The organism is Brucella gallinifaecis, assembly GCF_006476605.1.
Taxonomy (GTDB): domain Bacteria; phylum Pseudomonadota; class Alphaproteobacteria; order Rhizobiales; family Rhizobiaceae; genus Brucella; species Brucella gallinifaecis.
The window spans coordinates 1-57,671 of sequence record NZ_ML636812.1 but is presented as its reverse complement, the minus strand read 5'-3'; the positions used below and the strand labels follow the sequence as shown (position 1 = coordinate 57,671).

The following is a 57,671-nucleotide window of genomic DNA, read 5'->3' as shown; positions in this document are numbered from 1 at the left end:
CTTTCAGGCTTTAAAATCAATCAGGCAGCAACGGCCTTAGGTGTAATCAGGCCACGAGCGATAAGAAGCTCGGCAATCTGGATCGTATTAAGAGCTGCACCCTTGCGCAGATTGTCCGAAACAACCCACAATGAAAGACCGTTTTCAACCGTTATGTCTTCACGGATGCGGCTGATGTAAGTTGCGTCTTCGCCTGCCGATTCATAAGGTGTAATGTAACCACCATTTTCGTGCTTATCGACCACCTGACAACCTGGCGCTTCACGCAGAATTTCACGGGCTTCGTCAGCCGAAATCGGGTTTTCAAACTCGATATTGACTGCTTCAGAATGGCCAATGAACACCGGAACACGCACAGCTGTTGCCGTGAGCTTGATTTTTGGATCAAGCATTTTCTTGGTTTCGGCCATCACCTTCCATTCTTCCTTGGTATAGCCGTCTTCCATGAAGTCATCGATATGCGGGATCACATTGAATGCAATGCGCTTGGTAAACTTCTGAGCTGTAACAGGATCGGCCACGAAAACTGCACGCGACTGCTGGAAAAGCTCGTCCATACCCTCTTTGCCGGCCCCTGATACGGACTGGTAGGTTGAGACGACAACGCGCTTGATCTTGGCCGCATCATGCAAAGGCTTCAATGCGACAACAAGCTGTGCAGTTGAGCAATTCGGGTTGGCAATGATGTTTTTCTTGCGAAAACCTTCAATCGCATCCGGGTTCACTTCAGGAACGATCAGTGGCACATTGGCATCATAACGCCATGCAGACGAATTATCGATAACAACACAACCCTGTGCTCCAATTTTTGGAGACCATTCCTTGGAAATATTGCCACCAGCGGACATCAGACAAATATCAGTGTCGGAAAAATCGTACTGGTCCAGCGCTTTAACCTTCAGCGTTTTATCGCCATAGGACACTTCCGTTCCCTGACTGCGACGTGAAGCGAGTGCTACGACTTCATCAGCTGGAAAGCCACGTTCTTCAAGAATATTAAGCATTTCGCGACCGACATTTCCGGTAGCGCCGACGACTGCAACTTTAAAGCCCATTTATTTGTCTCCTGTCCTCTCCGCTTCCATAAAACCCGCGACCAGCGGGCCTTTCCCTGGGCCGGACCCGGGGAGAGAGGGCGAGCAGGCCAAGGGGTCAGACCGTTTTGATGGTCGTTTTAATGCAAGTGGCCGTGATAGTTTTGGAAACAGATGCCATAAGGACATCAATGGCGTTAAGGCCGTTGAGTTCATACAGGCAATGTGATGCGCAGCAAGCGTTCACGGGATTGTCTCCTTTTCCGAATGCGCTTTTAAGCCCTTTGAAGAAAGAGTCAATGTGTTTGCAGTGATATGCGCAACAAAACTGCTCAAATATGCAGAAACAATATCGCTTATTACGTGCGCATATTCGAACAGGAAGGCCCACCTAGCCTATATATTGTGGGCCTTAAATAAAAATACCAACTATTTAATAAAGCAGGCGCGTACGAATTGTTCCTGGAATTTCGCGCATTGCCTGCAATACATCATCAGCATGGTCTTCCATTGCATCGCCTTCGATCACCACATAGCCGACTTCGCCATCGGTTTGCAGAAACTGGCTGACGATGTTGATGTTATGCGACGAGAAAATATTAACAAGGCTGTTGAGAATGCCCGGGCGGTTTTCATGCACATGCATGAAACGTGTACCGCTTGGACGCGCTGGTAATTGTACCTGTGGGAAATTGACCGCTCCCAGTGTCGAGCCGACGTCTGAATATTCAACCAGCTTACGGCTGACTTCCATACCGATACGCTCCTGCGCTTCTTCGGTTGAGCCACCAATATGCGGAGTAAGAATAACATTCTCCAACCCTTGCAATGGAGAAACAAACGGGTCTTTGTTGGATGCCGGTTCAACCGGGAACACGTCAATCGCTGCACCGCCAAGATGGCCTTCTTTAAGAACCTTGGCCAGTGCTTCCAGATCAACCACAGAACCGCGCGCATTGTTGATGAGGAAGGCGCCTTTCTTCATCTTGCGCAATTTGGCTTCAGTGATCATCTTGGCCGTCGACTTGTTCGAGGGCACATGCAGGCTGATCACGTCTGAAATTTCAAGCAGTTCGTCGAGCGTATCTGTCGGGATAACATTGCCATATTGCAATTTGTCGGTCATGTCGAAATAGCGAACGGTCATGCCAAGGCTTTCCGCAAGATTACCAACCTGCGAACCAATATTACCATAGCCAACAATTCCAAGCGTCTTGCCGCGCACTTCACGGCTACCGGTCGCACTCTTGTCCCAACCACCTGTATGCGCTGAATTGGAACGCGGAAAAATACGACGCATCAGCATGATGATTTCGCCAATTACCAGTTCGGCAACTGAACGTGTGTTGGAGAAGGGGGCATTAAAGACCGGAATACCACGCTTTCTGGCAGCCTTCAGATCAACTTGATTGGTGCCAACCGAGAAGCAGCCGACCGCGACAAGGCGCTGCGCGGCTTCAAACACTTCATCAGTAAGCTGAGTGCGCGAACGAATACCCACAATATGCGCTGAAGCAATCGCCTCTATTAGCTCAGCCTTGTCCAGTGCTTTGGGAAGATGAACGACATTGGTATAACCAGACGACTTGAAATAATCGACAGCAGATTGGTTAATACCTTCGAGAAGAAGAACATTGATACGCTCACGCGCAAATGAAAGACGTACGGTCATGTTAGGGGCTTTCAGGCTCTGGCTCGGTGTTCGCTCAGCGACATAAATATATCCACAAATGTCGTCGCGATATTTTGGGGCATGCGGCGGATTTCAACTCTAGAAATTTATCAGCATCTATCGCGAATGCGGCTTAGCACTCAACGCAAGAGAAAAAAACCAAATTCGACGGAGAATGGCTATTAGCTGTCGTATTTGGATAATTATTATCGTTTTTCCGGTGGGTATCGAAATCAAGAGGCTGGAGAATTAAAATTGCTTTTCAAATTTTCTGAAAAGATAACTTCTTATTATTCTAATCTAATTATGATCAATAGGGTTCTGGTGCACATTTTTTAGCCGTTTAAAAGCAGCCTTATTCTGGAGGCATTTACGCCGCGAGCTCTGCAAAGATTCTGAATGGTGAGCGGTTGTCATGTGCAAATTGGTTTTAGAGGATCGTATGTGTCATTTTCGTCTGCAATCGACACAAGTCATCACACTACGTAGCAGACATGAAAAGTTTGCAACAGAACCTAGACGAACAAGCCAAACCGCAGAAAACCCTCACGCTTTGCCATTTTAGGCGCTCCGGGCCTGGGATGGTGCGATAACAGATAAGGGTGGCAGTTCCAGATTGGCGCGGAAGTCAGAACCGATATAATCCGTATCAATCAACGACCGTCGCCGAAGCTCCGGGATCAAACCATTTAGAAGCAAATCTTCCTGATCGGGATTACCAATGCCGTGCAGCGTGAGAACATCGACAGCACCTGTATTAAAGCGTTCTTCGATGGCGTCAACCAGTTGCTCCGGCGTGCCTGCAATAGACCAGTGGCCTGTTTCCTGCGCTTCAATAATCAACTGACGCAAGGTCAGGCCTTCACGCGCATAGCGACGGAACACTTCGACACGGCCCCGACGACGGTTAATGCTGGTGATTTCCGGCAACAGGTTTTCCGGCAATGGCTTGTCGAGTGGCAAATCGCTCAGATCAATATGCCCGCCGAGCATATCAGCAAGCTTGATACGCCCCTGATCATAATCGATTGCTTCATGCTTATCTTTCAGCCGTCGGGCAACATCGGCTTCCGATGAGCCAATCAGCGAATGAAGCGAGTTCATAATGAATGGCAGATTATTGCCACGCCCAAACTGTGCTGCGCGACGGCGCAGCTCGGTGGCAAAGGCCACAGCATCTTCGAGCTTTGGCTGTGACGTATAAACGACTTCAGCATAGCGGGCGCCAACCGTGATACCGGCGTCGGATTGACCCGCCTGAAACTGGACCGGACGACCCTGCGGAAGAGGTGGCACATTCAATGGCCCTTCTACGCTGAAATGCTTGCCCTTGTAATTGATAGAGTGAAATTTTTCCGGATGGACAGAGATATTACCCGATGCCTTGCGGGTAATCGCATCACGTTCATTCGCATCATAGAGCGCGTTGACGATTTCAATAAATTCTGCGGCCCGTTCATAGCGCTCTTCCGGACTTGGCAGATCGCCACCGAAATTCTCTTCGCCGACCGAAGAAGTCACGGCATTCCAGCCCGTTCTGCCACCGCTCAAATGATCCAGTGTTCCGATCTGGCGTGCAAGATTGTAAGGATGCAAAAATGTCGTTGAGACTGTTGCAATAAGTCCGATATGCGATGTGGCATGTGCCAGCGCTGCAAGCGCGATTACCGGGTCTTGCGTGCCGGTGGTGCCGGCAAGACCCGCCGGATCAAGTTGCAGAAGGTCGGCAGTAAAGAGACCGGTGATTTTCTCGGCTTCAGCCTTCTTTGCCAGCTCTATGGCGCGTTTGAACCCAAAGGTTTTGTCCTGATCATTGTCCGCGGAAATAACATTGCTGGCACCGAACAGGGTTTTCAAGCGGCGGGTATGTGTTCTGGTCATGGAAGTATCCTCGTGTTTTATGCCGCGCTTATCGTCGGAACGGCGTCGAGCAATGCGCGTGTGTAATTGTGCTGTGGTTGAGAAAAGACGCGTTCAACAGCGCCGCCTTCAACAATGCGTCCATCCTTCATCACCAGAACGCGATCTGTCAGATGGTGGACAACACCAAGGTCGTGTGAAATGAAAAGAAGCGATGTGCCGGAGGCAGCTTGTAGCTCGGCCAGAAGGTCGAGCACCTGCGCCTGCACCGATACATCAAGCGCACTCACAGGTTCATCGGCGATCAGCAGTTTCGGGCGCGGTGCAAAAGCACGCGCGATAGCGACACGCTGGCGCTGACCGCCCGACAGTTCACGGGGGTAGCGCTTGAGAAACTGCGATCCCAGACGCACAGCATCCAGTGCTTCCACCACGCGCTTGCGGCGGGCATCACCATAAACCTGAACTGAATCAAGGCTTTCACCGACGATTTTTTCAACCGTATAACGCGGGTCGAATGAACTGAGCGCATCTTGCGCAATCAGTTGCATATGAGCACGTCGGGGGCGACGCTGTTCTTCGCGCAGATTGCTCCAGAGCTGGCCATCAATATGCACTGTGCCCTGATCGGGCTCTGTAAGACCCAGAACAATCTTTGCAACGGTGGTTTTGCCAGAGCCGGATTCCCCGACAATGCCAAGCGCTTCACCAGCTTTCAGCGAGAAGGAGACATCATTGACGGCCAAAGGCGTGTTGGCTTTGCCATAATGTTTGAAAAGCCCTCTGGCTTCCAGAACATTGATGCTCTCATCGATACGCTTTGCTGGCAGGGCCACCCTGATTTGAGCTTGGTGCGGATGTGCCGGCGAGAGCCGAAAGCCACGTGATCCCGCTGATGGAACGGCTTCAAGCAAATGACGGGTATAGGCTTCCTTCGGCGCATTGAGGATCTGGTTAGTCGGGCCTTCTTCAACGATGCGGCCATTATGCATCACCAGAACGCGATCAGCCAGCCGTGAGACGACAGCAAGATCATGGCTGATCAGCAGAAGTGTCTGACCCGCCCGGCGGCGCTCTGCCAGCAGATCAAGGATCTGTTTTTGAACCGTTGCGTCAAGCGCTGTGGTTGGTTCGTCGGCAATGAGCAGCGAGGGCGAACGCGCAACCGCTGTTGCGATCAGTGCGCGTTGTCGCAAACCGCCCGAAAGCTGATGTGGATATTGCAGCAATCTTCGATCAGGGTCGGGAATGCCAACTGAACGCAACAAGGCTTTGCTGCGATCTGAAACGTCTGGTCGTCGAAAGAAGCTTGTTGTTCCAAATGCATCTGAAAGCTGTTGCGAGATACGACGTAGCGGATCAAGCGAAACAAGTGCATCCTGCAAGACAAAACCGATCTTGTTGCCGCGCAAACCCCGCCATTCCTTATCGCGGTAGTCAAGAACACTCAGACCATCGATCTCAAAAAGGTCAGCTTTGACGATTGCGCTTGGGCCTGAAAGCCCTATCAGTGCTCGGGCGGTCACCGACTTGCCCGAACCGGACTCTCCAACAAGCGCTACCGTCTCACCGCGATGAATGGTCAGATCGATGCCTTCGACGACTTTGACCAATTGGTCATCGCGTTGAAAGCTGATGGATAGGTTGCGAATTTCAACAAGGGATGTGGTCATGCTTGTCTCCGGCCTTCAAAGGCTAGCTGCCAGCGGCGTCCGAGACTGCTGATGGAGATGACGGTAAGCGTGATAGCCAGGCCCGGCCAGATGCCAATCCACCAGGCAACACGCAAATAATTACGCGCTTCTGAAAGCATCGCACCCCATTCTGGCGCTGGCGGTTGCGGTCCCATACCAAGAAAGCTCAAGCCTGCCGCACTGATGATCGCAGTGCCAAGCCCGATTGTTGCAAGAATTGGTACCTGCGCAATCGCATGAGGAAGAATGTGACGCAGCACGAGGATGTGACGTTTCAGCCCAAATGTTTTCGCCTGCTCAACATAACCGCTCTGCGCAATAACAAAGGTCTGCGCACGCACGACGCGGGCGAAACGCGGAATAATCGCGACCCCAAGCGCAAAAATCAGATTGATTGTACCCGGTCCCGTAAACGAGATGAAAACAAGAGCCAGCAGCAGATCGGGAAACGAAGACACGACATCGAGAAAACGGGAAATTGCTTCATCCATCAGGCCGCGCGATAATCCAGCCAGCAGCCCTAGAATAGAGCCAGCGATAGCGCCAATGGCCACAGCACTAAAACCGATCAGTACCGAATAACGCGCACCATGGACCACGCGGGAAAACACATCTCGTCCCAGATGATCTGTGCCAAACCAATATTCTGCTGAAGGCGGCAATTGCGCTTGTAGTGGATCGGCGAGCAATGGATCGGCCCTTGTGAGTAAACCCGGCCAGAGCGTTGCAACGGTAATAAGCGCCAGAAAAAGCGACGGCATTGCCAATGCCGGGCGCGAAAGGATAAATCGGGCCGAATTAAGAAAACCAGCAGCAGCGGGTTTTGCCGTCGAGCGGGTTTCAAGTGCGGGGGTGACACTCATGATCTATCTCCGGCCTTCGGTTCTCAGGCGCGGATCAATCAGCAGATAGAGCACATCAACGATGGTGCTCATCACCACATAGATAAATGCCGAGAAAATAGCGACAGCCAGCACCACCGGCAGGTCGTGATAAAGCACTGCATCAACGGTGATGCGCCCAAGACCAGGTCGCCCGAAGACGGCTTCGGTAATGACGGCGCCTGAAAGAAGCCCACCAATCAGCCAGCCTGTCAATGTGACTGCTGGCAGTGAAGCGTGGCGCAAACCATGCCTCAGACGCAACACAAGATTGCTGGTTCCCCAACTGCGCACTGTAAGCGCAAAAGGTTCTTCCAGTGCGCGTTCCAGACCTTCGCGCAAAACCTGCCCAATGACCGCGCCCAAGGACAAGCCCAGAGATAGGGCTGGCAGAACGAGTGCTGCGAAACTCCTGTCACCCGACACCGGAAACAGCTTGAGTGTGAAGGAAAAGACGAAAAGCAGAACAATACCAAGCCAGAAGGACGGTGTTGAAATCAGCACCAGCTCAGTGCCTGCTGCTATTGAGCGTGGCAGCTTTTTACCCGCAGTCAAAACGGCACTGGCGACAGCATAAACCAATGCTACAAAAAGTGCTGCGCCGGCGAGCTTCAAGGTCGGCCACATCTGCGAAAACAGTAGTTGGGATACATCCGTTTGCAGATAATAAGAGCGACCGAAATCGCCATGCAATATACGTCCCAGATAGGACAGGTATTGCATGAAAATGGGATCATCCAGACCCCATTCTGCACGAATGGCGGCTTCAACTTCCGTCGTGCGTAACTGTTCGCCAATCAATATGCTGACGATATCGCCGGGCGCGAGATGTACGCTGATGAAGCTCAGCGTAATCGCCGCCCAAAGGACTAACAGGCCTGAGCTGACGCGCAGGGTGATTTGCCTAGCAAGGTTGCTGCGCGGAACTCCAAAACGCCAGGGCAACCAGCTTGCGGGTGCACGACCGATAGCCGTTGTGTTTTCTGCATCCATGATCTGTAGCTCCTTTGTACCGAAATCCGCAGGGCAGCGTTTTATTCGCTACGCCAGATATTGTGTGCGCTTTCAGGAAGTTGTTTGAAAGGACGGTAGCTGATGCCTTTGACATAGCTTGCCGCCGCAACCTGATCTTCAGGCTCGTAGAGCGGCAGGGCATAGGCCTGATCCAGAATGGCAAAGTTTTGCAGCTTGCTGTAAAGCTCGAACCGCTTGCTCTGATCGAGTGTTGAGGCGGCTTCATTCAGCCATTGTTCCAGTTCCGGTGCGGAGGCGCGGCTGTAATTGATGTAACCGCCTTTATCGAGTGGCAGATAATGCAGCTCGATATCAACCGCATCGGTTGGCGTATTGGAATTGGCAATCGAGCCAAATTCGCCGGTCTTGCGGCGATCTGTGTAGGTCCCGGCATCAACATAAACGATCTTGAGGTCGATGCCTGCATTCTGACGTGCTTGTGCCTGTAAGGCCTGTAAAAGAACGTCGCGCTGATCGCGCACGGTAGCTTGTGCCTGAATAACTTCAATGGTCAGCGGTTTTCCATCCTTGGTGCGAAAACCTTCTGCATTGCGTTCGGTCCAGCCCGCTTCATCGAGAAGCTTGTTAGCAAGCTCCGGATTGGCACCGTATTTTCCTTCAATGCTTTTGTCGTAGAACTGCGGATCAATCGGCGAAGTAATGCCCCATGCGCGAGTGCGTTCGCCGCGATAGACAGATTTGAGAACGGCGTCGACATCAATCGCTGCAACCAGCGCTTTGCGAACATTAAGCTCCTGCGTCGGTCCCCATTCGACATTGAGAAAAAGCGAATAAGGTGTACCGGTGTTCAAGGCAGTCAGATAAGTGAAATCTGGATTATCTTTGAACAGGGCTGCATCATTGCCGGAAACACCTTCAATGACATCAACCTGACCAGATGTCAGTGCGCCGGTTCTGACTGAAGACTCGCCCAGGAAACGGTAGGTCACTTCATCAAGATAGGCCGGACCCTGATGGCCGGCATTTGCAGGAGCCCAATTATAATCCGGGTTCTTTACAAAATTGAGTTCCTGCCCTTTGGCATAGCGCTTCAAAATGAAAGGACCGGTTCCTGCAATCTCAGGTCCGCCAGATTTGATCTCTTCTGATTTAAATGAAGCAGGTGAGAGAAGTTCCAGGCTGGCAATATAGTCGAGAAATGGCGCATAAATGCCTTTGAGGGTGAAGCTGACGGTGTTTTCGTCAAGTGCTTTCGCTTCTGCAATCCGCGACACTGGCCCGGTGCTCGTGCTGCCGGAATAGGCCGGATCTTTGAGTGCAGTGATATTGGCTACGACGGCTTCTGCGTTGAATTTTTCGCCATCCGTAAATTTTACATCATCGCGAAGCGTAAATGTATAAGTTTTACCATCGTCCGAGATCTTATATTCCTTGGCAAGCCAAGGCACATAGCCGCCGTCAGCAGTGCGTGCGAGCAAAGATTCATAAACATTGCGCAGCAGTAGTTTTGTCTTGTCCTGACCATTGAGTTGCGGATTAAGCGTAGCGGGCTGGGTTTCAACACCCCAGACCAGCTTGCCGCCTTCAACAGGTTTGGCATCTTCTGCAAAAGCGATTTTTGGCAATGCAACGGTTGCAAGAAGAGCAGTTGCGAGTGTGAGAAAATATCGGCGATTTATCATGTATCAGACTCTCCAGAGAGGGATGCAATTAATCTTGAAGCCATATGTCGTATGCGTTTTCAGGAAGTCGCTTGAAAGGACGGAAACCGATACCTTGTACGCGGGATGAAGCAGCGATCTGGTCTGCTGGCACATAAAGCGGCAGACCATAAGCTTGATCGAGCAACGCAAAACGTTGCAATTCTGCGTAAGTCTCAAAACGCTTCTGGGGATCAAGAGTAGAGGCCCCCTGATCCAGCCATTCGGAGACCTTCGGATCTTCTGTTCTGCTATAATTGATCGAACCGCCCTTATCGCGCGGCAGATAATGGAAATAGATGGTGACACCATTTTCCTGCGTCGTGGTCGAATTCGGAATGATGCCGTATTCGCCGTCTTTCTGACGGCTGGAATAGGTGCCGGCATCGACATATTGCAGCGCAATATCGATGCCTGCATTTTGCCGGGCCTGTGCCTGTACCGCCTGCAACAGAATATCCCGCTGGTCGCGCACAGTGGATTGGGACTGCACCACCTCGATTGTCAGGCGCTTGCCGTCCTTGGTACGAAACCCGTCTGCATCGCGTTCTGTCCAACCAGCCTCATCAAGAAGCTTGTTGGACAGTTCCGGATTAAAGCCATAGGAACCCTCAATCGACTTGTCGTAAAAATCAGTGTCGGCAGGTGTCAAAATACCCCAGGCACGTTCACGTTCACCCCGATAAACCGACTGAATAATGCGCTCGACATCAATCGCAGCCAGCACTGCTTTACGCACATTAACGTCGGAGGTTGGTTCACGGGTGATGTTGAGATAGAGCGTATAAGGTGTTCCGGTATTGATTGACGTTTGGTAGCTAAATTCCGGGTTATCCTTGAAAAGCTGAGCATCATTGCCTGAAATACCTTCAGCAGCATCAATCTGACCGGAAGTCAGAGCACCAATGCGCACAGAAGATTCAGGCAGAAAACGATAGGTCACATCATCGAGATAGGCCGGACCCTGATGCGCCGCATTTTGTGGCGCCCAATTATAGTCCGGGTTTTTAACGAAGCGGATTTCCTGCCCTTTGACATAACGATCGATAATAAAAGGGCCGGTTCCGGCAACTTCTTTTCCGCCAGCTTTTAATTGCGAAGATTCAAATGCCTTGGGCGAGATGATTTCAATGCCAGCAGCGCCATCAAGAAAAGGTGCGTAAACGCTGTCGAGTTTAATAACCACTGTTAGCGGATCAACAGCCGTTACTTCGCTGACACGGGCAACATGGCCTGCGCTTATGCTGCCCGAGTAGGTTGGCTCTTTGAGTTTTGTGAAGTTGAGAGCAACAGCCGCCGCATCGAATTTCTCACCATCCGAAAACTTCACGCCGTCACGTAGTTTAAATGTGTAGGTTTTGCCGTCTTCAGAAACGTCATAGCTCTTGGCGAGCCATGGCACATAGTCACCTTCAGGTGTGCGGGCTAACAGAGATTCATAGCTGTTACGCAGAATGAGCTTGGCTTTCGCCTGGCCATTAAGATGCGGGTTCAATGTGCTGGGCTCTGTCTCAACGCCCCAAGTGAGAGAACCACCACTGACAGGCTCAGAACCCGACTGCGCAAAAGCAATGCCTGCTCCGGCGGAATAAATGAGTGCCAAGGCACTGATGCAGCTTAATAAAAGTCGTCTTGTTACCAATTTGAATATCCAGTTTAGGGAAATGAAAGATTTTATGCTGCGATAGCCGGGCGAGCATCGGCGAGAAGCTCAATCGTCCTAAGACGGTGCGCACCATCAGCAACCGGACAATCGACAACGAATTCTTTGACGCCGAACTCCCGATGCAGCTGCGCGAGTTCCGAATGAACGTGTTCCGGTGTGCCGCGAATGACATGCGGAGTCCGCTCTTCGATTGTATAATGGGTGGCGCCTGCCTGCTTTACATATTCGATCGCCTGCTCTTCGCTGCCAACATTGACAGGCTGCAAACCTTCAACCGCAACGCGGAATCTCCGAATATCACCATTCAGCCATTCCGCTTCGTGATTGCTATCCGCCACGATGATGCTGACGGCAAGTATTGCTGGGCGATGCGTAATCGCCTGATAAGCTGTGAGCGCTGCCTTGATGGCCTCCGCATCCCCCTGAATATGCCCGGCATAAACAAATTCCCAATCGAGACGGGCAGCAATTTCTGCGCTTTCAATGCTGGCACCAAGAAGAAACCTTTCCGGCTTTTGCGGCGGAACCGGATAGGCTGCCAGATGACTTTCTTCATCCGGTTCCACCTGATGATGGCTGAGATAGTGATCCAGTTCACTCAGTTGCTTCTCGAAGGAAAGTTTTTTCGCCGGGTCATAAGCGGCTTGCAGGGCACGCGTTGAAAGCGGCAAACCTCCCGGTGCCTTCCCCACACCCAGATCAACGCGATCCGGCGCCAGCGAAGACAGAAGATTGAAATTTTCGGCAACTTTATAGGCACTGTAATGCTGGAGCATGACACCACCCGACCCGATCCTGATATGCTTCGTATGAGCGAGCAGAAATCCGATCAGCACTTCGGGCGATGAACTCGCAAGCGAAGGGGAGTTATGATGCTCGGCAACCCAGAAGCGTCTGAAGCCTGCTTTCTCCGCTTTCTGCGCGAGCGCAACTGTTCGGTTTAATGCCGTTCTGGCATCCTCTCCGGCTTGAATTGGGCTCTTATCAAGAAAGCTAAGCGCGTAAGGCATGTAATCCTCATCAGTAAACTTAATGAAGATATAACCTATGTTTTTTGCTGTTCACTAATCGAGCAATGTTGTTCCAATATTATATCAATGTTTAAACGATAATGCCGTGCAAATATAATTTTAAATAGGCAATCTGGAAAAGAGATACTTCACAATGCTTAGATTTATGCTCCTGCAAATAATCTATTTTGAAGTATTTGTTTTCCCGGAGGCCTGCAATGGTAGATATTATTTTTCAATCATCTCTTCTGGACCCTGCTGCACAGCCTCTTATTGATGGGCTGGTTCATGAGTATGACAACCGCTACGCCAATCTGGAGCGTCCGGGTGGCGCACGCGCTGAAATCCTGCGTTATCCTGTCGAGGCATTCGCGCCGCCACTGGGTGGCTTTCTGCTGTTACAGCGCCACGGCGAAACCATTGCCGGTGGTGCCTTCATGAGCCATGATGATGAGACTGTGGAATTGAAGCGCATCTGGACTGCAACGCATTTACGCAGACAGGGACTGGCTCGCCGCATCGTCCTGGCACTCGAAGAGAACGCAGGAAAACTTGGTTATACACGAGCCTATCTGTCTACGGGGTTTCGTCAGCCGGAAGCGGCTGCACTTTATATCTCACTGGGCTACCGGCCACTTTTTGATACCTCAGCCAATGCGGAACAATATCGCTCGCTGCCGTTTGAAAAGCATATAGGGGCTAAGCTGGGTCAGTCGATTTCAACACCGCTCTACCCGGCATCTGCATCCTTTGAAGAGGCGACCCGGCGCGTACAGGAACGCAAATCTGAGCAGGAAGCAAAAATTCTGGCGCGTCTGCAAAACTATCGTGAAACCGCAGCGTGAGAAAGCAAATATAAAATGCCCCTTTCACATATTGAACATTTTGCCTTCCTCATTCCCGGCAGCCATCGCGAGAATGATCCTGCGCAGGGCCTGGAAGACACGTTGCAGCTTTTTGAGCATGGTGAGAGACTAGGCTATGACAGCGGCTGGGTGCGCCAGCGTCATCTGGAACGTGGCATCTCTTCGGCTGCGACCTTTCTCGCTGCCGCTTCGCAGCGAACAAAACATATCGGTCTTGGAACTGCGGTTATCCAGCTTGGTTATGAAAACCCGTTCCGGCTGGCTGAGGATCTTGCGACTGTGGACCTGTTGTCAAAGGGCAGGCTGAATGTTGGCGTTTCAGTTGGTGCGCCGCCTTTTGCGCATCTTATCGCTGATTTTGTCGATGCCGCTCCGATCGTAGATTATAGTCATACGCGTGCAGAAAAACTGGCACAGGCTCTGCGGTCAGAACCGCTTTCAGGCGAAACCGAAGCAGGCAATGCTGCGGGTGCGCAGATACCGCGCCTGCGTCCCTTTGCTGAAGGGCTGACTGATCGGCTCTGGTATGGCGCAGGTTCACAGAATTCGGCGCTATGGGCCGGAAAATCAGGCTTTAACTTGCTGACCGGCAATATCATCACGGGTGAAAACACCGATGATTTTCTGACAGCACAAAAAGCACTGATTGAACGCTTCCAGCAGGAATGGCGACATGAACGTGCGCCACGTGTTGCACTGGGTCGCGTGATCCTGCCCACAGACAGCGCGAGCGCGGATGTACGTCACCGTTATAAGGAGTTTGTTGCAGAGCGCGACAAACGAACAGGCTTTGCTCATGGTCCGCGCCGTACGCTGTTTTTGCCCGATATTACAGGCACAATTGAACAAATTCTGGAAACACTCGCCGCCGATCCTGTTCTGCCGCTTGTATCCGAGTTTCGCCTCGAGCTGCCTTACGAATTTCACGCAGAAGATTATGCGCAGATCCTGTCGGACTTTGCGCAACTTCTTCCCGCTGCCGACGCGAAAAAGCCTGGGCTGAATATTGCTCACGCAGGCTGGTCGTCCACCTCATCCATTTAAGATCGGAATAAAGTCATGACGCAATCTGACGGTCTGCTTTTCGGCATTGGCATCAGCGCAGCAACCAAGCCTCAAAATAACAACACATCGCTGCGACAATTCTGGACGGAACTGGCAAAGCCGTTTGACAATGCATTTGCCTTTCTGACATTGGAAGATGAATTCGCGGCCCAAAGTAATGACGGTCTGGATGCCATTCTGCTGGCAAACTGGCTGGCACCACATCTCAATAATATTGGTATTATTGCAGGGGCTCCGCTGAATTTTCTGGAACCGTTTCATGTTTCTACCGCGATTGCGACACTTGATTATGTCAGCGAAGGACGAGCCGGTCTTCTCGCACAGCGACTTACAGAGGATCGCAATCACGAAACGCACAAGGCAACGGGCACATTGAACGGTTATCCGTCACTTGATCAACAGGCGCTTATTACTGACACAAAGGACGCAATTGAGGTTATCCGCAGGCTTTGGGATAGCTGGGAGGACGATGCCGTCATCCGTGATAAGCAAACACAGCGTTTCCTTGATGCATCCAAACTTCATTACATCAATTTCGAGAGCGAGAATTTTCGCGTACTCGGGCCTTCGATCACTCCCCGACCGCCGCAGGGACAACCAATCATCGCCGCAACGCTTTCGAATGTTGATGACCTGACTGCTGTGCAAAGCGCAGATGTAGTTTTGGTTTCACAAAATCAACCGCTTATAAAAGCAGCAAGTGCAGCTTCTTTGGTCATTGCAGATCTCACGCTTTCAGACAAACCTGATGTTCGGGAAATAATCGATAACATCACCGAGAACAAAGCATGGGGTGCTTTCGGCATAAGGTTGCTTTTGTCTGACCCGCAATCGCAAAGCGATTTTGTTTTGAAAGAATTGCTGCCGGCGTTGCACGCCCACAACCTCATCCGTGAGACGAAAGGCACTACGCTACGGGCGCGGTTTGGTCTGCCCGAAGCACTCAATCGTTATTCGACTGCCGCCTGAAGGAAGGAACCGGGAAAATGACAAAGCTGAAGCAGGTTATTCTCGGAGCACAATTTCCGGGTGTCAATAATTTCACAGTCTGGAGCGATCCGGCCGCAGGCAGCCAGATCGAGTTTTCTTCGTTCAGGCATTTTGCCAAAACAATCGAACGCGGAAAATTTGATTTTATCTTTCTTGCGGAAGGTTTGCGGGTACGCGAGCAAAAGGGCAAGTTGCACGAGCTTGATGTTGCAGGCCGCCCGAATACACTGGCCATTCTGACCGCCCTTTCTGCTATTACCGAAAATGTCGGACTGATTGGCACGCTGACAACCACGTTCAACGAGCCTTATGCGCTTGCACGACAACTCGCGACTTTTGATCACCTTTCGGCTGGTCGTGCTGGCTGGAATGTAGTGACTTCGCCCGGCGCATTCACGGGCGCGAATTTCAGACGGGGCGATCATCTGCCATTCAAGGAACGCTATGAACGGGCACGAGAATTCCTGGATGCTGCTCAGAAAATCTGGGCGGGCGGTGCCTTTTCATTCAAATCCAGGCACTTTGATATTGCTGGCCTTTCTGATTTAGCACCATTACCGCAAGGTGCGCCTGTAATTGCTCAAGCTGGTGACTCTGAAGAAGGCCGGGAGCTGGCCGCAAGTCATGCCGACGTTATTTATTCGCGGCATGGCACACTTGAAGCCGGTCAGCAGTTCTACCGCGATGTCAAACAACGTCTGGCACATTATGGACGCAGTCCCGATTCACTCAAAATTTTACCGGGGGCAAATTTTGTTGTCGGCGATACACAAGAGGATGCTCAGCACAAGCTGCGTCAAATCCGTCTTCAGCAGGTTAGCCCTAAATCTGCCATTACGTTTCTGGAACAGGTTTGGAACCGTGATCTTTCCAGTTATGACCCGGATGGGCCTCTGCCGGAACTGGAACCGGATGTTTCACATGACCAATTGGCTCTGGGGCGTGCCAACCGTTATGATGACCGCATCGATACCGCGCGAGCATGGCGCAAGCTTGCTGAACAGGATAAACTCAGCATACGCGATCTGATTATCAAGGTTACAGCGCGACAGGAATTTGTTGGTACGCCGGAAACTATTGCGAATGAAATCAACACCTATGTTCAGGCCGATGCCGCTGATGGATTCGTTTTTGCACCACATCTCACGCCAGGCGGCTTTGATGAATTTGTCGAAAAGGTCATTCCTATTTTGCAGGACAAGGGTGTCTATCGTGAAGAATATTCGACAAGTACATTAAAAGGCAATATAGGCCTATCAGCTTGATATTACTGACAACACTATTGGGCGGCGGGTGATTGCGCCGTTCGCGTTTCATTGATTTTAGTTTTCTACAAAATAAGTCGCTGATAAAATCTGCATTAAGTGTGTTTCATGCTGTGAGGATACTGAATGGTAAACGTTTGAAATTGGAATTTTCGCGATTATCATTGGATGTGTACTTAAAATTGTGACATGTGGAGGTGCATATCTACTTTATCATGGCGACGTTATGAGCTTTTGCGCAAGTAACATAGGTCAGTCTTTTTTCTTAAATCAAGTGGGACGGCGATAAGTCAATCCTGAGGGGAGGATGTATGACAAGGTATTGTGCGTTTTCAGGGTTCGCACGAAATCAAAAAGCTTATTTTCCAGACGAGAAGACAGAGCGACAGCGCAAGCGCGATTTTTGTTACATGAGCTGCCAAGAGGCGGTTTTTTGCTCAGCTTTGCCCATCAAAGTGTCGATATTTCAAATCGTGGTAAAGATATAGCTTTGAGTACCTCGCTTCAGTGGCGTTCAAGAACGTACAATAAGCGCATAAACAATAGATCATCAGTGCTATTGATAGGAGATGTGATCACGATGCAAACTCAGTCAGATTATCAGCACTCTTTATCAAAGGGTTATGGCCAATGCTTGAAAGATCGAGGAACCATCGCATCCTTATTGACTGCTGTTGAAGTTGCAAAACAGGCTGCAAATGACAGCCTGCGTCGAGCGCAGTCGGCTCCTCTTCCGCATGTTGCCGATAATACAACCTTTATCGCATTGTTCGAGCGTCACTTATTAGATCGTGAATCGCTGTTTTCCAGTATCCGCCAGCTTGATGATGCAAGAGCCTCTTTCAGGCCTTGAGTAAAATGCCAAATTCGTTTCATATTTGCCGTGTGAATTGTAGAAAGTGAAATTGGGTTCAACAGGAAAAGCACAGTGAGTGATTTTGCATCCAGAATGACCCTGACTGAGGAATTGGTTTCATTAAGCATTCGGACTGAAGTTGATCGGGGGCCAGAGCCTCATCGAATTCCCATAACAGATCAAGATGTTGAAGCCCTGTCGGAAAAGCTGTTTCTTGAGAGTGGAGACACACCACTATGGGTCTTTGCCTACGGTTCGCTTATTTGGAAGCCTGACTTTAATGCTGTTGGCTGGCGCCATGGCGGCGTGAAGGGCTGGCATCGCTCTTTCTGTCTTAGATTGACTCGCTGGCGCGGCACTCAAAGCCAACCCGGACTAATGCTCGCATTAAGGCGTGGCGGTAGCTGCAACGGGATTGTTTTTCGTTTATCGGAAGAAGACCGGCTTGCGCAGATACAGCGTATGATCCGCCGTGAAATCAGTTCAATGAGTGACGCTTACAGCATCCGCTGGGTCGCGGTCGACACACCGGAAGGCCCTGTTCGCGCTTTGACCTTCTGGGCCGGACCGCGTGGCGACCGAGTGCTAAATGGCTTATCGCTGGAGTCTGTGGCGCATGTTTTGGCACGCGCCTGTGGTCATGTTGGATCATGCGCCGAATACCTTTATCACACCGTCAGGCACCTGGAAGAAAAAGGTATTCGCGACCGCAATTTATGGAAGCTGCAAGAGCTTGTTGCTGCCGAAATCAAAGCGCATCACAAGGTTAATGCAGAAACGTATTCTGTACAAATCTGATTTTAGATAGACCTTAGCAGTTTTTTCTGAATTATTTCTACTGCGATGGGGCGATGTCGGGTTGATCTAAGTCTTGGCCTTTTATTGGTGCTGTTACATTGTTTGAAAGCTCATAAGTATTGAAGCCAATCGGTGAATTTCAGGCAAGTTTGATAGACGCTGCTTTCCATCCAGCGATAGCACTTTAACGATGCGCTTGGCTCTGATTAGCGGAAAGATTAATTCTTTTAAAACAAAGGAGTTTTGGGTAGCTGAGAAAATTGATACAAAGTACTGCAATGATCCAATCGACTGAAAATCTTACCGAGTTCACTGTCGTTACGAAATGGTGAGTGTGAATTCTCTATTCGATTGTTCAGTCCTTTATGCGCGCGATAATTGACATTTGCCACAACATGACTTTTGAGAGCGTTTTAATCAATATGTCAGCACCAGTGAACTCCATAAAAAGCTGGTTATCACCAAAACCATGAGCTCGGCAAAAATGAAAGCTCCCTTGTCCAAATCAATGCGCCATTTCCAGAACAGTAATATCGCTTGGGATTATATTCAAAATGTGAGTGCAAATGAGGTTCTTATACTCCAACTAAAGAGCTTGTAACGGTAGTTCCATAGGATTAGACCTCAGGGTAATTTTCAAACCCAGTATCGGGCGGTCGAATTCGAATATTTCAACTGAGGCTGAGCGGATCATGAGTCAGACGCAACTGTTTTCTCCCATCAATATTGGTGCATTAAAGCTGAGCAATCGCATTGTCATTGCGCCGATGTGCCAATACTCCGCAGAAAATGGTGAGACCACTGATTGGCATCTCATGCATCTTGGGAATCTTGCTTTGTCGGGTGCAGGCTTGCTCACGATCGAAGCGACGGCGGTGGCTCCAGAAGGGCGCATCAGTTACGCAGATGTCGGCCTTTATTCGGACAAATGTGAAGCTGCGTTGGGACGCACTCTCTCAGGCATTCGTAAATGGTCGAATGTGCCCATAGCTATCCAGTTGGCGCATGCAGGACGCAAAGCGTCCACGGACCTGCCATGGAACGGCGGAGCCCAGATTGCTCCCGATAAAACCAATGGTTGGCAAACGATTGCACCTTCCGCCTTGCCTTTCAGTCCGAATGATAATGCGCCTGTAGCAGCCGACAAGGATACCTTGAAAGCGCTTCGCGATGCGTTTGCCGAAGCTGCGCGCCGTGCTGGCCGTCTTGGACTGGATGCAGTTCAGGTTCATGCCGCGCATGGTTATCTTCTGCATCAGTTTTTGTCGCCGCTTTCAAATCAGCGCGAGGATGAATATGGAGGATCTCTGGAAAATCGTCTACGCTTTCCACTCGAAGTGTTCGATGCCGTTCGTTCAGTCTTTCCTGCCGAGCGACCTGTAACAGTGCGCGTTTCCGGCACTGACTGGGTCGAGCAGGGATGGGATATTGAGCAGACCATTGCCTTCGCGCAGGAACTCGAAAAGCGCGGCTGTGCTGCCATTCATGTTTCGAGCGGTGGGCTTGATGCGCGGCAGGCAATTCCGGTCGGGCCGAGCTATCAGGTACCGCTATCAAGGGCTGTGAAGGCAGAGACAAATATGCCGGTGGTTGCCGTCGGACTGATTACGGAATTCGAGCAGGCAGAGGCCATTCTGGCAACAGGTGATGCGGATCTCGTAGCTCTTGCGCGTACAGTTCTTTATGATCCGCGCTGGCCATGGCATGCTGCGGCCCATTTCGGGGAAAAAATTGAAGCTGCTCCGCAATATTTGCGCAGTCAGCCGCGCCAATTCCGTGATCTGCTCGTTCAGTCATCCTGAAGTGCAGAAAGGCGCTGGGCCAGATCCTCGCCGATGATCAAACCTTCTGTCTCGGTTTTTGCCCGGTTGGCGTGTCGCCGCTCGCCAGGCAATCGCACAGCGGGATCGGAATGAAGATGTGTGACGAAATCCGCGAAACGTTCCATTGCACTGTTTCCCGATGTGGCTTCGGGAGATAATACTAGCAGAAACTGACCGGCATTGGAGCTTGCCGCACCTGGATAGGCAGAAGAGCGATCTTCAAAACCAAAAGCGGCCCCAGTCATGGCTGCCGCCATCACTTCGACCATCATGGCGATTGACGCTCCCTTGTGTCCACCAAATGGTAGCAAGGGTCCTCCCGCCATAATTTCGGAAGCGTCTGTGGTGGGAAGCCCGCTACGCGTCAGCCCCACGCCTTCCGGCAATTCCTTGTCCTGCTGAGCATGAAGCCTTACATCACCCAGTGACAGCAGACTTGAAGCCTGATCGAAAGTGATAGCGCCGCCTTTCCCGTCGGGAAACGAAAAGGCCATGGCATTTGTGCCAATCAAGGCTTTGCTCGCTCCATAAGGCGCCATACGTGGGCGCGAGTGGACGAAGTTGAAAGCAACGAAGTTCATCTCTGCCAAGGGCTCAATATCACACCATAAAGCACCAATATGATGGGAGTTGCGTGCACAGAGCGCGGCCATGCCTTCACGCCGTGCCATATCAGCGAGTTGCTCACGTGCAAGCTTCGCTGCAACAGGAGTGAAGCCATTATTGCCATCCACACGTAAAATACCGCTGCGGACTTCTGTAATATCGGGCAATGTGGTGGGGTTTGCCCATCCTGCCCGGATTGAAGCGATATGATCGGGAAGGCGAGCCAAACCATGACTGTGCACACCATCACACTCGGCACGAACAAGACAGTCCGCAATAATGTCAGCAACCCGCCCATCGGCGCCGTTTTTGATCAAGATGACCTGAACAAATCGCAGGGCTTCATCTTTTGACATGTGTCTGTTCATAGGATTGTCCGTGGATGTGGTATTTGAGAGGATTGCAGAGTGGCCCTGTGATGGATAACTTGCTTCATATCGTTATTTCCAGCAAATTCTAAGGCATCTCTTATATAACAAATCATAGATTTTTGAATTTGCGTCATATGCCATAAAATTAGAATATTATTCTTTATATATAGCACGATATAGTATCGGGTACCGCGCAGTTCTGGCTTGCCTGTGTCATTAAAATGCTTGTTTTCTAATATGATCATCCATATGGATGCATGCGTGAATGCCAGAGCATTATGAAGCCATCTTTCCTGCTTTCTGCCCGCCAGCAGCCCGTTTCGCATTACTTTGATGCGCGGACTGAAAGTGCACCTGAAACACATAATTTTGAGGCCGATGCAAAAGCAGATGTGATTGTGGTTGGTGCAGGGTTCACCGGTCTTTCTGCGGCTCTGACATTGGCTGAAGCCGGTGTTGATGTGCGTGTGCTGGATGCGCGGCATATCGGTTGGGGTGGCTCAGGTCGCGCATGGGGACAGGTTGCGGCTTCAGCCAAATTCATGCCAGCGCAAATAGAAACAGATTTTCCTTCCGATGTGGCCGAACGCATTAATCAAGCTGCCGCGCATGCGCCCGACCTTGTTTTCGGTCTGGTCGAAAAACATGGGATGACGTGTGACGTTGTGCGCACGGGTAATCTGATTGCAGCCCATATACCCTCGAAAGAGGCGGGTCTGGCAAGAACCGTTGAGGACCTTGTACGACGCGGATATCCGGTCGAATTGCTGGAAGGCGATGATTGCAGGACTGTGACGGGTAGTCCGCGTTATCGTGTAGCGCTTCACGACCGCCGCGGTGGGTCACTCAATCCATTGGGCTATGCCCGCGGTCTGGCACGCGCGGCAATCGGGGCTGGTGCGCTTATTCATGAGAAAACCGCAGTTCTTGGATTGCGGCGCGACAAAAGCGGCTGGGTCGCCAAGACGAATGGCGGTGAGATAAGGGCTGACGCAGTTTTGCTTGCGACCAATGCCTTTACGAGTAACGCGCTTTTCCCCGCGATAGGGCGCGAGGTTTTTCCGGTGCGCGCCTACCAGATTGTCAGTGAACCATTGAATAAAACACAGCTCGCGACCGTATTGCCGGGTCGTCAGTCATTGAACGATACGCGCAAGCTTTACTCCGGTATCCGCATCTGGCCTGACGGGCGTTTGCAGATCGGTATTGATGGACCGCCTTTTGCTATGGATGGGAAGGCTTATGTGCGCTCTGCCATTCGGCGGATTGAAATGACATATCCGCAGCTCAAAGGCCTGAAATGGGGGGAGAGCTGGGGCGGTTGGGTCGATATGACTGTGGATGAATACCCAAAGCTCCACGCGCTCGCACCCGGTCTGTGGTCGGGCTATGGTTTCAGCGGACGTGGTATCGCTATCGGCACGATCATGGGGCGCGATCTGGCTGCCCACGCATTATCGCGGCCTGAGGAAGCGGTGCATCCAATCAGCCCCTTGCAGCCTAAAATCTGGCACGCATTTCACCGGCCTCTGGTCTCTGCGCTCATCAACTGGAACAGAGCTCATGATAGGGTTTCTGATTTATTCTATTCAAAGCTCGGGGAAAACGCGGGCCTCAATAAAGGCCGCTGAATTGCCGATCCATCAGTGTGATGCCAAAATTCTTGATTATCAACAAGGACAGAAAATGTTTCCCATTATCGAGTTCAATCCTTCTGAAAACCGAAGCGCTGCCTTTCTGCCATGGATAGACGAAGAGAACACAGATCTGTCGAAGAATGCGTTTTTCAAGCGTGGCTTTTATTATACACGTAACGATGAGCATGGCATGTTCGCAGGTGAAGCTGTTCTGCGCGCTTTCGATGGCGAGGTTGCAAGCCTGCCGGTTGAATTGTTTTTGATCGTCGTTGAGGGTGAAATCAGCGTCACGGATGCGAAAGGCCGTGTAACAAAGCTTACCAGAAACGAGACAGCAGCATTTCCGCGTGGGCTTCGTGCGCATTGGAAACAGGGTGAGAATACGCGTATTTTCTTTATGCTGCACAGTGGTGAGACTGCAACGGTAGATAATGCGGACGAACTGGCGGTCGTGGTTCCGCGACTTGATGAGAAACTCGATGCCATCGATGGACCCGCAGCTGATCTTATTTTGACGAGCCCAAGACCAATTGTCGGTCGCAAGGTCATATATACAAGCAATGGCGGGCATTTTTCCGTCGGCCTTTGGGAAGCCACCGCCTATACCCGTAAACTTGCTGCATTCGGTGACTACGAGTTGATGTATTTCATCGAAGGAGACGTGGAAATCACCAATGCAATCGGTGAAAGCCGCCTGTTCAAACCCTATGAAGCATTTCTCGTTAACCGCAGCGTTTCCAATGCTTGGAAGACGACCGGTTACATTCGTAAGGTTTATTGCAAGGTTCATGTGAACCCTGTCGTCTGACCATCCCCCAAACCTTTATTTTCCCAAGAAAGAAATGACAATGAACAGACGTAAACTTTTAGCTGCCGCTCCATTTGCAGCCATTGCGGCAGGCACCGCGGCAAGCCTTGTCACTCCAGCCGTCGCACAGAGTGCTTCCGGTGACAGTACATGGGACAAAGTTACCAAGAACAAGGTTTTGCGTATTGGTGCAGCTCTTCTTGAACCTTGGTATTTCAAGGATACCAGCAATTCTGATGCGCCGGGTGCTGTTGTTATTGGCGACACTACATGGCGTGGCATTGGCCCTGCCGTTGCAAAAGAAATCGCTGATGCGCTGGATGTACGTCTTGAAATCGTTGAAACGACCTGGGGCAATGCCGTTGCCGGCTTGCAAGCTGACCAGTTCGATGCATTCTTTATGCTCGACGCGACACCTGCCCGTGCGGTTTCGGTTGATTTCGTGCAGACGCCGATGCTCTGGTATCCGATGGCCCTGATCGCCAAGGATGATATCGATGTCACCAACTGGTCCGATCTCAATGATCCGAAATATTCTGTCGGTGTTGCGCTCGGCACCAATTCGGATGAGTATCTAAGCACGATTGCACCGAAGGCCAATATTGCACGCTTCCAGAACAGTGCAGAAATTTTTGCTGCTTTCCAGTCGGGTCGCACCAATGGTGGTATCATTTCGGCAGTGGCAGCAGATATCGCGCGCGCGCGCATCGGATTTGGCAAAACCATTGTACTAAAGCCCGCTGTATCCATTCCGGGTGGCGTTGCCGTACGCAAGGAACCGGATGCCCGCTGGCGCGACTTTCTGAATGTAGCGGTTTCCTATTATTACAATACTGGCAAGACGCAGAGCATCTACGAGGATTTCCTGCGCTTCCGTAATATCGACCCGGCAACGGCAGTTCCAGTGCAACGCGAACTTTGGAAATAATAGAAAGTTGCGCGGGTTTTCACCCGCGCACACGTTGAAAAAGACGCTTAAAGCCGAGGATATCTCGATGAGTTATCAATGGGATTTCGGTCCTGTTTTTAGAAATTATGATCTCCTCATCGAAGGAGCTTATGGAACGCTTGTGCTGGTAGTGTTGTCAATGATCATCGCGCTGCCACTCGGATTGGCGCTGGCATTGCTGCGGCTTGCTCGTATCCCGTTTTTTTCGCAGGCGGCTGCGGTCTATGTCGAGATTTTTCGCGCAGCACCAGCGATTGTTCTGATCTACTGGTTCTTCTTTGCCCTTCCGATGATCGCTGGCCTCAATTTTTCGCCGATCACAGCAGCCTCACTGGCAGTCGGTTTGCAATCAGCAGCTTTCTTCTGTGAAGTCTTTCGTTCCGGCATTGGCTCTGTTGCCAGGGGCCAATGGGAAGCTGCTCTGGCTCTCGGCATGAAAAGGCGTTCGCTTTTCACATCGATCATACTGCCGCAGGCCATGCGTAACATGTTGCCGATTTTTCTGACCCGTGTCATCGACCTTATCAAGACCACAACGCTGGCTTCAATCATCACCTATGGTGAGATTGTTTACAAAGCCTCGCAGATTTCCTCACGAACCTTCCGTCCCATTGAAACTTTCACAGTTCTTGGTGTCATCTTCTTCGTGGTGATTTTCATTCTCAGCATGATTTCGCGCGGATACGAGCGGCGACTTCAGAAAGCACATATACGATGAATTATCGCTGGGATTTCTCGTTTCTGCTCAATTATAAGCATGTGCTCTTAGAAGGTCTGCTGAATACCGTTTATCTTTCGCTGACCGTTCTCATATGCGGGCTTGCATTGGGTGTCGTGCTGGCGATGGCCCGCATTTCGCGATTTTTCATCCTGCGGGGATTTGCGGCCATTTATATAGAATTATTGCGCAATCTGCCAGCGCTGATCCTCTTATTCTGGTTCTATTACACAATTCCAGTCCTTACAGGCATACAGAACGGCCGCTTCCTTACTGCAGCAGTTGCCTTTTCGCTCTATTCTGGGGCTTATTTCTGTGAAATTCTTCGTGGGGGTGTTCAATCGATAGATCGGGGACAGTGGGAAGCCTCGACGGCGCTTGGCATGTCTGAACGTACTGTTTTCGGCAGCATTATCTTACCACAGGCGATCCGGCGCACATTACCTGCTTTGACCAATGAAGCTATCGAAGTCGTCAAGATCAGTTCGGTCGCCGCCACCATCGCCTATCCAGATGCGCTCTATCAGGCAAAACTTATCAGCGATACGGAATATCGCCCGGTGGAAGCCTATACCGCTATCGCCGTGCTGCTGACGGCCATTATTCTTGTGCTGAGTGGCTTGTCCTATGCGCTTGAATATAAATTTCGCAAGTCGAGTTGAGGTCATCCCATGAGCATGATTGCTGCCAGGAATATTCACAAACGGTTCGGCACGCGCGATGTGTTGAAAGGCATCGACCTTGATATCAACGAAGGCGAAACCGTAGTTCTGCTTGGTGCGAGCGGCTCGGGCAAAAGCACGGTTCTGCGTTGCATGAATTTTCTGGAAATGCTGACTTCGGGTGAAATATACTTGAACCATAAGCGCGTCGGTACACCCGATTCCAAAGGTGGCATGCAATATTCGCAGGAAGAATTGCGCCATCTTCGTCAACGCGTTGGCATGGTGTTCCAGCAGTTTAACCTTTTTCCGCATCTTTCTGTGGAAGAGAATGTCATGATCGCACAGCGAAAGGTATTGGGGCGCAGCAAGGCGGAGGCACGTGAACGTGCCCATCATTATCTTGAAAAAGTGGGCCTGGCAGAAAAAATCAAGGAATATCCATCACGCCTTTCCGGTGGTCAACAGCAGCGTGTGGCCATTGCTCGTTCGCTGGCAATGGAGCCCGACGTCATGCTGTTCGATGAAGCGACATCCGCGCTTGATCCAGAACTTGTTGGTGAGGTTCTCATGACAATGAAGAGTCTTGCTACAGAAGGCATGACCATGTTGATTGTCACGCATGAACTGGGGTTTGCCTATAATGTCGCCAATCGTATCGCTTTCCTGCACGATGGCAAAATTATCGAGGAAGGCACACCGGACGACGTTCTGGTCCATCCGCAAAACGAGAGGACTCAGGCATTTCTGCGTGGTCATACAGCCTTCCGGCTTCCGACAGCCTGACGCGTTTTTCTGGGTAATTCGGTGAATATAGCCGATTTGCTCAATTATTGCTGCAACGGGGCGGGAATATGAGCAGACATATAGCGGTGATAGGAGCTGGAGTAGTCGGTATCGCCTGCGCTTTGGAATTGCTTCGCTGTGGTCACAGAGTTACCGTAATCGAACCAGATATTCCCGGTGGAGAGCAGGCGGCAAGCTATGGCAATGCGGGTTGGTTATCCACCCAGTCCATCTTGCCACCTGCCATTCCAGGCGTTTGGAAAAAGATTCCATCTTATATTGCTGATCCACTTGGCCCATTGGCTATCCGTTGGCCGTATCTGCCAAAAGCATTGCCATGGCTGTTGCGCTATTTGCGTGCGGGCTGGACATGGGAACAGGTTGAGAAAACGGCACAAATTTTACGCCCATTGCTGGCCGAAGCGCCACAATTGCACAAGGCACTGGCGCATGAGGCAGGAGTGGCGCATTTGATCGCCGAAGGCGGCGTGCTCTGCGCCTACACGGAACGTTCTCATTTTGAAAAAGAGATGCTTGCATGGAGTATTCGTGCGCGCGCCGGCATCGAATGGCGTGAGCTCTCTGGACCCGCGCTTTATGATGAGGAACCGGCTTTGCCGGAACGTTATCGTTTTGCTGTCGCTGTTGATGAGGCCGGACGATGCAGGGATCCGGGCATCTATGTCGCGGCTCTGGCCAATCTTGTTAGGGTAAGAGGCGCCATATTTGAAACAGCCAATGCGCGTGATTTTCGATTTGAAGGTGATCGTCTTAAAGCTGTCGTGACAGATTGTGGTGAAGTCATTTGCGATAAGGCCGTCATTGCTGCCGGAATTTGGTCGGGAGAGTTGGCCAAAAGACTTGGCGACCGGCTCCCGCTCCAGAGTGAGCGTGGTTATCACGTTTCGGTTGAGGCCGTTTCTTTGAGCATCGACAGTACCTTTATGGCATCCGATGCCGGGATGGTTGTGCAGCAGATGGAATCTGGTTTGCGTGCTGCCGGACAAGTCGAAATTGCTGGTCTTAATGACGCACCGGACTGGCAACGCGCTGAAATTCTGAAGCGGCATCTTGCGGCACTTTTCCCGTTGCTCGACATGGGAAAGACGCGCTTTTGGATGGGGCATCGTCCATCGATGCCGGATGGACGACCCTGTATCGGCTTTTCACAGCGCTCACGGGATATTGCCTATGCCTTTGGTCATGGACACATCGGATTGATGGCATCAGTCAGAACAGGACGTATTGTGGCATCATTGTTTTCAGGATTGAAGCCGGAAATTGACATAGAAGGTTTTGCACCTGACCGTTTTAGCAACTGAGTCAGGCATATCCGAACATATAGCACAGAAATTACTGGTTTTTATAGATTTGTCGCTGACTGCTTTTAAAGAGTGTCAGATGTGAAATCCCAATAGCTCTTCTAGCGTTTCGTTTTTTGCGGTTGATTTTTGCATATTTTGAAATAACCTCATCCTTAATAAAAAGGGGAAGAGTGTAAGTTATGCTCGACAAATCAAAAATACGGGCGGTGACAGAACGTCACCGACGACTGGTTTTGCTTGCCTATGGATTGGTTTTTCTGGTGATGACTGGCTATCTGTCAGTAATTCCATTTATGACCGGTTCGTATTCGTTCTATTTTTATCTTATGATGTGGATTGCCCTTGCGTCAGGCGTAAATATCATGGCCGGATTTACTGGCTATGTTGCTTTCGGTTACGTCGCTTTCTTTGGTCTTGGTTCTTATGCGACAGCCATATTTGCAACGAAGCTTGGCTTTCCCATTTTTCTCGCTGTTTTGTGCGCTGGCCTCGTCGGTGTCGTTGCAAGTTTGGCATTTTCGCGAATTTTAATCCTGCGTGGCATTTACTTTTCCATGGTAACCCTCGCGATTGCGATCATATGTCGTAATGTTATCTCCATGCTTCCATCTGATGTGGCCGGTGGCGCACATGGTTTGACGATAGGTGCAAGCCTCGATCCGAAATTTGCTTATTATGCAATGCTTTGCCTGGCGCTGCTGGCGGTCGGAATTTCTTTCTGGATTCGCTTGTCGCGTTTTGGTCGTCATCTCGCCGCTATCCGCGACGATATGGAAGCCGCGCAGGTAGCCGGACTGAATGTAGCCCGATTGCGCCTTCATGCATGGATGCTATCAGCGGGACTTGGCTCACTGATTGGCGGAGTTGAAGCCTGCTATTCAAGTGTTATCGATCCGGAAACAGCTTTCAATCTTCTCTATAGCACCAAGGCTATCATCTTTGCGGCATTTGGTGGGTTTGGCACGGCGATAGGGCCTGTGGTTGGCGCACTTGCGATGTACAGCGTTGATAACTGGATATGGGAGCGCTTCCCGAGCCTGAATAATCTGGCTCTTGGTGTCGTTATCGTCGCCCTCATGGTCTTTTTCCCAAAAGGCATCGTTGGAACCATTACGAAGCGCTGGCAGCCGCTGCGCAAGTGGATGCTGTGAGGAACATGATATGACTGAACTTCTGTTCCAGACCATTATCAATGGCATCATTGTTGGCACCATTTATGGGATCATTGGCTGTAGTCTTGCTATCATCTACGGGACTATGCGGATTGTGAATTTTGCTCACGGTGAATTTGTCATTTCGGGCAGCTATCTTTCGTATATCGTAGTCACCGTGCTTGGGCTGCCATTATTGCTGGCCGTGCCTGCTGCAATTCTGTTTTTTGGCGTCGTTGGGCTGGTTATTTATTATCTGATCGTGCCCCGACTGATGAAGAATGATGATCATGAATTGCCGTCGTTCCTTGCTATGTACGGTGTCTCCCTGATCATTGGTTCGCTGCTGCTGATCTTTTTTGAAGCGGACACAAGGTCCATCGATCTGGGGTTCTCGCCTGCTTATGTTAAATTTGCAGGGCTTATTATTCCCAAAGCGCGCCTGATTGCTATGGGTTTTGGGGTCGTCACTATCCTGTGCATCTGGTGGGTGCTCTTCAGGACCATCTATGGCAAAGCACTGCGTGCGGCCATCATGAACCGTCCTGCCATGGGTGTCATTGGTCTTCCCTACAAACGCGTAACTGCAGCGGCATTTGTCGTGTCCATTGTCCTTGCTGGTCTTACGGGCATCATGACTGCTCTGGTCTTTCCCGCGTTCAACCCTGCCGGCGGAATGGAAATAACGCTGATTGCTTTCGTCGTGATTGTGATTGGCGGACTGGTTAATCCGATAGGAGCGATCTTTGGTGGAATTCTGTTTGGTCTCGTTGAGCAGTTAACAATTCTCTATGGCAGTCAGACGCTTGCGCAGATCATCAGCTACGTAGCGCTCATCATTGTTGTCTATGTTCTGCCGAATGGCATTCTGGGAGGACGCAATCAATGAACCCCGGCCTAAAGGTTAGAAATATTCGCAAGGCATTCGGTGGTCTGCTGGCAATTAACAATGTCAGTTTCTCGGCTGCCCCAGCAACCATTACTGGTATTATTGGTGTCAATGGTGCTGGAAAATCGACGCTCTTAAATTGCCTGTGCGGCCTGTACACAGTCTCGTCCGGTGAGATCATCTGGAACGGTCATGTACTGCACAATAAGCCAACAGATAAGGTTGCTGCGATGGGGATGGGGCGCACGTTCCAGATACCCAGGCTCTTTAACTCCCTGACTCTGAGCGAGAATATCGCTATCGGCGAAACGGGTCCAACCCGCCATGATGAAGTCGATCATCTTCTGGAGCAGGTCCACCTTTATCGATTACGCGATAATCTGGCTAATGAATTGTCGGGCGGGCAGAAAAAGCTGATTGAGCTGCTGCGTATTCAATATCACAAGGCAGATTTAATCCTGCTCGATGAGCCATTTGCTGGCGTGCATCCTGATCTTATCCGATTGTTTTTAGATCTGATTGCAGCATTTCGCGCAGCCGGCAAAACCGTCCTGCTGATCAGTCATGACCTCACCTCAATTTATGAGCTGAGCGACAATATTATCGCGCTCAATCAGGGTGAAATTATCGCTGAAGGCAATGCTCGCGATATCCAGAACTCGACCGCTGTCATCGAAGCCTATCTGGGAGAATAAGATGACCGATGTCATACTTGAACTGCGCAATGTTACAGTCTCCTATTCAGGCGATATTACGATCCTTAAGGATCTTACGATCAAAGCACAGACTGGAAAGATAACCGGTATTATTGGCCCCAACGGTGCCGGTAAATCGACTGCTTTGAAAACGATGTATCGGATGCTCAATGTTGGCAGTGGCGAGCTGCTTTTCAAAGGCGATGTCATTTCCCGTATTGAACAGACCGAGCTGATACGGCGCGGTATTGCTTTCGTGCCTCAGAACCACTCCATATTCGGTGGTCTTAGTGTCCGTGACAATCTGGTGCTTGGCGGCTGGAGTATCCGGCGCGAACAAGCACGCATTCGTGATGCTATTGAACGGGTCTACGATATTTTCCCGATGCTGCGCGAGAAGGATCGTGCTCTTGCGGGGACCCTTTCAGGTGGTCAGCAACGCTTTCTTGAAATCGCCCGGTCTTTGATCACGGATCCTGAAGTCATCCTGTTTGATGAGCCAAGCGCGATGATTGCGCCCAAATATTCAAAGCAAATCTACCAGTTCCTCACACGGATGAAAGAGAGTGGCAAGACCGTTATTCTTGTCGACCAGAATGTGCGGCAGTGCGTCAACGTCTCTGATCACCTTTATGTGCTCGAACTCGGTCGAAACAAGATCAATTGCGAGACTGCACAGATGAGCGGAAATACTGAAATGATGGATCTGATCGCGGGTTGGATCGCGCATAAGGTGGATTGAATTCCAATGCATGACGTTACGATGTATACGGTTTCTGAATTATCGGAAGCGATCCGCACCGGCACACGCAGTGTCGCTGAGACGATTGAAATTTTTCTCGAAAAAATCGCCGAGAAGAATGCTTATTATCATGCTTTCCGCTCTGTTTTTGCGCATGAAGCACGTGCGCAGGCGTCTTATCTTGATGCGGAGATTGCCAACGGCCTGTGGCGTGGACATTTGCATGGAATTCCGGTTGCGGTGAAAGAAAATATCGATATTTGCGGTCATGGTGCGACGTCTGGATCGCTTATGCGGCCTGCAAATATTGCTGATAGCGATGCGTCGATTGTGGCGCGGCTGAAAGAAGCGGGCGCAATCATTATTGGCCATACACATATGGTCGAGTTTGCTTTTGGTGGCTGGGGAACGAATACCGCTACAGGAACACCCCGAAATCCGTTGGACGATGTGCATCACAGGGTTCCAGGTGGATCATCATCGGGTTCAGGCGTTGCGGTTGCGGCTGGTCTGGTTCCTTTGGCATTGGGGACGGATACGGGTGGATCGGTTCGTATTCCGGCAGGTGCAAACGGTCTGGCCGGTTTCAAACCAAGCAGTGGCCTGATCCCGTCTGATCATCTGGTTCCGCTATGTGCGCGTTTTGATGTTGTGGGCCCGATGGCGAGAAGTGTCGGGGAGTGCTGGACACTTTTTGCGGCCATGTCGTCTCAGACAGAACGCTCAATACCAGCATCCCGGTCACAACTTCGTATTGGTGTCGCCGATCTGAAAGCTTATGGCAGTTACAGCTCGCGTGTCATGAAGGCCTTCGATCACAGCTGCGCTCAATTGCGAGACAAGGGGTTTGATCTCGTGCCGTTTCGCTTTCCAATGAAAGTCGATGAAGTGCTGAGCCGGACAGCCGTGCTGATTGGTCAGGAGGCCGTTGAGCATTTTGGTGACATATTACAAAGCACTCCTGAAGGGCTTGATCGCGGCGTGAATTATCGACTGACGGACGCGAAACGCTTTTCGAAAGCTGATGCAACTGCGGAGTGGCTCGTCCGGGATGATTATATTGCAAAAATGCAGCAACAGATGGAGGGCATTGACGCCATTCTGTTTCCGACGCTACCCGTTTTACCTCCACGACTGGATGAGATCATCGAACGCGCCATGCCACTTGGCGATCTCACGCGTGTCGTCAATTATCTTGATCTTTGTGCGATGGCTATTCCTGCACAGGTAACGCAGGAGGGGTTGCGCCATTCTGTTCAGGTGATCGGCAAGCATGGAGATGATGATCTCGTATTTGCACTTTCTGCTGAGATAGAAGCAAGTCTCTCCGGCTTGAAAGAGGTGGTGTGATGGTTCCGGTTAAAGACCTTCTCGCAGCCTGTCAAAAATACGGTGAGCGTCCTGCCATTGTGATCTGTGGTGTCACACTGGATTATAATGGCCTTGCTGAGCGCATATCCCGGCAAGCGAAAGAGCTGACCAGGCATTTGTCGAGTGGAGACCGTATTGCATTGCTATGTGGCAATACACTCGACTTCATCACGCTTTCGCTCGCAGCTGAATTGATTGGTGCAATCAGGGTTCCACTCAACATCAAGGCAACGCCCGCCGAAATTGCGGCTTTGCTTGCGGATTGTTCGCCGAAACTGGTTGTTTATGAGGCAGAAACTGAAGGGCTGCTTGCACAGGCGCCTGCAATAAAAGCAATCGAAGCGGCAACACTCGCTTCGATCAGCGATGATTCATACACAAACTCTGATGCGCTTTCGCCTGCCGCACGATGCTCCATAACATATACATCAGGTTCGACAGGAAAGCCGAAGGGCGTGGTACTCACCCATGCCAATTGGCATTATGTTTTTGCGAATATGCTGATTGATCGCGATATATCGGCAACAGATACACTCGCCTTCATTGGTCCACTTACCCATGCAGGATGGAGCTATCTCTATGCTGGCCTGCTGCGCGGTGCGCGAGCTGCTGTTTTTGATGCTGGCGATGTCGACGCAATGCTCGCATTTGCGCAACAGGATGAAATCACAATCATCACCTGCGTTCCAACGACATTGTCGCGGATCATCAAAGGAGTGGGCAATCATCATCCGCTATGCCAGTCCCTGAAATGGATTGGTGTCGGAGGCGCTCCAACCAGTCCGGCTTTACTTGAACGGGCAATAAGCATCTTTGGCAGACGTGTCGTTTTGAATTTCGGCCAGACCGAAGCGATGATGACATGTGCTTTTTATAATCTTGCACGGGAGCAGCAACATGACCATGAAGCTGGTCTGATTGGCCGAAGTTATATTTTTTCCAGTGTCGCAATCCGGGCTGAAGACGGCACAGCCTGCGCAATCGGCGAGGTTGGTGAAATCTGCGTGAGCGGTCCGCATACCATGCTGGAATACTGGAACAATCCGCAACAGACCGCTGCCGCTTATCGCAGGAATGAAATTCTCACCGGGGATCTGGGTGTCGAAATCGCACCCGGCCTATTCCGGCTCGTCGGGCGTGCCAAAGATATGATTATTTCGGGAGGCTTTAATATCTATCCGATGGAGGTGGAAGCAGCTGTTGCCGCTTTGCCTGAGGTAGACGAAGTCGCTGTCATGGGCATCTCCGATGAAGAATGGGGTGAGAAGGTTGTTTGTGTTCTGTCAGCGCAGCAGGGTGCAGAATTATCCGTCGACAGATTACGTCAGTCTTTGAAGCCGGTTCTTGGCATCAAAACGCCCAAAGTCTTTCATCTCCTGCCGCAGCTGCCGAAGGCGGCAACGGGGAAAATTGACAAAAAAGCTTTAAAAATCTGGCTTGAGGAGCAGGGTCAATGAGTGGTGTTTTCATTACCGCAATGACGCGGACTCCATTTGGACGGTTTAAGGGTAAACTTGCTGGCATTGATGTCGTGGACCTTGGTGCAGCCCTGTTGAATGAGCTGACTAAAAGAGATCCTCAGGCAACTTTGCCGGATACCGTAATCGGAGGATCAGGGCTTATGGGCGGCGTTCATCTGACCGCTCTTCGGCAGATGCTGATTGGCTCTGATTTACCAAATAGAACTGTTTCCATTGCTGTGGATAGAGCATGTTGTACGGGAATGACGGCAATATCGGCGGCATTTGCGCAACTCAAAACGGGTGGTGGTGATAAGGCTTATATCGCCGGTGTTGAAAGTCTGTCGAACACGCCATTGCTGATTTCACGCGGGAATGAGCGTAAAATTGCCAGTATGGCCCTGACGGACCCGTTATTGCTTGGTGGTCGTGTCTCGCCCAAAACGATCGCACAATATACGTCAGAAGAAGCGCTTCATTACGGTATTACCCGCGAAATGCAGGATGACTGGGCGTTCGCCAGCCATCAGAAATACTTCGTAGGTAAAGGACTTGGTCTCTATGATGATCTTGTTTTTTCACCACCTGAACCTGGCTTGTCAGACACTGCTGATGAAGGGCCGCGCGCCAACTCCGACCGTCAGAAACTGGCAAACCTGCCGACAGTGAATGGTTCTGAAACCATTACAGCAGGCAATGCCCCCGGTCTGTCGGACGGTGCCGCAGGACTGGTACTGATGACGGGTGATGCCATGAAAGCGACCGGTGCCACCGCGATAGCAGAAGTTGTGGATCGCGTTCAGGTTGCTGGTGATATTCAGGAGGGAACCTCTGTTCCTCAGGTTGCAATGATGCGTCTTCTGGCGCGTAACAGCTTGAATATTGACGACATTTCAGTTGTCGAAATCAATGAGGCTTTTGCCGCAACGCCTTTGGTTAGCACAGCACTTATGGCGAAGGCACTTCATACCGATCTGGATGCGCTGCGGGCGAAAACGAACATCTATGGTGGAGCGGTCGCTATCGGCCATCCGCTCGCAGCATCGGGTATCCGTATTGTTCAGCAGTCTGCCAATATATTGCGCCATAGGGGTGGCGGGCTCGCTTTATGTGCCATTTGTGGAGGGTTTGGCCAGGGCGAAGCTGTCTTGATCAGAGTTTGAATTGTTAACAATAAAAGGGGAATAAAAATGAACAGAAGAAAATTTTTTATGATGACCGTATCTGCAATCGCTTTTGTAGCTATTGGTTTACAGGCACAGGCCGCAGAGCCATTTAAAGTCGGTATAACGGTTTCAAATAGCGGCAACTTCATGCTTGCTTCGCAATCCGGTGAACGTGGCGTTCGTATGTGGGTTGATGATGTCAATCGACGTGGAGGTATTGAACTTGATGGCGAGAAGCGTCCTGTAGAGCTTGTTGTTCTGGATGACCGCTCTGATAAAACCATGGTTCCGCGTGTTTATGAAACGCTGATTTCTGGCAATAATGTCGATGTACTGATGGCACCTTTTGGTTCAACCCTGACAGGCGTTGCGGCAACAGTTGCAGAACGTAACAACAAATTTCTGATGTCATGGTCGGCATCTGCTGATGAGATTTACCAGCAAGGCTATAAAAATATTGTATCAGCAGTTGTGCCTTCATCGCTCATCCCAAGTACCAATCTTCGTCTTTTAAAGGATGCCGGCGTTAAAAAGATTGCCATTATTCATGTGGATGAATCCTTCCCGGCAGGTCTGGCTGCTGCAGCCGTGAAAGATGCAAAAGAAATGGGCTTTGAGGTGGTCATGGACGAGACCTACCAGAAAGGCACAAAAGACTTCTCTGTCTTGTTGCAAAAAGCAAAAGCGCTTGGCGCAGAAGCTTTCTACCCGCATAGCTATGAGGTCGACAGTGTCCTTATGGCCCGGCAAATGCAGGAACTCGATATTCATTTCAATAATGTGTACTTTATGTATGGCTCAACACCCCAGTTTATGGAGTTGGGCAAGCTGGCCGAATTTATCACTAGCCACACACAATATAGTCCAAACGCCAAATGGAACATCACTGACGGACTCAATAATGAAGAATTCGTGAGCCGCTATAAAGAATTGTTTCCAAATGCCTCATATTCTGAAGATTTCCAGACGGTGCTTGCTTATGGCGCAGCGGTTGCATTGGAACGTCTTGTCAGTGAAGCTCAATCAACAGACCCGGCTGTTTTGAAGCAAAAGGCGCTTGATATGGGGGGCAAGATCACCACGATCAGCGGAAAATTTGCAATTGATGAAACGGGTAAGCAGATCGGAATGGAACCGATTGTTCTGCAAAACCAACCGGGCAAAGGGCTGGTTCCGGTTGCACCGGCGGAAGTAGCTACTGAAAAGCTCATTTATCCTATTCCTCAATAGATCATAGGGGAGGAACGATATGGCGATCAAACAGGCATCGGAGTTTTCCGCCGTTAATAAAGGGGCAGCGCGTTATGCGCTGCTTCTTGAGTGCCTTTCCGTAAACTATCCAAAGCCTGTAAGTCTGGCAGAGCTTGCCAGATTAGCGAAATTGCCAAAGCCATCCGCTTTCCGGCTTCTGAAAGCCTTACAGTCGGTTGGTTTCATTGCTTATGACAGCCAAAGCGAAGCTTATTTTCTGGGTGCCCGGTTAATGGATATTGGCGTCAGATCGCTATCCCAGAACTTTGCCCGCCTTGCTGAACCCGCTCTTTTGCGGCTGAGTGAAACGACAGATGATACCGCATTTGCTGTGCTCGCCGAGAACGATCACATGAACTGTCTGCGCAGGATAACAGGCAGTTTTCCTGTGCGAACCTTATCGCTTGAAGAAGGTGATATCTGGCCTCTTGGTATAGGTGCTGTAGGTTTGGCCCTGTTGGCTGCACACGACGATAACTATGTCGATTACTATCTTAAAAACTATATGCCTGTGCTTTCCCGCTATTCTCCTATTGATGAAAGTGAGCTGCGAAGACGGGTTGTTCTTACGCGTGAAACAGGCATCGCCGTCAGCCAGGGTGATTTGCTGACAGGTATGTCTGCGATCGGTGTCGCTATCTATTATCCTGATTCCAAACGTCCGATAGGGGCACTATCAGTTGCTGCTTTGAGTACGCGCCTTGACGAAACGCGCCGCAACGAAATTGGACAATATCTTTGTAGTGAAGCCAGGCTGATCACTGAAGCGCTCGAAAACTCTTTGAAAATAGCAAAGGTGGAACGCGCACATGAAGATTGATCTTTCCGGAAAACGCGCATTGATCATTGGTGGTGGCACCTTTGGTGAGGGTAATGGTATTGGCCGGACGGTTGCCAGCACTTTCGCCGCTTGCGGTGCACAGGTGATTATTGCCGACCGCGACGAAGAAGCGGCGAATGCCACTGCCGAGTTGGTGAATATGGAAGGGGGAAAGGCCAGCATTGCTGTATTCGATGTAGCTGATCATAATGCCACGCAAACGGCGCTGTCAGCTATTGATCCTCAAACAATTGATGTTCTTTACTACAATGTTGGTATCGGGTTTGCGAGTGACACCCTTTCGCTCGATGAAGCGCAGTTTCAAACTGTTTTGAATGTTAATCTGGTTGGCCTGCATCAGGCATCGCGAGCCGTACTGCCCGGCATGCGGCTGCGTAAAAGCGGCGTTATACTGGCAAGCAGCTCAGCCTGGTCTCATCGTCATCTTGGTTACAGTCATGCGTTCTACGCGACGTCAAAAGCCGCAATGAACCATTATATACAAATGATAGCCCAGGAAAATGCCAGCTTTGGTATTCGGGCCAATTCAATTTCTCCCGGATTTATCGATACGCCACGCATCCGGGTTAATCTTGCTCAATCTTATGACGAGAAGAGTTTTGATCAGATTATAGCTAAGCGCTCAGCGCAAGTGCCAATGAAGCGACTGGGAGAGCCGCAGGACGTGGCAAACATCGCAGCATTTCTCGCATCAAGCCTCGCCTCCTATGTTACCGGCGCTGATTTCAAGGTCGATGGCGGGATCAGCAGCGCTAAAATTGCGTGAGAGGTTTTGCCTTGGAAGACCTCTTTGAATGCGAGAATGCAACAAATTCAGGAAGCAGAAAATGAATATCGGCTTTGTCGGTGCAGGAAAAATGGGATTACCAATCGCATTCAATATAGTGCGAAAACTTGGTCGGCCAATCACTGTTGTTGACCCGCATCTACCCAAAATTCCAGATGAATTGGACATTGACCCGGCAATGTTCAATTTTTCATCGAGCCTGCACGATCTGGCAGATTGCGATGTTGTGATCTTATGCCTGCCAGATAGCAACGTCGTGTCCACCGTTGTAGAAGGCAGGGGTAATCTTGATGGTCTGTCAGAGATACTGCATGCAGAGTCAACGATTATAGATTGCAGTTCCTGTATTGCCACCGAGACGATACGTCTGGCGGAGCTTCTGGGAAAGCGTGGAATAGCGTTTCACGACGCGCCGGTTTCCGGTGGTTTGGTCCGTGCATGGAAGGGCGAACTCACCGTTATGGTGGGCGGTCTGGATACTCTCAATCCATTGATGAATATCATTGAAGCTTTCGCGGCCAAAGTCGTATCTTTGGAAAAAGTGGGCGATGGTCACGTGATGAAAACTGCAAACAATTACCTGCTTGCGGCGAATATTATCAGCTTTGCCGAAGCACTGCGTTTTGCACGTGAAGCTGGCATTTCGTTCGAAAAATTTGACGAGGTGGTCAACAGTTCGAGTGGCGGAAGTTATGTCTCGCTGAACAAGATTGAAACCGTGGCGCGCGATGATGACAGCGTGAGCTTTACAACAGGTCTGATTGCAAAAGACGTTCGCAATTTTATCGAAAGCTGCGCAGGTATCGGCCTTGATATGCCGATGAGTGCACATGTGGCTGAGTTGTGGGATGAAACGATCAGGAAGGTCGGCCCGAATGTGGATAGCCTGAAAATCTATCGCACACTAGGGTCCTGACCCTAGGACGCGCAGCTGTGTGAAATAATACACATATTACAAGACAATGAAGACAAACGGGGAAAATATAGATGTCATTGGTCAGAATTAGAAAGAAAAGTCTCACAGTTGAAACAACATTCCATGAACTCGGTCCAGAGCCTGCAGTTCCATTGAAGATGGCTGCTGCCATGGCGGTTGTCGCAAACCCCTATGCAGGGCGCTATGTTGAAGACCTGCTTCCATTTATGCAGGAATTACGGGCACTTGGCCATGATCTGGCCGAAGAACTTGTGGAGACGTTAGGCGGCAAGGAGAATATCGAGGTCTATTCTAAAGCAGCTATCGTAGGGCTGAACGGAGAAATGGAACATGGTGCCGTCTGGCATGAAGCGGGTGGCTGGGCCATGCGTCAAGTGTTGGGACAACCCAAGGCGATTGTGCCGGCCAATAAAGCTGTCGCGCAGGCAGGTTATCGTATTATGGTGCCTGTTCATTATATTCATGCCTGTTATGTCCGCAGCCACTTTAATTCAATGGAAGTCGGTATTCAGGATGCTCCACGACCTGACGAAATTCTTTTCGCCCTTGTGATGGGAACTTCAGGCCGTCTTAATCCAAGACTTGGTGGGTTGTTGAAGGATGATATAAAAGGCGAAGATGGGCAGCGTTGAAAAATATCGCAATATTCAAACCGTTCGTTTTTTAGAACAATTTCGACTCTCAGCATATGCCGACCCTCACTGCATTCACTGGGTACATATTGGACTTTCCCTTATTTAGTGGAGAGCTTCTTGCACTAATTTTTGGTTTTTCGTCTCGAATACCAATGGCTATGGTTGCGTTATTTCTGGTCTGGAACACAGTGCACCAGATCAGTTCCGACTTGATCTTTTTGAAGACGGTTTTGAAAGCACACCATACGGCTTCAAGCTTGCGGTTAAAAAGGGGACTATGGACGACTGATCGGTCGGACGAAAGGTGGCATCAATACCAAATTGCACGGTGTCACCGATGCACAGGGGCGCCTCATCACGTTACACATCATGGCGGAACAAATCAGCAATTATACCGGCGAAGCAACCCTTATTGGGAGGTTATCGAAGGTGGACTGGTTACTTGCTGACAGAAGCTATGATGCGATTGGTGCAGAAAACGGTTAAAGACAAAGAGATAAAGCTGTGCATCCCGCGGTGTAAACACCATAAGTAGCCTATCAAATATGACAAGCGGCGCAATTGTATTGAAATGATGTTCGGACGATTGAAAAATTGGCGAAGAATTGCCATCCGTTATGATCGCTACCCCGTTTCTTCTAGCTCGAAACGGAATGAATCCTGATTCTAATTGCGACTAAATCAAAATGGCAGGCTCTAGAGTTTTTTCAAGCCTGCCTAATTTTTTAAGCAAGCAGACGTATTATATCTTTATCAGGCATCGCCGTCATGAGTTCATAGCTCGATTTAATTTCCACTGGAGCGTTGGTGCGCCCTGATTTTAGAATAGCTTCGAGAATTTCCAGTACGTGAAGTGCGTTGCTGCCTGTGGCACGGGGCTTACGTTTGTTGACAATAGCATCAGCCATTTCGGCGACAGCAGTTGTGCGATAATTCGCAATGCGTGGTGCATCGTATGGCCAGTTGATCACGCCCAATAGACTATCTTCAGATTTGAATGTCTGCCAATCACCACCGTGATCACTATAAAGCAGATCACCACCATAAGTATCAGGGTCAGGCAGACGTAGCGAACCATCGCGACCATAAAGTTCAATATATGGGTGACCTTGAGCCCAAACATCCCAACTAATACCGAGATTGACAATTGCACCTGAAGCGAAGCGTATAACTGCCATCGCTGTGGTTTCTGTAGTAACACCGAAGCTTGTGCCTTTGTTTGGGCCATTTGCTGTAATGGTGCGATTTTTGTTGCCGATAGAAGTCATCGCAAAAACCTGGTTGGCCGGACCGAGAAGGCTGAGAAGCATTGCGATATAATACGGACCCATATCAAGGATCGGTCCTGCACCCTCTTGATAATAAAACGATGGAGCGGGGTGCCAATGTTCCATACCGTGGCCCATCATATAAGCAGTTCCACCGATAATTGGACCTAAGCAACCGTCATTGATGAGATTGTGCGCCTTACGGCCTGCAGCTCCTAAAAATGTATCTGGCGCAGATGCTAATGCCAAACCTTTTTCCGCAGCCAGTGCTACCAGCTTGCTGCCAAGCTCGGTTGAGACAGCCAAAGGTTTCTCGGTAAATACGTGTTTGCCAGCTTCAAGGGCTGCTTTCGTTACCGGATAATGTTCAGTAGGAACGGTTAAATTGAGAACGATATCCACAGTTGGGCTGGCTAGCAGTTGCTCTGCAGTCATAGCGGATATGCCATATTCGGCAGCCCGTTTGGCTGCGGTTTCAGGAATAATATCTGCGCAGGCTGTCAGTTCGATATTGTTGAACAGCGCTGCATTGCGCATGTAAGTCATTGAAATGTTACCGCAACCGATGACGCCAATTCTCATTTTACTCATTTTAAGCTCTGAAGTTTGAGGACTATTTTGTACTGACGATATGAAGTATTTTCTCAGAGATAGCTTTGCCGAGAACTTCATGCTGCTTTGCATCAAAGTGTACACCATCGACGTTGCTCACACGAATAAGGCTCCCTGCATCAAGGAATGAGGCGCCGGAAGCCCGCGCAACTTCGTGATATTTAGAGGCAATCTTGCGCGACTTGGCCGCGCCTCCAAGAAAGATTTCTCCAAGAAAGCCGATTTCTTCAATAGGCGTTGGTGCGACAATGAGTAGTTTTGGGATAGCACCATTTCTTCCAGATGGGTTTTTGTGAATGATATCAAGCAAGGCCTCAAGGCCACGCCGAATGTCTTCCGGTGTCAGGTTGAAGCGTGTTTTGAGGTCATTTGTGCCTAGGGTCAGCACGATAAGGTCAATTGGATTGTGGCTGTGCAAGCAAGGTAAGAGATAAGTTTTTCCGTTCCTTGAAGCACCTTCAATCGCATCATCATGAACTGTGGTACGCCCTGGAAGCCCTTCTTCGATGATGTGATACCCACTGCCGAGCTTATTTCGCATAACACCGGTCCAGCGAATGTCGGATCCGAAACGTTCGGCATGCGCTGCATGAAGCATAGGCACCGTTCCGTAGGTGTTGGAATCTCCAAAGCAAAGAATATTGATAGCTTCTGTCATTTTTATTTTCTTCAGGCTGCGGCGGGCAATGGTGGTTGCTGTGCGCCTGTCATAATCGCTACAGCATCTGACATGGATATATCTGTCGATTTCACGACACAGGCGCGTTTGCCTAGTCGATGAATATGGATACGGTCAGCGACTTCGAAGACATGGGGCATATTATGACTGATAAGCACGATTGGCATGCCACGCTCACGGACGCGTAAGATGAGATCAAGAACTTTTTGCGATTCCTTGACACCCAACGCCGCAGTTGGTTCGTCCATGATCACGACTTTTGAGCCAAAAGCAGCGGCACGTGCCACAGCAATGCCTTGCCGTTGCCCGCCAGAAAGTGTTTCAACCGTCTGGTCAATTTTCTGGATCGTCATCAAGCCAAGCTCGCTGAGCTTCTGACGAGCAATATCTTCCATCTGGGTTGTATCGAGTGTGCGTAATAGCATGCCAGATAAACCGCGTTTGCGAATTTCACGGCCTAGAAACATGTTGTTGGCGATTGACAAGGCTGGTGAAAGTGCCAGATTCTGGTAGACGGTTTCTATCCCGGCTTCGCGTGCTTCCATAGGGGAACGGAATGAAACTTTTTTCCCATCGAGCAGGATGTCACCTTGATCGGGTGTAATAGCACCCGAAAGTGCCTTGATCAGCGAGGATTTTCCGGCTCCATTATCGCCAATAACAGCAAGAATTTCACCAGGCATGAGATCAAATTCAGCTGCGTCGATAGCGGTGACGTTGCCATATTTTTTGACCAGACCACGAGCTTGAAGAACTGGTTGAACATTATTCATGCAGAAACCCTCCGAATCCACTGGTCAAGTGCGACAGCAACGATGATAAGGAAACCGACAGTAAAGTCTTGCCACAACACGTCTACACCAGCGAGCGAAAGGCCATTGCGGGAAGCGGCAACGATCAGGGCGCCGAACAAGGTGCCAAGAATGGATCCACGACCACCAAACAGGCTAGTGCCTCCGATGACAACCGCAGTGATGGAGTCAAGATTAGCGAGCTGTCCAGCCTGCGGGCTGACAGAGCCGATGCGGCCTATCAGCGCCCATGCACCGAGTGCGCAAATGATGCCTGCAACAACATAGACCTGCAAGAGAACCTTGTTTGTACGGATACCTGCAAGCCGGGCTGCTTCCACGTCATCACCAACTGCATAGACATGACGGCCCCAAGCGGTCCTATTGAGAATATGCCAAAAGACGACGGCAAGAATGATGAGGAAAATAACACCATAGGTAAAGCGTGCGCCACCAATCGTGAAACTTGTGCTTAGCCATTGAAGGAAAGGTGCTGCCGCGGCCACATCTTGCGAACGAATGGTCGCACTTGATGAATACCAGAGGTTCAGCGCGAAGAACATGTTCCATGTGCCCAGCGTCACAATAAAAGGCGGTAGACGCACATATGTAACAAGGAAGCCATTTATGAATCCACAGACGGCACCGGTAGCGATGCCTATCGCGAAAGCAACAGCAGGCGGCAAACCGACGATAACAGCAAGCTTGCCCATTATAACGGATGCGAGCACCATGATAGCACCAACCGAAAGGTCGACGCCTGCAGTCAGAATGATCAGTGTTTGAGCAATCGCCAGAATGCCGATGATCGTAACCTGCTGCATGATGAGCGACAGGTTCATCGGATGGTAGAATCGGCTTCCCACAATCATGGAAAATAGAACGATTGCGAGCAGAAGAACAATTGCGGGAACGGCAGTTGGATTTTTGTGAAGAAAGTGCTGCACACGACGCAGTACGCTGGGAGCGGGCTCTTCAAATGACGCTATGCCGTCTTGGGGTTGAGTGGTTTCTGTTTGACTCATCTTGCATCGCCTCCTACCGACGTCTTGCGAGACCGGGATAGCACACTTCGCCACAACGTGTTGCGAAGGTGTATATCGGGGAATATGAGAGGCATGATTAATTTCCATCACGCACTCACTTAAAGCAGTGATCTGTGAAAGATGTGCTTACTTCTTCCACAGATCAGATAATTAACCCCAGCAGAGCTTGAGTGCTTCTTCCGATGTGATGGAATCCAGGCCTTCGACAGGCTTATCTGTGACAAGCTGTGTTCCGGTATCAAGAAAGTTTAAGCCAGGTGTGTTTTCCGGGAGTTTTCCGGTTTTGCCGTAATCAACGATAGCCTGAACGCCGAGTTCAGCCATACGCAATGGAAACTGCATTGACGTTGCGCCGATAACACCTGCACGAACATTTTCTACACCTGGACAACCACCATCGATAGAAGTGATCGTGATGCCTTTTTCCGCGCCAACAGCCTTGATTGCTTCATATGCACCAGCAGCAACTGGTTCTGCGATGGTGTAAACAACATTCAAGGTCGGATCGCGCTGAAGCAGGTTTTCCATGCCTGTGCGTCCACCCTCTTCATTGCCATCAGTCGCTTCATGGCCAACGATACGTTTATCGTCTTCATCGCCAATGATGTTCGGATCTTTAATATCAATACCGAAGCCTTGCATGAAGCCCTGATCGCGCAGGAGATCGACGGTAAAACCAAGCTTGCTGACATCGAGGAAGGCAATACGCGCATTTGCAGCTTCATCGCCGAGTGTTTTGTTTGCCCACTCACCAATCAGTTGGCCGGCTTTAAAGTTATCAGTTGCAAAAGTCGCATCGGCAGCATCGATAGGATCAAGCGGAGTATCGAGCGCGATAACGATAAGGCCAGCATCACGGGCTTTTTTGACTGCCGATATAATTCCTTTTGAATCGTTTGGAGTAATAAGAATGCCTTTGGCGCCTGCAGAGATGAGATTTTCGATAGCCTCAACCTGACTTTCATTATCGCCATCAATGCGACCAGCAAAGGAACGAAGCTCGACGCCTAATTCGGCAGCCTTTGCTTCTGCGCCTTCCTTCATCTTGACGAAAAATGGATTGATATTGGTTTTTGTGATCAAGCCAACTATATCTTTGGCAGCAGCAGGTGTTGCCATCAGGGCGCAGGCAGCTGCACTGGCGAGAGCTATTTTTTTCAATCTATTCATATCTTCCTCCCAAAAAACGATCCCGGTCCATCTCCTAATAAACCGGTTTCTCCCGACCGCAGAAGTATTTTAACTAATTGCGATCAAATAACGTCATATCAATGAGAGAAATTTTGTCAATTGATAAAATTTCATTGACATAAGCTTATAAAAGCATGAAAAACATCAAATAAGATCAAAAATGATCACACTGTGATGATATTAGCCCGCCTTGGAGGAGGTTTTAATATGAAGATAGGTTGTCAAACATTCACCTGGGAGATGCTGGGTGATGGTTGGGCGGGTAGCACGGACGATGTCGTCAGGGCGATTGGTGCTGCAGGTTATGCCGGGATTGAAATCACCAATAACATGATAGGTGGTTATGATCGAAATGCCGAGGATTTTAAAAATCTTCTTTCCGAGACAGGCTTGGCTTTCGTGGCTTATGCATTCTCGACGCAGAGTGGATTTACTGTTGAAGAAAAAGCGGATGAAGAGCTTACCGCAATCTCTTCTGCAATGGACTTCATCGCGTCTTTTCCAGGTGCAATTCTGTCTCTTGGATGCCCGACCGATCATCAGGGTATAGGAGATGCAAAAGCCATTGAAACTGCGGGGCGTATTTTCAATCGAGCTGGAGAGCTTGGTAAGGCGCGCGGTATTCCTGTGGCGTTCCACCCCAGCAGTCATCAAGGTTCTGTTGTTGTGACGCGCCCGCAATATGAAGCAATTATGGCTGCGACGGACCCAACACTCGTAAAATGGGTGCCAGATACAGGCCATATTATTCGGGGTGCGCAAGATATCCCAGAAACGTTATCGCTTTTCCACGAACGGATTGCTTATGTTCACCTCAAAGATGCATCTTCTGATGGTGTATGGCGTATGATGGGGGCGGGGGACTGCGATATTCCAGGAGTTATCGCGCATCTTCATAATGAACTCGGTTTCGATGGCTGGCTCATTGGGGAAGAAGAATCGGATGACGCAGGTCGAGACCCCGCTACGGCTGTCAAACTCAATCAGGACTATCTCGCTCGAATTGTTGCGTGAATGAATTTGATCATGGTTCTGGCTGTGCCATCCTCATAGTGTCAGCGGTAGGGTTATGGATTTGAACGAACTTAAAAAGGCGGTCCTTGAGGCGAACCTCGCAACGGTTCGGGAAGGACTGGTTCTTTCAACTTTTGGCAATGTCAGCGGTATTGACCGGGAAAGTGGTCGCATCGTTATAAAGCCAAGTGGTGTTGAATATGACAAGCTGTCGCTTGCTGATCTGGTTGTGACAGATCTTGATGGTAACGTCATTGAAGGCAAACTAAAGCCTTCGTCTGACCTCCTTACACATCTTGTTCTTTATAAAACAGTTCCTGCCATTGGTGCAGTTGTACATACGCATTCAACATATGCGACAATTTTTGCACAGAGCCAGCGCTCTATCCCGGCTTTCGGAACAACGCACGCGGACTATTTTCACGGCACGATTCCCGTAACACGCCTCCTCACTGATGAAGAAATTCGTGACCGCTATGTGGAAGCGACTGGGCATGTGGTTGTGGAAGCACTGGGGAACTATGATCCGATGTCTATACCAGCGGCCCTTGTTGCCGGGCACGGACCGTTTGTCTGGGGAAACGAACCTGCGGATGCTGTGCACAATGCACTAATTCTGGAAGAAGTTGCCCGTCTGGCATGGCATACAATTTCGCTTAATCCCGATGCTCAGCCGATTTCACAAAGTCTGCTGGACCGGCATTATTTGCGCAAGCATGGTGACAACGCCAGCTACGGACAATAAGGCTTCTGAACGACGTTGGGAGGACATTTTATGAGTGTTGTTGTCGGTGTCGATTTCGGCACGTTGAGCGTGCGCGCAACAATTATGGATTCCGTAAAGGGTATCTTGTCGAATGCATCGAGCAGTTACCCACTAAAGCGATCGACCACAGATCCAGATTTTGCAACGCAATCACACGACGACCATATGAATGCGCTCGTAAACGCTGTTCGTGAAGCAATCTCCCGTGCTGATATCGATGGTGAAAGTGTCGAAGCATTAGCTTGTGAAACGACTGGTTCCAGCGTCGTCATGGTCGATAAGACACTGACCCCTCTTGATGATTATTATCTCTGGTGTGACCATCGTGCTCACAAAGAAGCAGCAGAAATCACAGCCGCCGCACATCGCGATGGCATCGAGGCTATCGAATGGTGCGGCGGTGTTTACTCGCATGAGTGGGGTTATGCGAAAGTACTCCATTTTTTGCGTCATAACCCGGACAAACGTGATCGCTTTGCCAGTGCTCTTGAACATTGTGATATGTTAACAGCAACCCTTTGCGGTGTATCAGACATTAGCAAGGTCACACGCAGTATTTGTGCGATGGGGCATAAATGGATGTGGGGAGAGGCTTGGGGCGGGCTGCCACCACAAGACTTTCTTACGCGCATAGATCCACTCTTTAATGGCATTAATGACAAGCTCGCCGGGGAATATAAAACATCTGACTGCATAGCGGGCTATTTATCGCCATATTGGGCAGAACGGCTGGGTTTGCGTGCTGGTATTCCTGTCCCCGTTGGAGCTTTAGATGCTCACTGGGATGCGATAGGTGTTGGATGCAAGATGGGCGACGTTGTCAATGTGGTCGGCACGTCGACGTGCATTATAGCGCTTGGTCCGGAAGATTGTGGGGTCGTTCCTGGCCTGTGCGGCCTTGTTCCGGGTAGTGTTCACCCCAATCATATGGGAATCGAAGCTGGACTTTCAGCTACAGGAGATCTGTTCGAAGCAATTGCTCGTCGTGCTGAAAGTGACGTAGCTACGCTCTCGGCCGGTCTTGAAAATTATGCACCGGGTGAAACTGGCTTGATCAGGCTGACATGGGACAATGGTGACCGCACTGTGCTCGTTCGATCGGATCTCGGCGGCGTAACACTGGGATGGGACATCAATCATACTGCGGCCGATGAATTACATGCCGCAATTGAAGGAACAGCTTTCCACACGCGCATCATTTTCGAACGTATACGCAGTGGTGGTATCCCTATCAAACGTGTCATTAATGGCGGAGGCATTCCGCAAAAGAATGAAGTTCTGAACCAGATCTATGCTGATGTACTTGGTTGCCCGGTTCTGGTCCCGGATGATGCTTCAACAGGTCTGGGATCGGGTATCTTTGCCTGTTTAGCGTCTGGAGCATTTGCGACTTTGGAAGAGGCTCAGGATGCTCTATGCTTGCCTATGCGCGTTATACAACCCCGGCCTGAGGCAATGGTAATCTATGAGAGATTGTTTCAAATTTACCGGGATCTCTATTTTGGCTTTGGCGAAGGAAGGCCGGTGGATCTAGCAAGCGTTCTTCCAGCATTGAAAAAAATGCGCCGTAAAGCCTGAGCAGTATTGCACTAGTCACAATGGGTTTCTCATCGTTATAAAATGCTGATAGTGTCGAAAAAATTGATAGGAAATTCAGTGTGAACGAACTTGAGCGTCAGGAAGCTATTCTTCGAATTCTTGCGACATCGCAGTTTGCAAGCGTCAATGATATTGTGGATTTGCTGGATGTTTCACCAGCCACAGTTCGCCGTGATATTGCAAAGCTCAACGAGCAGGGTTTGATACGCAAAGTTCATGGTGGAATTACAACCGCTGATAATCTCAGCTCAGCATCTTCACGCTCAAAGCCCTATATTGAAAATCAGGTCATCAATGTTTCCCAGAAAGAAGCAATTGCAACCGCCGCTGCGGAGTATTGCAACGACGGTGATACAATTTTTATACATGGTGGTACGACCTGTTCTCTTTTCTCGCGGAAGCTTGCACTTAAAAATCTTAAGGTCATTACAAACTCGGTAGCCGTTGCAGATACGATATGGAACAGTTCGACATGTAATCTACATGTATTGGGTGGTGACTTACATCGTGAGCCTGCAATTTTTTATTCTCCACAACTCTGGGCCGAAGAGTTTTATGTATCGCGCTATTTTCTAGGTACACTTGGAATAGACGATGAAGGTTTGCTGGAGAATAATCCGCTTCTTGTCCGAGTTATCGATATGGTAGTTGGACGCGCAAGTGAAGTTGTTGTTCTTGCTGATAGCTCCAAGTTCTTTGCAAGACCGCGGCTTCGTGCCTTGACCTTTAATCGCATAAGCACCCTTATTACTGACGATGGAATTTCTGATGCAAATGCAAAAATGATTGAAGATGCAGGAGTGGAGCTGATTGTATGCTCTACGTAGATTTTGCGTAATGATTTTTAAGATGTTGTGGCGTGAACAGAGCATGGTGTGTGTATTTACGGACGAGACTGGCTGCAATTTCCCATATGCGAATGCTTTGAGACAATAATGGAAAATTATTCGAGCAGCACGCCAATATGATGGAACTGAAAAGCAATTAGATATTTGGCGATCAATAGCTTTGCATAGTTCACTCTATACACAGATGTCACAAGATCGAGAACATGTTCTGAAGACACAAAGATTGGAGATGTATCCACATATGATATGACCACTACGCTTACTCCTTTTTCAAACATATGCATCGCAGCAGCTGTAATACTATGGCTTTGATTGAATGTTTTATGAACCCAGTCAGGCATACGTCTAGTTGACCACAACATTAAAAAAATAGATTAAAGGGGAGAGTTGATAGCCAGCAATAATTTGACATAGCGTTGTCGTTAAAGGCCTTTGAATGAGCGAATACTTTTTATCGATTGAAGAAGAACGAGAGCGTGCGCGAGTGGCTTGGCTCTATTTCATTGGTGGCCAAACCCAGCAGGAAATCGCGCAACGGCTCAATATTACGCGGTTGAAGGTCAATAAGATCATTGGTCAGGTTCGCGAGTTCGGACAGATACAAGTGAGTGTGAGCCTGCCTCTCGTGGATTGTATCGAGTTAGCCGAGAAAGTCGCTACTCGTTATGGTCTGGAAGATGTTGTCGTCGTTCCCGACCTCATCGATTATATCGATCAAAAACGTGTGATTGGCGAAGCTGCAGGCATTATGGCAAGCGAATTGATCGCTGGTCGCGACATGGGGGTTGGAATTGCATCAGGCCGCACGTTGAGTTTTGCGGTCAGAAGTCTACGCTCACATCCAAAGCCGGAGAGCTGGGTGGTAAGTCTCACCGGTGGTGTGACGAGTGGTTCCTCAACCAATACATTTGAAGTGGCGACCGATTTTGCTCGCGCTTTGGGGGTGGAGTGTCATTATCTCACTGCACCGATTTATTGCGCCAATCGTGAAAGCCGCGATGCAATTCTTTTAAGTGATGAACTGACAGATGTTTTAGCGCGCACCGAGATTGCCGATATTGGTATTGTATCTTGCGGAGCACTCACATCGGAAACTTCACTGACGCATATTCGCGTGGTGAAGGACAATCTTGATGCTGTACTGAAACTTGGGGCGGTCGGTGAGTTTCTGGGGTATTTTCTTGATTCTCAGGGGCGTCCGATTGATCATTTCCTCAATAACTCTATCATTGCTCTACCACCGGACAAGCTCAAACTCAAACCCGCATCGGTTCTGGTTTCAGGTGGGATAAATAAAATTCCGATTATTCGGGCCATTTTGCGCGGTGGTTATGTCAATCGTCTTGTCACTAATGAAGGTGTAGCTCGCGCTTTATTACAGGGGCCGCGTTAAAATCCGGCCCTTATGCTCTTTGGATCGTTGTGATTTGATGGCTGCTTCTCCGACTGCGTTTATTTAGCAGAAGGGGTGCGTCGAGCATCTTTGGGAAGGATGTAACCATGGAAGAGATCGCAACAGATGGTTTGGATCTGGCGAAGAATATAATACAGATTCACGGAGTAGACAGTGACGGACGCGTTGTGTTGCGCTAGAAATTACGGCGCCAAACAGCCTGCTTGCACGGTCGCGATAGAGGTGTGTTCCAGCAGTTGTCTTTGGGGTCGCACGATTTGTGCTCCAGGTCATATCACGCAGCTCGATTGGTCCCGACAGCTTGTGTGAAGTGCCAGAGGAATGATGCGAAAGCCATCGCTTTTGAACATCGGCTATTTGTACCTGTGGGCTGTGGCCAACAGGTACAAATGTTTCATTTGGAATAATGAAAAGACCGGCGAGGGGAAATTAGCTATTTCACCGGTCCCTTTATTCAGTCAGCTGAATCTTATGGCCACTGCATCTCACCTTTGATGACTTTGGCGCTAATTTCTAACCCGGATTCTCCCGCGAGATCTGGATAAAGCTTTTTCATTGCGGCAATGAGATCTGCAGCATTTTTTGCCTTCGCTGCTTCCGCTTCAAATACATTGAGATAATCTCGAGTGAACTCTACTGCAGCAAGAGTGAATGGTTCGCTACCGTCAGCATTGAGTAAATAATGCCCTGGCACGACTTTTTCCGGCTGAAGTGCTGTAATAGCGTCAAGTATCTTTTTCCAGTTCTCTCGGGATCCGGGTGTCTGTGTATCAGCAACCCAAACGTGTTCATTCGCCAGAACAGAAATGCCGCCGATAACTGCCTTGTTTGAAGGGATCCAGAGGAAGGTGTGATCGGGGGTGGCCCCATCCAACCCTATGATCTTAATTTCCTGACCATCCACTAAAAGCGTATCGCCTTTCAGCACTTCAGGAACGACGACATCTTTCGGAGCGTTTTCCTTCAGTTCTGGTCCCCAATGAGCAAGCTTAGTATCCTTGCTCGCTTCAATTGCGGCAACTGTCTGTGGCGTCGCAATAATATGCACATCGGGAAATGCTGCGTGGATGGTCTCGAGGCCGAAATAATAATCCGGGTCGCTATGACTGATATAAACGGTTTTCAGTGTCTTGCCGGTTGCTTTGATCTGATCAACGAGCGCTTGCGCATCAGTTTTCGAGAACTGAGCATCAACAAGCAGGACTTCAGTCGGCCCTGTCACGATCTCCGAGGAAACGGCAAAAATGCCTTTCTTGCCAGGGTTATAAACTGCAATGTCAAGCGTATCAGCGTTGGCCGCATAAATAAATGAAGAGCCGATGATAGTCGATACGAAAGCTGCAGTTGAAAGGAGAGATTTCAGGGTCATGAGGATTTCCTTGATATGGAGACTGAGTGGTTCAGGAGAACCGATTTAATTTTGAGAAGCCGTTGAAGAATGAACCGTCGGGGGCAGCAATAATGGAATTGCCCTTGCCCTTGCCGCAGTCTTACACATGGACGATTATGGTTTTGTCAGCCTATTGCTTATAGGCTAAAAACGCCGTCACGGATTTGTTTATAGGCACGCTTCACAGCTTCCACGAACCCATTGTGGGTTCGGCCAACTTGATGAAAACCATTTTAATATTGGGATTGAATTTGATTTGGAGGACATTGCTGCCGCCAAAATCAGTTTTATAACTGTGCCCAACGGCGGGAAAGATCGGTTTTGTCATCAGGTCTTATCATTTGTATTCAATGCCCCCTGCAGCAACTTTTGCAGCAGGGGGCTAAAAGTCGTCAGGACTTGAGAGCTTCGGCGACAGAAACCGAAAGAGGAGTTGTTGGGCGGCCAATCAAACTGGAGAGCTGTTTGCTATCGTCAAATAAAGCACCCTTTGCAGCATCGGCATCCCATCCAGCGATGGCGTCTGCGAAACCGTCTGGGAGGCCAAAGCCTTTAAGAGCGGCTGCATATTCAGTTTCTGGCAGATTTTTATAAGGAATATTCTTGCCGGTTTGTTTGGAAATTTCAGCAGCCAAATCCGAGAGCGTCCAGGCCGTATCACCAGCCAGCTCATAAGTTTTTCCATCGTGGCTTTCACCAGTGAGAGCTACAACGGCAGCTTCTGCGAAATCTGCGCGTGGCGCAGCAGAGATTTTTCCCTCGCCTGCGCTGCCAATAAATGCACCGCCAGCCAATGCGCCTCCGATAGAGCCGGTATAGTTCTCAGTATACCAGCCATTACGCAGGATTGTATAGGAAAGGCCAGATGCCTTCAGATCGGCTTCTGTCAGACGGTGTTCTTCTGCAAGACTAAGCGGCGAGTTGTCTGCATGCAGCAGGCTGGTATACACAATCCGCTTCACCCCTGCCTTTTTAGCAGCGTCAATGACGTTTTTATGCTGTTGCGCACGCTGACCAATTTCGTTCGACGAAATCAGAAGCACGGTTTCAACATTTGCCAAGGCAGCGACCAGTGTTTCAGGCTTAACATAGTCTGCCGGGCGAGCTGAAACACCGAGGTCCGCAGCTTTTTCCGGCGAACGCACCAATGCAACAATATCCGAGGCTGGCACCTTTGCTTTCAGTTTTTCGATGACAATGCGGCCGAGTTGGCCGGTTGCTCCTGTTACGGCGATAGTCATTGAATAATCCCTTGTTTTGTTGTTCCTCAATCCTGTATATAGGCAATAGTTACTTTTAAGAAGTACGCACATAAAGGTAAGTTAGGTGAATATTTCAATTCATATTGCGGATGAAGCTGAACAAAACAATTTGAGCCTTTCGGATAAGCTTGAACACGGAAACCTCATGGCTGCCGACTGCCCATCGCGCGAGGTTCTGAAACATCTGACAAGCCGTTGGGGGGTGCTTGTGCTGATCGCGTTACAGTCTGGAACGCAGCGCTTCAGCGATCTTCGTCGTAAGATTGGGGGCGTAAGCGAACGTATGCTTGCCCAGACACTGCAATGGCTGGAAAATGATGGTATGGTCGATCGCAAGGCATTCAAGGTTGTGCCGCCGCATGTTGAATACAGCCTGACCCCAATGGGTTTTGAGGCCGCAGCTAAAGTCCGGGATCTTGCCGACTGGATCGAAGTTACTTTTCCAAAAATCGAACAACACCATCAAAAGATGCGTGTATCGAATGAGAGTTAAGTCAGCATTCTTGATATGGGTAACTCTGTTCGCTTTTCCACAACTGCCCAGTTCAATATTGAGGCTGATTTGAGATTTTTTGCCGCGAGTTGGGAGCGCTGGATTATATCTCAAAAGAATGAATTGCCGGCAAAACATCTGCAAAACAGCGTGAAGAAAAGCCGTTCATAAAGCGGGATTTGCGGATTTTATCACCATATACAACTTAAAGTGAACGCATTTTATGACAATGGCGAAAATCAGCCTTTGAGTTTTCGACTGGATAGTCATATATGCCATCAAGTCAAAACAAGAGCTTATTTAACCGTGCTTTAATGGTTTGCAGGAGTTGATGGTGGCAATTTCCAGAAGAAGATTTATCAAGAATACTGGCTTGGCTTTCGGTGGTGCGCTTGTGGGCGCAACGGGCGGCGCTATGTTTGCTTCAAGTCCTGGTTGGAGAGCCCCTTCTGATGTGCCGCTTGCCGAACCTGTCGAGACGTCACATGAATTACCGGCCAGCGCTGACGTTGTGGTTATTGGTGGCGGTATTGCCGGTATTTCAACTGCGTTATTTCTCAATGAACGCGGGCTAAATACAGTTGTTCTTGAAAAAGGTGTCGTCGCGGGCGAGCAGTCAAGCCGTGCATTTGGTTGGATTTACTCTAATGGCTGGGATCTTGGAAAGCTTGAGCTTACGAACCGGTCCAAGGCTATCTGGCAAGGGTTTGCCGCTCATTTTGGAGAGGATATAGGCTTTCGTCAATCTGGAAACTTCTCACTGCTTAGTAACGAAGAAGAGGTTGAAGCAAGCCGTAGCTGGCTATCAAGCGCACTTGAAGTGCAGCCGCAAATGGATTTGCGCATTGTCACAGGCAATGAGCTTGATGCGCTCATTCCAGGGGCTTCCGGCAAATTCATCGCGGCGCTCTATCAGGCAAGTGATGGCACGGCGGAACCAACATGGTCAGTATCCCGCATAGCACGCGGAGCGATGCGCGAAGGTGTGAAAATTATTGCGCCAGTCGCCGCTCGGACTATTGAGCGTGAGGCAGGCCGTGTTGCAGGCGTTCACACCGAACTTGGTTTTATAAAAGCAAAAGCAGTTGTTATTGCCGGTGGTGCATGGTCATCATTATTCGCTCGGAATGCAGGATATACTTTACCACAACTAGCGATTAATTCTTCAATGCAACGGGTGAGCAGGATTGACGATGCACTGCCCGGTGCAGGTTATGGGCCAGATTTTGCCTGGAGACAGATGGCAAATGGTGAAACAGCAATTGGTGTATCGACGAATAACTCACCGATAACCGAAGACAATTTCCGGTTCCTTTTCGATTTTCTGCCTGCTTTGAGACATGCAGACGGATTGATCAAAGTTCGTAGTTCAAGCGATTTCTTTGCGTCTTTACATGTAAAATCTAAGTGGACAGCCGATGAAATCTCACCGTTTGAAGATGTCAGAATGCTTTCAGCAAATGTTGATACTCAAGAGGCCGACCGTGCACTTGCAAGTCTTCGTCGCGCTTATCCGCAATATGATAACGCTATAATACGCCAAAGATGGGCAGGGATGATTGATGCAACGCCTGATTCAACACAATATATCGGAGAAGTTCCTGACGTCCCGGGACTGTTTGTTATTACAGGTTTTTCAGGCAATGGTCTGACTACAGCACCTGCGTCGGGCGAAATGATTGCGCAGATGATTGCCGGGCAAGAAACAACTGCCGATTCATCGATTTATCGTCTCAATCGCTTTACCGATGGATCTGAATATGTGTTCAGGCACTGAAACTTTATGATGGAATAAAGAGGAAGCAAAATGGCCCGCCCAAGAGAAATCGATCGCGATCGCGTTCTGGATGCAGCTGAATCCGTTATGGTTGAAAGCGAAGGGCGCGGGTTTACGCTTGACGCTGTTGCAGAGCGCGCCGGGGTTAGCAAGGGTGGACTGGTCTATGCCTTTCCCAGCAAGGATGAATTGATAGGTGCAGCACTGGCACGTGAGTTGCAGCGTTTTATCGCCGCATGGGACGCTAAGGCAGAGCCAAATAACCGGTCTTCAGAAGCCATGCTGGCTGCGTATATCGCAGAGGTACAAAGCCAGGAAGAAACTCATCTGAGAACTGCGTCGCTGCTGATGACTGCGCTATCAAACTCTCCCGCAGTGTCTGATCCTGCGCGAAAATTCTATCGCACTGTCTTTGCAAATTTTGATGAAGAAACCGAGCGTGGATGCGATATCAGGCAAGCTATCCTTGCAATTGAAGGCCTGTTCTTCTTACAGGGACTGGGTCTGGTCGATCCAGACCATGTTCAATGGCTATCAGTGGTGAACCACGCAGCAGCAACTCTGCGCAAATTCCACATTTAAAAAGATCTGCCAGAACATTAATCAACCTAGGGTCAGGGCCCATTAATTTGACGGGAATGGTGTGAGGCCATCCGTTCGGATACGAGAAGAAAAGGCGAAGGAAATGTGGTTCATTTTCAAGACTTTACGACGAAGTAGGCCGGGCGGATGGACCACATCCTTCGGACATCGAAATGACTTGGCGAACTGCTGCGTCGAGCCGCTCAACCGGGGGAATTCCCGGTCCTCACGTCTCTCCTTGCAAATCTGGTCATTTCAGATGCCATTTTCATCAAATTAATGGGTCCTGACCCTAGGGTTCTGACCCCAATACGCTGATGAGATAGTGACCCTAGTCCGCTCAATGTCAGCATTGTGAGGTATTATGACGACTGTCACGCGCTCAGATCAAGCTACTTTGGGCGTAGCTTGCGCTCTTGGTTTATTGGCTGTGATCGGCCCAGCATCAATTGATATGTATTTGCCATCGCTTCCAGCCATGGCAGTGGAGCTAGGCGCCGATTATACGACAATGCAATTGACATTGACTGTCTTTCTGCTCGCAATGGGCGGTGGACAGCTTATTTTTGGCCCAATTATCGATGCCTTAGGGCGCCGCATTCCATTGCTCTCTGCGATTGTTGCCTTCGTGCTGACCTCGGTTTGGGCGGCATTCGCCATATCGACCGAAAGCCTTATTGCGGCGCGGTTTTTTCAAGGGCTTTCTGCATCCTTGGCTATCGTAACCGCCATGAGCAGCGTTCGCGATGTTGCGGAAGGCGTGCGTGCAACACAAATATTCGCGCTTCTTATGACCATCCAAGGTCTTGGGCCTGTGATCGCGCCGGCATTGGGCGGTCTGATTGGTGAAGCATTCGGCTGGCGAGTGGTTTTTATGGCGCTGTCAGCACTGGGTGGTCTGGTCTTTATAACAAGCCTGTTAGAGGTGGTTCGGGAAATCTGGACAGCGGAGATAAGTGGAATTTCTGCCTGACTTCGGCTTAGATGCCGAGAACAG

The 57,671-nt window shown here is 49.8% G+C and carries 52 protein-coding genes and 1 pseudogene; 36 read left to right on the top strand and 17 right to left on the bottom strand.

Annotated elements, in window-relative coordinates; translation table 11 throughout:
* Positions 1–20: 20 nt before the first annotated feature.
* From FHY56_RS15250 to FHY56_RS15210, 9 genes are all read right to left on the bottom strand, one after another.
* On the bottom strand, positions 21–1,055 hold the full coding sequence (locus FHY56_RS15250; RefSeq protein ID WP_140906012.1) for an aspartate-semialdehyde dehydrogenase: 1,035 nt from the start codon (positions 1,053–1,055) through the stop codon (positions 21–23).
* A gap of 412 nt (positions 1,056–1,467) precedes the next feature.
* Positions 1,468–2,706: a phosphoglycerate dehydrogenase gene (gene serA / locus FHY56_RS15245; RefSeq protein WP_140906011.1), complete on the bottom strand. Its 1,239-nt coding sequence runs from the start codon at positions 2,704–2,706 to the stop codon at positions 1,468–1,470.
* 561 nt (positions 2,707–3,267) lie between these two features.
* Positions 3,268–4,587 (bottom strand): NtaA/DmoA family FMN-dependent monooxygenase, encoded by a 1,320-nt coding sequence (locus tag FHY56_RS15240; protein ID WP_140906010.1) that lies wholly within the window; start codon positions 4,585–4,587, stop codon positions 3,268–3,270.
* A 17-nt stretch (positions 4,588–4,604) separates the two neighbouring features.
* Positions 4,605–6,239, bottom strand: a complete 1,635-nt coding sequence (locus FHY56_RS15235; protein ID WP_140906009.1) for a dipeptide ABC transporter ATP-binding protein — start codon at positions 6,237–6,239, stop codon at positions 4,605–4,607.
* Positions 6,236–7,123, bottom strand: coding sequence for an ABC transporter permease (locus FHY56_RS15230; RefSeq protein WP_140906008.1), 888 nt, complete (start codon positions 7,121–7,123; stop codon positions 6,236–6,238). Before FHY56_RS15230 ends, FHY56_RS15235 begins: the two co-directional genes overlap by 4 nt.
* A 3-nt stretch (positions 7,124–7,126) precedes the next feature.
* The gene (locus FHY56_RS15225; protein ID WP_140906007.1) at positions 7,127–8,134 is read right to left on the bottom strand and encodes an ABC transporter permease; all 1,008 of its coding nucleotides are present in this window, start codon (positions 8,132–8,134) and stop codon (positions 7,127–7,129) included.
* Between the two features lie 41 nt (positions 8,135–8,175).
* Entirely contained in the window at positions 8,176–9,798 is a 1,623-nt protein-coding gene (locus FHY56_RS15220) for an ABC transporter substrate-binding protein (protein WP_140906006.1), read from the bottom strand.
* 28 nt (positions 9,799–9,826) lie between these two features.
* Positions 9,827–11,458: an ABC transporter substrate-binding protein gene (locus tag FHY56_RS15215; RefSeq protein ID WP_140906005.1), complete on the bottom strand. Its 1,632-nt coding sequence runs from the start codon at positions 11,456–11,458 to the stop codon at positions 9,827–9,829.
* A 32-nt stretch (positions 11,459–11,490) separates the two neighbouring features.
* Positions 11,491–12,492 (bottom strand): LLM class flavin-dependent oxidoreductase, encoded by a 1,002-nt coding sequence (locus FHY56_RS15210; protein ID WP_140906004.1) that lies wholly within the window; start codon positions 12,490–12,492, stop codon positions 11,491–11,493.
* Positions 12,493–12,710: 218 nt separating this feature from the next.
* On the opposite strand from FHY56_RS15210, the gene FHY56_RS15205 reads away from it, so the two are divergent.
* From FHY56_RS15205 to FHY56_RS15175, 7 genes are all read left to right on the top strand, one after another.
* The gene (locus FHY56_RS15205) at positions 12,711–13,337 is read left to right on the top strand and encodes a GNAT family N-acetyltransferase (RefSeq protein ID WP_140906003.1); all 627 of its coding nucleotides are present in this window, start codon (positions 12,711–12,713) and stop codon (positions 13,335–13,337) included.
* Positions 13,338–13,352: 15 nt separating this feature from the next.
* The gene (locus FHY56_RS15200; protein ID WP_140906002.1) at positions 13,353–14,402 is read left to right on the top strand and encodes an LLM class flavin-dependent oxidoreductase; all 1,050 of its coding nucleotides are present in this window, start codon (positions 13,353–13,355) and stop codon (positions 14,400–14,402) included.
* Positions 14,403–14,417: 15 nt separating this feature from the next.
* The gene (locus FHY56_RS15195; protein ID WP_140906001.1) at positions 14,418–15,392 is read left to right on the top strand and encodes an LLM class flavin-dependent oxidoreductase; all 975 of its coding nucleotides are present in this window, start codon (positions 14,418–14,420) and stop codon (positions 15,390–15,392) included.
* A 17-nt stretch (positions 15,393–15,409) separates the two neighbouring features.
* The gene (locus tag FHY56_RS15190; protein ID WP_140906000.1) at positions 15,410–16,678 is read left to right on the top strand and encodes an LLM class flavin-dependent oxidoreductase; all 1,269 of its coding nucleotides are present in this window, start codon (positions 15,410–15,412) and stop codon (positions 16,676–16,678) included.
* 307 nt (positions 16,679–16,985) lie between these two features.
* Positions 16,986–17,531, top strand: a complete 546-nt coding sequence (locus tag FHY56_RS15185) for a hypothetical protein (RefSeq protein WP_140905999.1) — start codon at positions 16,986–16,988, stop codon at positions 17,529–17,531.
* 96 nt (positions 17,532–17,627) lie between these two features.
* On the top strand, positions 17,628–18,332 hold the full coding sequence (locus FHY56_RS15180) for a gamma-glutamylcyclotransferase (RefSeq protein WP_140906040.1): 705 nt from the start codon (positions 17,628–17,630) through the stop codon (positions 18,330–18,332).
* Positions 18,333–19,024: 692 nt separating this feature from the next.
* A complete protein-coding gene (locus FHY56_RS15175) occupies positions 19,025–20,134 on the top strand; it encodes an NADH:flavin oxidoreductase/NADH oxidase (RefSeq protein ID WP_140905998.1) in 1,110 nt (369 codons plus the stop codon).
* Here FHY56_RS15175 and FHY56_RS15170 read toward each other — a convergent pair.
* Positions 20,122–21,129: an Ldh family oxidoreductase gene (locus tag FHY56_RS15170; protein WP_140905997.1), complete on the bottom strand. Its 1,008-nt coding sequence runs from the start codon at positions 21,127–21,129 to the stop codon at positions 20,122–20,124. The two genes, FHY56_RS15175 and FHY56_RS15170, sit on opposite strands and share 13 nt — an antisense overlap.
* A 260-nt stretch (positions 21,130–21,389) precedes the next feature.
* Here FHY56_RS15170 and FHY56_RS15165 point away from each other — a divergent pair, with 260 nt between their 5' ends.
* From FHY56_RS15165 to FHY56_RS18210, 20 genes and pseudogenes are all read left to right on the top strand, one after another.
* The gene (locus FHY56_RS15165; RefSeq protein WP_140905996.1) at positions 21,390–22,763 is read left to right on the top strand and encodes an NAD(P)/FAD-dependent oxidoreductase; all 1,374 of its coding nucleotides are present in this window, start codon (positions 21,390–21,392) and stop codon (positions 22,761–22,763) included.
* A gap of 55 nt (positions 22,764–22,818) precedes the next feature.
* Entirely contained in the window at positions 22,819–23,577 is a 759-nt protein-coding gene (locus FHY56_RS15160) for a cupin domain-containing protein (RefSeq protein WP_158447773.1), read from the top strand.
* Between the two features lie 40 nt (positions 23,578–23,617).
* Positions 23,618–24,505 (top strand): transporter substrate-binding domain-containing protein, encoded by an 888-nt coding sequence (locus FHY56_RS15155; protein WP_158447772.1) that lies wholly within the window; start codon positions 23,618–23,620, stop codon positions 24,503–24,505.
* Between the two features lie 67 nt (positions 24,506–24,572).
* Positions 24,573–25,244: an amino acid ABC transporter permease gene (locus FHY56_RS15150; RefSeq protein WP_140905993.1), complete on the top strand. Its 672-nt coding sequence runs from the start codon at positions 24,573–24,575 to the stop codon at positions 25,242–25,244.
* Positions 25,241–25,906 carry an amino acid ABC transporter permease gene (locus FHY56_RS15145; RefSeq protein ID WP_140905992.1) on the top strand — a complete coding sequence of 222 codons (666 nt, stop codon included), beginning with the start codon at positions 25,241–25,243 and terminating at the stop codon, positions 25,904–25,906. The genes FHY56_RS15150 and FHY56_RS15145 overlap by 4 nt, the downstream gene beginning before the upstream one ends.
* Positions 25,907–25,921: 15 nt before the next feature.
* Positions 25,922–26,692: an amino acid ABC transporter ATP-binding protein gene (locus FHY56_RS15140; protein WP_158447775.1), complete on the top strand. Its 771-nt coding sequence runs from the start codon at positions 25,922–25,924 to the stop codon at positions 26,690–26,692.
* 68 nt (positions 26,693–26,760) lie between these two features.
* The gene (locus tag FHY56_RS15135) at positions 26,761–28,014 is read left to right on the top strand and encodes an NAD(P)/FAD-dependent oxidoreductase (RefSeq protein WP_140905990.1); all 1,254 of its coding nucleotides are present in this window, start codon (positions 26,761–26,763) and stop codon (positions 28,012–28,014) included.
* A 182-nt stretch (positions 28,015–28,196) separates the two neighbouring features.
* Positions 28,197–29,168 carry a branched-chain amino acid ABC transporter permease gene (locus FHY56_RS15130; RefSeq protein ID WP_140905989.1) on the top strand — a complete coding sequence of 324 codons (972 nt, stop codon included), beginning with the start codon at positions 28,197–28,199 and terminating at the stop codon, positions 29,166–29,168.
* Positions 29,169–29,178: 10 nt separating this feature from the next.
* Positions 29,179–30,057 carry a branched-chain amino acid ABC transporter permease gene (locus FHY56_RS15125; protein WP_140905988.1) on the top strand — a complete coding sequence of 293 codons (879 nt, stop codon included), beginning with the start codon at positions 29,179–29,181 and terminating at the stop codon, positions 30,055–30,057.
* Positions 30,054–30,752, top strand: a complete 699-nt coding sequence (locus tag FHY56_RS15120; RefSeq protein WP_140906039.1) for an ABC transporter ATP-binding protein — start codon at positions 30,054–30,056, stop codon at positions 30,750–30,752. Before FHY56_RS15125 ends, FHY56_RS15120 begins: the two co-directional genes overlap by 4 nt.
* A gap of 1 nt (position 30,753) precedes the next feature.
* Positions 30,754–31,494, top strand: a complete 741-nt coding sequence (locus FHY56_RS15115) for a branched-chain amino acid ABC transporter ATP-binding protein (RefSeq protein WP_140905987.1) — start codon at positions 30,754–30,756, stop codon at positions 31,492–31,494.
* 6 nt (positions 31,495–31,500) lie between these two features.
* Complete coding sequence (locus FHY56_RS15110) at positions 31,501–32,844, top strand: amidase (RefSeq protein ID WP_140905986.1); 1,344 nt, start codon at positions 31,501–31,503, stop codon at positions 32,842–32,844.
* Positions 32,844–34,322, top strand: coding sequence for a class I adenylate-forming enzyme family protein (locus FHY56_RS15105; RefSeq protein ID WP_140905985.1), 1,479 nt, complete (start codon positions 32,844–32,846; stop codon positions 34,320–34,322). Before FHY56_RS15110 ends, FHY56_RS15105 begins: the two co-directional genes overlap by 1 nt.
* Complete coding sequence (locus tag FHY56_RS15100; RefSeq protein WP_140905984.1) at positions 34,319–35,488, top strand: thiolase family protein; 1,170 nt, start codon at positions 34,319–34,321, stop codon at positions 35,486–35,488. The genes FHY56_RS15105 and FHY56_RS15100 overlap by 4 nt, the downstream gene beginning before the upstream one ends.
* Before the next feature lie 48 nt (positions 35,489–35,536).
* Positions 35,537–36,721, top strand: a complete 1,185-nt coding sequence (locus FHY56_RS15095; RefSeq protein WP_235889514.1) for an amino acid ABC transporter substrate-binding protein — start codon at positions 35,537–35,539, stop codon at positions 36,719–36,721.
* Positions 36,722–36,740: 19 nt separating this feature from the next.
* A complete protein-coding gene (locus FHY56_RS15090; protein ID WP_140905983.1) occupies positions 36,741–37,562 on the top strand; it encodes an IclR family transcriptional regulator in 822 nt (273 codons plus the stop codon).
* Positions 37,552–38,349, top strand: a complete 798-nt coding sequence (locus tag FHY56_RS15085; protein ID WP_140905982.1) for an SDR family NAD(P)-dependent oxidoreductase — start codon at positions 37,552–37,554, stop codon at positions 38,347–38,349. Before FHY56_RS15090 ends, FHY56_RS15085 begins: the two co-directional genes overlap by 11 nt.
* 61 nt (positions 38,350–38,410) lie before the next feature.
* Positions 38,411–39,286, top strand: coding sequence for an NAD(P)-dependent oxidoreductase (locus FHY56_RS15080; RefSeq protein WP_158447771.1), 876 nt, complete (start codon positions 38,411–38,413; stop codon positions 39,284–39,286).
* A gap of 71 nt (positions 39,287–39,357) precedes the next feature.
* Complete coding sequence (locus tag FHY56_RS15075) at positions 39,358–39,939, top strand: amino acid synthesis family protein (protein WP_140905980.1); 582 nt, start codon at positions 39,358–39,360, stop codon at positions 39,937–39,939.
* A 227-nt stretch (positions 39,940–40,166) separates the two neighbouring features.
* A pseudogene (locus FHY56_RS18210) lies at positions 40,167–40,606 on the top strand (transposase); the annotation flags it as partial.
* A gap of 61 nt (positions 40,607–40,667) precedes the next feature.
* On the opposite strand, the gene FHY56_RS15070 reads toward FHY56_RS18210, so the two are convergent.
* The 5 genes from FHY56_RS15070 to FHY56_RS15050 all read right to left on the bottom strand — a co-directional run bounded on the left by FHY56_RS15070 (position 40,668) and on the right by FHY56_RS15050 (position 45,508).
* A complete protein-coding gene (locus FHY56_RS15070; protein WP_158447770.1) occupies positions 40,668–41,882 on the bottom strand; it encodes a Gfo/Idh/MocA family protein in 1,215 nt (404 codons plus the stop codon).
* Positions 41,824–42,480, bottom strand: coding sequence for an SGNH/GDSL hydrolase family protein (locus FHY56_RS15065; RefSeq protein ID WP_140905978.1), 657 nt, complete (start codon positions 42,478–42,480; stop codon positions 41,824–41,826). The genes FHY56_RS15070 and FHY56_RS15065 overlap by 59 nt, the downstream gene beginning before the upstream one ends.
* Before the next feature lie 11 nt (positions 42,481–42,491).
* On the bottom strand, positions 42,492–43,274 hold the full coding sequence (locus FHY56_RS15060) for an ATP-binding cassette domain-containing protein (RefSeq protein ID WP_140905977.1): 783 nt from the start codon (positions 43,272–43,274) through the stop codon (positions 42,492–42,494).
* On the bottom strand, positions 43,271–44,317 hold the full coding sequence (locus FHY56_RS15055; protein ID WP_140905976.1) for an ABC transporter permease: 1,047 nt from the start codon (positions 44,315–44,317) through the stop codon (positions 43,271–43,273). Before FHY56_RS15055 ends, FHY56_RS15060 begins: the two co-directional genes overlap by 4 nt.
* A 171-nt stretch (positions 44,318–44,488) precedes the next feature.
* Positions 44,489–45,508, bottom strand: a complete 1,020-nt coding sequence (locus FHY56_RS15050; protein WP_140905975.1) for a sugar ABC transporter substrate-binding protein — start codon at positions 45,506–45,508, stop codon at positions 44,489–44,491.
* A gap of 228 nt (positions 45,509–45,736) precedes the next feature.
* Here FHY56_RS15050 and FHY56_RS15045 point away from each other — a divergent pair, with 228 nt between their 5' ends.
* The 5 genes from FHY56_RS15045 to FHY56_RS15025 all read left to right on the top strand — a co-directional run bounded on the left by FHY56_RS15045 (position 45,737) and on the right by FHY56_RS15025 (position 51,149).
* The gene (locus tag FHY56_RS15045; RefSeq protein ID WP_140905974.1) at positions 45,737–46,543 is read left to right on the top strand and encodes a sugar phosphate isomerase/epimerase family protein; all 807 of its coding nucleotides are present in this window, start codon (positions 45,737–45,739) and stop codon (positions 46,541–46,543) included.
* Between the two features lie 55 nt (positions 46,544–46,598).
* On the top strand, positions 46,599–47,288 hold the full coding sequence (gene araD, locus FHY56_RS15040; protein ID WP_140905973.1) for an L-ribulose-5-phosphate 4-epimerase AraD: 690 nt from the start codon (positions 46,599–46,601) through the stop codon (positions 47,286–47,288).
* A 30-nt stretch (positions 47,289–47,318) separates the two neighbouring features.
* Positions 47,319–48,887, top strand: a complete 1,569-nt coding sequence (locus FHY56_RS15035) for a ribulokinase (RefSeq protein ID WP_140905972.1) — start codon at positions 47,319–47,321, stop codon at positions 48,885–48,887.
* A gap of 80 nt (positions 48,888–48,967) precedes the next feature.
* Complete coding sequence (locus tag FHY56_RS15030; RefSeq protein ID WP_140905971.1) at positions 48,968–49,735, top strand: DeoR/GlpR family DNA-binding transcription regulator; 768 nt, start codon at positions 48,968–48,970, stop codon at positions 49,733–49,735.
* Positions 49,736–50,192: 457 nt separating this feature from the next.
* The gene (locus tag FHY56_RS15025; protein WP_140905970.1) at positions 50,193–51,149 is read left to right on the top strand and encodes a sugar-binding transcriptional regulator; all 957 of its coding nucleotides are present in this window, start codon (positions 50,193–50,195) and stop codon (positions 51,147–51,149) included.
* Between the two features lie 490 nt (positions 51,150–51,639).
* Here FHY56_RS15025 and FHY56_RS15020 read toward each other — a convergent pair whose 3' ends face one another.
* Positions 51,640–52,539, bottom strand: a complete 900-nt coding sequence (locus FHY56_RS15020; RefSeq protein ID WP_140905969.1) for an MBL fold metallo-hydrolase — start codon at positions 52,537–52,539, stop codon at positions 51,640–51,642.
* Between the two features lie 413 nt (positions 52,540–52,952).
* Positions 52,953–53,801 (bottom strand): SDR family oxidoreductase, encoded by an 849-nt coding sequence (locus tag FHY56_RS15015; protein WP_140905968.1) that lies wholly within the window; start codon positions 53,799–53,801, stop codon positions 52,953–52,955.
* A gap of 166 nt (positions 53,802–53,967) precedes the next feature.
* On the opposite strand from FHY56_RS15015, the gene FHY56_RS15010 reads away from it, so the two are divergent.
* From FHY56_RS15010 to FHY56_RS14995, 4 genes are all read left to right on the top strand, one after another.
* Entirely contained in the window at positions 53,968–54,315 is a 348-nt protein-coding gene (locus tag FHY56_RS15010; protein ID WP_140906037.1) for a winged helix-turn-helix transcriptional regulator, read from the top strand.
* Positions 54,316–54,646: 331 nt separating this feature from the next.
* Positions 54,647–56,092, top strand: a complete 1,446-nt coding sequence (locus tag FHY56_RS15005) for an NAD(P)/FAD-dependent oxidoreductase (RefSeq protein ID WP_140905967.1) — start codon at positions 54,647–54,649, stop codon at positions 56,090–56,092.
* 30 nt (positions 56,093–56,122) lie between these two features.
* Positions 56,123–56,674 (top strand): TetR/AcrR family transcriptional regulator, encoded by a 552-nt coding sequence (locus tag FHY56_RS15000; RefSeq protein ID WP_140905966.1) that lies wholly within the window; start codon positions 56,123–56,125, stop codon positions 56,672–56,674.
* Between the two features lie 364 nt (positions 56,675–57,038).
* Positions 57,039–57,647: an MFS transporter gene (locus tag FHY56_RS14995; RefSeq protein ID WP_140905965.1), complete on the top strand. Its 609-nt coding sequence runs from the start codon at positions 57,039–57,041 to the stop codon at positions 57,645–57,647.
* Positions 57,648–57,671 lie beyond the last annotated feature (24 nt).

What these genes read in the sequence shown, in the direction of transcription:
- FHY56_RS15250 (WP_140906012.1), bottom strand. Translation starts at nt 1,055, where the DNA reads ATGGGCTTTAAAGTTGCAGTCGTCGGCGCTACCGGAAATGTCGGTCGC.
- serA (WP_140906011.1), bottom strand. Translation starts at nt 2,706, where the DNA reads ATGACCGTACGTCTTTCATTTGCGCGTGAGCGTATCAATGTTCTTCTT.
- FHY56_RS15240 (WP_140906010.1), bottom strand. Translation starts at nt 4,587, where the DNA reads ATGACCAGAACACATACCCGCCGCTTGAAAACCCTGTTCGGTGCCAGC.
- FHY56_RS15235 (WP_140906009.1), bottom strand. Translation starts at nt 6,239, where the DNA reads ATGACCACATCCCTTGTTGAAATTCGCAACCTATCCATCAGCTTTCAA.
- FHY56_RS15230 (WP_140906008.1), bottom strand. Translation starts at nt 7,123, where the DNA reads ATGAGTGTCACCCCCGCACTTGAAACCCGCTCGACGGCAAAACCCGCT.
- FHY56_RS15225 (WP_140906007.1), bottom strand. Translation starts at nt 8,134, where the DNA reads ATGGATGCAGAAAACACAACGGCTATCGGTCGTGCACCCGCAAGCTGG.
- FHY56_RS15220 (WP_140906006.1), bottom strand. Translation starts at nt 9,798, where the DNA reads ATGATAAATCGCCGATATTTTCTCACACTCGCAACTGCTCTTCTTGCA.
- FHY56_RS15210 (WP_140906004.1), bottom strand. Translation starts at nt 12,492, where the DNA reads ATGCCTTACGCGCTTAGCTTTCTTGATAAGAGCCCAATTCAAGCCGGA.
- FHY56_RS15205 (WP_140906003.1), top strand. Translation starts at nt 12,711, where the DNA reads ATGGTAGATATTATTTTTCAATCATCTCTTCTGGACCCTGCTGCACAG.
- FHY56_RS15200 (WP_140906002.1), top strand. Translation starts at nt 13,353, where the DNA reads ATGCCCCTTTCACATATTGAACATTTTGCCTTCCTCATTCCCGGCAGC.
- FHY56_RS15195 (WP_140906001.1), top strand. Translation starts at nt 14,418, where the DNA reads ATGACGCAATCTGACGGTCTGCTTTTCGGCATTGGCATCAGCGCAGCA.
- FHY56_RS15190 (WP_140906000.1), top strand. Translation starts at nt 15,410, where the DNA reads ATGACAAAGCTGAAGCAGGTTATTCTCGGAGCACAATTTCCGGGTGTC.
- FHY56_RS15185 (WP_140905999.1), top strand. Translation starts at nt 16,986, where the DNA reads ATGTATGACAAGGTATTGTGCGTTTTCAGGGTTCGCACGAAATCAAAA.
- FHY56_RS15180 (WP_140906040.1), top strand. Translation starts at nt 17,628, where the DNA reads ATGACCCTGACTGAGGAATTGGTTTCATTAAGCATTCGGACTGAAGTT.
- FHY56_RS15175 (WP_140905998.1), top strand. Translation starts at nt 19,025, where the DNA reads ATGAGTCAGACGCAACTGTTTTCTCCCATCAATATTGGTGCATTAAAG.
- FHY56_RS15170 (WP_140905997.1), bottom strand. Translation starts at nt 21,129, where the DNA reads ATGAACAGACACATGTCAAAAGATGAAGCCCTGCGATTTGTTCAGGTC.
- FHY56_RS15165 (WP_140905996.1), top strand. Translation starts at nt 21,390, where the DNA reads ATGCGTGAATGCCAGAGCATTATGAAGCCATCTTTCCTGCTTTCTGCC.
- FHY56_RS15160 (WP_158447773.1), top strand. Translation starts at nt 22,819, where the DNA reads ATGTTTCCCATTATCGAGTTCAATCCTTCTGAAAACCGAAGCGCTGCC.
- FHY56_RS15155 (WP_158447772.1), top strand. Translation starts at nt 23,618, where the DNA reads ATGAACAGACGTAAACTTTTAGCTGCCGCTCCATTTGCAGCCATTGCG.
- FHY56_RS15150 (WP_140905993.1), top strand. Translation starts at nt 24,573, where the DNA reads ATGAGTTATCAATGGGATTTCGGTCCTGTTTTTAGAAATTATGATCTC.
- FHY56_RS15145 (WP_140905992.1), top strand. Translation starts at nt 25,241, where the DNA reads ATGAATTATCGCTGGGATTTCTCGTTTCTGCTCAATTATAAGCATGTG.
- FHY56_RS15140 (WP_158447775.1), top strand. Translation starts at nt 25,922, where the DNA reads ATGATTGCTGCCAGGAATATTCACAAACGGTTCGGCACGCGCGATGTG.
- FHY56_RS15135 (WP_140905990.1), top strand. Translation starts at nt 26,761, where the DNA reads ATGAGCAGACATATAGCGGTGATAGGAGCTGGAGTAGTCGGTATCGCC.
- FHY56_RS15130 (WP_140905989.1), top strand. Translation starts at nt 28,197, where the DNA reads ATGCTCGACAAATCAAAAATACGGGCGGTGACAGAACGTCACCGACGA.
- FHY56_RS15125 (WP_140905988.1), top strand. Translation starts at nt 29,179, where the DNA reads ATGACTGAACTTCTGTTCCAGACCATTATCAATGGCATCATTGTTGGC.
- FHY56_RS15120 (WP_140906039.1), top strand. Translation starts at nt 30,054, where the DNA reads ATGAACCCCGGCCTAAAGGTTAGAAATATTCGCAAGGCATTCGGTGGT.
- FHY56_RS15115 (WP_140905987.1), top strand. Translation starts at nt 30,754, where the DNA reads ATGACCGATGTCATACTTGAACTGCGCAATGTTACAGTCTCCTATTCA.
- FHY56_RS15110 (WP_140905986.1), top strand. Translation starts at nt 31,501, where the DNA reads ATGCATGACGTTACGATGTATACGGTTTCTGAATTATCGGAAGCGATC.
- FHY56_RS15105 (WP_140905985.1), top strand. Translation starts at nt 32,844, where the DNA reads ATGGTTCCGGTTAAAGACCTTCTCGCAGCCTGTCAAAAATACGGTGAG.
- FHY56_RS15100 (WP_140905984.1), top strand. Translation starts at nt 34,319, where the DNA reads ATGAGTGGTGTTTTCATTACCGCAATGACGCGGACTCCATTTGGACGG.
- FHY56_RS15095 (WP_235889514.1), top strand. Translation starts at nt 35,537, where the DNA reads ATGATGACCGTATCTGCAATCGCTTTTGTAGCTATTGGTTTACAGGCA.
- FHY56_RS15090 (WP_140905983.1), top strand. Translation starts at nt 36,741, where the DNA reads ATGGCGATCAAACAGGCATCGGAGTTTTCCGCCGTTAATAAAGGGGCA.
- FHY56_RS15085 (WP_140905982.1), top strand. Translation starts at nt 37,552, where the DNA reads ATGAAGATTGATCTTTCCGGAAAACGCGCATTGATCATTGGTGGTGGC.
- FHY56_RS15080 (WP_158447771.1), top strand. Translation starts at nt 38,411, where the DNA reads ATGAATATCGGCTTTGTCGGTGCAGGAAAAATGGGATTACCAATCGCA.
- FHY56_RS15075 (WP_140905980.1), top strand. Translation starts at nt 39,358, where the DNA reads ATGTCATTGGTCAGAATTAGAAAGAAAAGTCTCACAGTTGAAACAACA.
- FHY56_RS15070 (WP_158447770.1), bottom strand. Translation starts at nt 41,882, where the DNA reads ATGAAGTTCTCGGCAAAGCTATCTCTGAGAAAATACTTCATATCGTCA.
- FHY56_RS15065 (WP_140905978.1), bottom strand. Translation starts at nt 42,480, where the DNA reads ATGACAGAAGCTATCAATATTCTTTGCTTTGGAGATTCCAACACCTAC.
- FHY56_RS15060 (WP_140905977.1), bottom strand. Translation starts at nt 43,274, where the DNA reads ATGAATAATGTTCAACCAGTTCTTCAAGCTCGTGGTCTGGTCAAAAAA.
- FHY56_RS15055 (WP_140905976.1), bottom strand. Translation starts at nt 44,317, where the DNA reads ATGAGTCAAACAGAAACCACTCAACCCCAAGACGGCATAGCGTCATTT.
- FHY56_RS15050 (WP_140905975.1), bottom strand. Translation starts at nt 45,508, where the DNA reads ATGAATAGATTGAAAAAAATAGCTCTCGCCAGTGCAGCTGCCTGCGCC.
- FHY56_RS15045 (WP_140905974.1), top strand. Translation starts at nt 45,737, where the DNA reads ATGAAGATAGGTTGTCAAACATTCACCTGGGAGATGCTGGGTGATGGT.
- araD (WP_140905973.1), top strand. Translation starts at nt 46,599, where the DNA reads ATGGATTTGAACGAACTTAAAAAGGCGGTCCTTGAGGCGAACCTCGCA.
- FHY56_RS15035 (WP_140905972.1), top strand. Translation starts at nt 47,319, where the DNA reads ATGAGTGTTGTTGTCGGTGTCGATTTCGGCACGTTGAGCGTGCGCGCA.
- FHY56_RS15025 (WP_140905970.1), top strand. Translation starts at nt 50,193, where the DNA reads ATGAGCGAATACTTTTTATCGATTGAAGAAGAACGAGAGCGTGCGCGA.
- FHY56_RS15020 (WP_140905969.1), bottom strand. Translation starts at nt 52,539, where the DNA reads ATGACCCTGAAATCTCTCCTTTCAACTGCAGCTTTCGTATCGACTATC.
- FHY56_RS15015 (WP_140905968.1), bottom strand. Translation starts at nt 53,801, where the DNA reads ATGACTATCGCCGTAACAGGAGCAACCGGCCAACTCGGCCGCATTGTC.
- FHY56_RS15010 (WP_140906037.1), top strand. Translation starts at nt 53,968, where the DNA reads ATGGCTGCCGACTGCCCATCGCGCGAGGTTCTGAAACATCTGACAAGC.
- FHY56_RS15005 (WP_140905967.1), top strand. Translation starts at nt 54,647, where the DNA reads ATGGTGGCAATTTCCAGAAGAAGATTTATCAAGAATACTGGCTTGGCT.
- FHY56_RS15000 (WP_140905966.1), top strand. Translation starts at nt 56,123, where the DNA reads ATGGCCCGCCCAAGAGAAATCGATCGCGATCGCGTTCTGGATGCAGCT.
- FHY56_RS14995 (WP_140905965.1), top strand. Translation starts at nt 57,039, where the DNA reads ATGACGACTGTCACGCGCTCAGATCAAGCTACTTTGGGCGTAGCTTGC.